This window comes from Streptomyces corchorusii (genome assembly GCF_001514055.1).
Classification (GTDB): Bacteria; Actinomycetota; Actinomycetes; order Streptomycetales; family Streptomycetaceae; genus Streptomyces; species Streptomyces olivaceoviridis.
In genome coordinates this window covers 148,512-202,752 of sequence record NZ_KQ948351.1, presented here as the reverse complement: position 1 = coordinate 202,752, position 54,241 = coordinate 148,512, and the positions used below count along the sequence as shown (strand labels likewise).

Below are 54,241 nucleotides of genomic sequence, written 5' to 3'. Positions count from 1 at the left end.
CGTCACCTCCCGCGCACGTGGACGACGACGGCGACGTACAAGGATCGTTGCTCTGGCTGGTCTCCATGCCGGCCTCCACCACACAGCCCTGTTGCGGTCCGTGGAGTCCAACGCCCGAGCGCGTCAACGGCAACGGCACAAGTGCGCCGCAAAGGATGGCACTTCATGGCAGATCGTGCATGAGATATCCGGTTTGTAGCCAAACACCGCGTGGCGGGTCCTTCACAGCGGGTACGTTCATGCCCGCCGGAACCAGGGCGTCACACGGGCGACTCGTCCAGGAATCGCCCGGGTCCCGGCGTGGTTCGACGGTTCGCACGAGAGGACCCGGCCATGGCGTCGTCAACCGTGACCTCGTCCCAGCCCGAACGGCCACCACGGCCGAACCTCGCCTTCCGGCAGCTGCGCGGCCGGCGCTCACCGGCGGAGTTCGCGGCGCTGGTGCGGCGGGCCGCGCGCGAGATCGGTGAGCGGGTGAGCTGTGACGCGCGCTACATCGGCCGGGTCGAGGCGGGCGAGATCCGCTGCCCCAACTACGCGTACGAACGGGTGTTCCTGCACCTGTTCCCCGGCCGCACGCTCACCGACCTCGGCTTCGCGCCCCGCTCCTCCGTCCGTGGACGCGCGGCGCGTACGGCGGTGGAGACGGCCCCCGCGGAGGGGGCGCCCGGTGAGTCCCGCGGGGCTTCGGAGCCGTATGAGTCCCGTGAGACCGGTGGGTCCCGCGACACGCGGGGCCCGCGGAGACGGGGGCCGCTTGAACCGCACCAGGTGTACGAAGCGCACGAACCGTTTGCGAAAGACCCCCTGAACCACGAGGAGAGCGACGTGCTGCGTCGCGCATTCATGACCGGCGGAGGCGCCACGATGGCCGCCGCCACGCTGGCCCCGCTGGGGCTCACCACCGGCGCCACGGCGGCGGAACGGCCGCTGCGGCGCGCCGGCACCACCGAGGCGGCGGCGCTGGAGGAGGCCGTCCGCCGCATCCGGCTGCTCGACGACCGGCACGGCGCCGACGGCCTCTACCGGCGCGCGGCGGCTCCGCTGCGCGCCGCCTACGAGCTGCTCGACGCCGGCGCGACCCGGCAGACCACCGCCGACCGGCTGCACGCGGGCGCCGGTGAACTCGCCATCTCCGTCGGCTGGCTGGCCCATGACTCCGGCCGCTTCGACGACGCCCGCTCGCACTACGCGGAGGCACTGGCCACCGCTCGTATGACCGGCGATCCGGCACTGGAGGCACACGCCTTCTGCAACACCGCGTTCCTGGCCCGGGACGCCGGGCGGCCCCGGGAGGCGGTGCGGGCCGCGCAGGCCGCACAGCGCGCCGCCCAGCCGCTCGGCTCCGACCGGCTGATGTCCCTGCTGGCGCTGCGCGAGGCGGGCGGCTGGGCGGGGCTCGCCGACCGCACCGGCTGCGCGCAGGCGCTGGCCCGGGCGCACGCCCTGTTCGAGCGGGGCCGCTCGGACGCCGACCCCGAGTGGATGAGCTTCTACGGGGAGGCCGAGCTGGAGGGGCTGGAGGCGCAGTGCTGGTCCACGCTGGGCGACTGGCGGCGGGCGTCCCGGCACGCGCGGCGGGCGGCGCGCCTCCAGGACCCCCACTTCACGCGGAACATCGCGCTGTACACCGCGGAGCTGGCCGACGACCTCGCCCGCGAGGGGCGCCCCGACGAGGCGGCGGAGGCGGGGCTGCGGGTGCTGGCGCTGCTGGACCAGGTCCAGTCCTCCCGCATCCAGACGATGCTGGCCGGGACGGCGCGGGTGCTGCTGCCGCACCGGCGGGCTTCGGGGGTGTCGGAGTTCCTGGACCGCCACGCGTCCGTCCCGCGGCGGGTGTAGGTGGTCTCGGGGCTTCGGGGTTCTCCGGTGCCCGCGCCGCTCCGGGGCGCGGGCCGCCCGCTCAGCCCGCCAGGTGCCCCGTGTCGTTCCAGCTCTCGATCGCCGGTTCCCCGTAGGCCCAGCCCAGTACCGACAGCGACGTGGGGTTCAGCCGTATCCGCGCCGCGAAGTCCAGCGGCAGCCCCAGCCACCGCGCCCCGATCGACCGCAGGACGTGCCCGTGGGCGAAGACCAGGACGTCCCGGTCGGCCGAACGGGCCCAGGAGACCACCTCGTCCGCGCGCGCGGTGACCTCGGCGATCGTCTCGCCCCGCGGGACCCCGTCCCGCCAGATCAGCCAACCGGGCCGCACGGCCTGGATCTCGGCCGGGGTCATGCCCTCGTACGCGCCGTAGTCCCACTCCATCAGCGTGTCCCACACCGTGGCACGGTCCCCGAAGCCGGCCAGTTCGCACGTCTCCCGCGCGCGTACCAGCGGGCTGGTCCGCACCTCCGCGTCCGCCAGTCCGTCCAGCGGGGCGCGGTGCAGCCGCTCGCCGAGCAGCTTGGCCCCGCGCCGGCCCTCCTCCAGCAGCGGCACATCGGTCCTGCCGGTGTGCTTGCCGGACAGCGACCATGCCGTCTGTCCGTGCCGGGCCAGCAGAATGCGCGGTGCCATGGGGTCTCTCCGAAGGAACAAGCGGATGTACAACAGGGGGCGCACGACGAAGGGGTGCGGTCCCTCCATCATCGCGCACCCCGCTCCCGGGCAACCCGGCGGGCGATCTCCGCGTCTTCGAGGGCTGACGTACACCGGCGTGATCCGAGCGCCCGTCATGGGCGCGGTAGGGACGCCGTAAAGTGGCACGGTCGCCCGCCGGGCGCAGCCGCACAGCAGAAGGGGGAGGGCGATCGGATGCCGCAGACCGAGACACCGGGCACCGAGGTGGCCCCGCGACCCCGGCTGCGCTGGTGGACCGAGCTGCCGCTGATCCTGCTGGTCTACGGCTGTTACTCGGCCGGCCGGCTCCTCGCGCGCGGTGACGTCGCCGGCGCCGTCGACCACGGCCTGGCGATCCTGCGCGTCGAGAAGGCCCTGCGCCTGAACGCGGAGCACCCGCTGAACCGGCTGTTCACGCGCGAGCCCTGGCTCGGGGTGCCGGCCGACTTCTGGTACGCCTCGCTGCACTACCTGGTCACGCCCGTGATCCTGGTCTGGCTGTTCCGCGCGCGTGCCCGGCACTACCGGGCGGCCCGCACCTGGCTGATGACGTCCACGTTCATCGGCCTGATCGGCTTCACCCTGCTGCCGACCTGCCCGCCCCGCCTGCTCTCCGCCGGCCACGGCTTCGTGGACACGATGGCGCAGTACAGCGCGTACGGCTGGTGGGGCGGCGAGGCCAGCGCCCCGCGCGGCATGGGCGGCATGACCAACCAGTACGCGGCGATGCCGAGCCTGCACGTGGGCTGGGCGCTGTGGTGCGGTGTGATGCTGTGGCGCTACGGCGGCACGCGCCTGACGAAGGTCCTCGGTGTCGTCTACCCGCTGGTGACCGCGCTGGTGGTCATGGGCACCGCCAACCACTACTTCCTGGACGCGGTCGCGGGCGTGGCCGTGATGGGCGTCGGCCTGCTGCTGGCACCGCTGGTGCTGCGGGCCGCGGACCTCGTGCGGACCCGGCTGTCCCGCCGTACCGCACCGGTCACGCAGGGCGCGGGTTCCCCGATTGTCAGTGCCGGATGCCAGACTTCGGCGGGTGAGCGAATTCCACGGCAGCGCGAGTCGCGGCTCGACCCCGCGGCCGGACCGGACGCCTCCCCCAGCGACGCGGGCGAAGGGGCTCCGGCACCGGCTCGCTGAGCTGCGCGGTCCCGACGTACCGGCCAAGGCCCTGGACGCCCGCGCCCTCGCGGCGCTCGCGGCGAACCCGGGCTGCTCCCGGCGGGCGATCCTGGACGGCGCCGGGGTGGACAAGGCCCGGCTGGCCGGCGCGCTGGGCGCGCCGTCCGGTTTCGGGCAGTCGCAGTTCGCGCTGACCCGGGGCAACGCGTTCGAGGCGCGGGTCAAGGCGGACGGCGGCGCCGAACTGCTGCGGCTGGCGCACGCCCGGCTCGACCCGGGCGCCGAACCGCCCGCCACGGCGGCCGTACCCGACCTGAGCGCGCACGGCCCGGAGGGGCGTACGGCCCGTACGGCGCTGGCGCTGCGCGAGGCCACGCGGGCCGGCGGGTGGACGCTCCTGGACCATCCGATGCTCGTCCTGGATGTGGCCGGTTCGCTCGCCTTCCTGGAGCCGGACGCGGTCGTGGTGCACCCGGACGGCAGCTGGTCGGTGGTGGAGATCAAGTCCTTCCCGATGGTGGACGGCTCCGCGGACCCGGCGAAGGTGGGCGCGGCGGCCCGCCAGGCGGCGGTGTACGTGCTCGCCCTGGAGGAGGTCGCGAAGCGTCTCGAGGCGGACCCGCAGGGGCACGCCCCCGAGGGCGCTCCGGTGCCGCGGGTGCGCCACCAGGTGCTGCTGGTCTGCCCGAAGGACTTCTCCAACCTGCCCGCGGGCTCCGCCGTGGACGTCCGCAAGCAGCGCGCGGTCACCGCCCGCCAGCTGGCCCGGCTCACCCGCGTCGAGGAGATCGCCGACGCGCTGCCCGAGGGCACGTGCTTCGCGCCCGACCGGCCCGCCGAGGAGCTGACGGCGGCCGTGGAGGCGGTGCCGGCGACGTACGCGCCCGAGTGCCTGTCCGCCTGCGAGCTGGCCTTCCACTGCCGGGAGCGGGCCCGCGCGGCCGGCGCGGTCACCCGGCTCGGCCGGCCGCTGCGGGCCGAGCTGGGCGGGCTGGCCACGGTCGAGGAGGTCCTGGCGGCGGCCCACGGCGAGGGCGGCGACCCGGACGACCCGGCGGTGGCCGCGCTGCGCCGGGCGGCGGCCCTGCGCGCGGAGGCCCTGCGCGAGGCCCGGGAGGCCCGGGAGGTCCCGGAGGCGGTCCCGTGTCCCTGATCACCGCCCTCGCCCGGCTGGAAGCCGTCGGCACGGGCCGGGCGCAGCCCGCCGCGACCGTCCGGCACCGGCACCTGTCCGAGCACCCCCTGGTGTTCGTGCCGCTCACCACGGCCGGTGAGACGGGCGCCCCGCTCGGCGCGCTGGTCGGCACCGACCGGGACGCGCCCCGGCTGCTGGTCGTACCGCAGCCCCGCGACCGCGATCTGCGCTTCACGTTCCTGGCCGACCTGGCCGACGTCGTCCTGCCCTACATCGACGCGTACGCCGACTCCGTGGAGGCGGCCGAGCGCACCGAGACCGATCCGGAGACCGGCAAACGGGTCAAGGTGGCGGCGGAGCTGTGCGCGGACGCGCCCCAGCTGATCGTGCCGAGCCGCACGGGCCTGGACTTCGTACGGCTGCTGGGCCGCTCGATGCGGTTCCGGCGCACCGCCGAGCAGGACCCGGACGCGCCCTATCCGGCGCCGCCGCGGGTGCCGTTGCTCGGCCGCTGGCTGACCCACTACGGCGAGCGGGCCCGGGTCCCGGGCTCCTCGCTGCTGCTCGCCCTGACCGATGTGCTGTCCCGGCACTGGGCGACCGGCCAGTCGGGCCTGGAGGACGAGCACCTGGGCGCGCTGCTGGCCTGGATCGACCCCCCGCAGGGCCTGACCGGCGCCGAGGCGGCCCGCCGGGCCGAACTCGCCAGGGACGCCGACGGCCAGTTGCTGTGCCCGCCGGCCGGCCCCGCCACCGACCCGGCGTTCGACAACAAGCTGCTGGCCCCGGCGATCGAGCGCTACGACCGCGCGCGGACGGCCCTGGCCGCCGCCGAGGACCCGCTGGAGGCCGACGACCGGCTGGCCGCGCTCACCCGGGCCGAGCGGGAGGTCCGCGACCTGGTCGAGAGCCGTACCCGGCCCACCTGGGACGCGGTGTGGCGGGGCCTGGACCTGCTGCGGGCGCTGCCGGAGGGCGCGCACGTGGAGGGGCGCTGGACCCGGGACCGCTGGTCGTTCACCGGGCACCGGGACCGGGTGCTGGCCGGTGAGCCCCCGCAGCCGCGCCGGGACGACGCGGTGACGGCGGCGAACAAGCTGGCCACACGCGAGCGTGAGCAGGCCCGGCTGGAGGCGCAGGAGGCGCTGGACGACCCGCTGGTGATGGCGGGGCGGCGGCTGGCCGGGGAGGCGTTCGCGGGCGAGGTGACCGACGTCGTGATGGCGTACAGCGAGGGCAAGCGGCCGAGTCCGCGCCCGCTGGTGACGGTCCGCACCGACGACCGGCCCCACCTGGCGGAGCGGGGGAAGGTGTACCGCTCGCTGGGCGGCAAGCCGCAGTCGGCGGAGTTCGTCGGTCAGGAGGCCGACGGTGTGCTGGTCCTGCGCGTCCTGGACAAGATGGGCCGCGGGAAGGAGCCGGAGCCCGGCTCGGTGCCGGAGAAGGGCGACCGGGTCTGCTTCACGCTGTTCGAGCACGAGCAGCGCGGCGGCGCGAAGCTGCCGGACCCGGAGGAGACCCCGTGGACGCACGGCGGCCCGCCGGGCGAACCGGCTGCGGAGGCCCCCGACACCGTGACCGAGGAGGACGTGCTGTGACGACCGTCGACTTCGATCCCGGAGCCGCGGCCGGCCGCGCCACCGACGCGATCCTCCACGACACGCTGCACGGCACCGAGCGGGGCGTGGTGGTGGACTCCCCGCCGGGTGCCGGCAAGTCGACGCTGGTGGTCCGCGCGGCGCTCGAACTCGCCGCTGCCGGGCGCCCGCTGATGATCGTGGCCCAGACGAACGCGCAGGTGGACGACTTGGTCCTGCGTCTGGCCGAGAAGAACCCGGACCTGCCCGTCGGCCGTCTGCACAGCAGCGACACGGACGCGTACGACGCGGCGCTGCACGCCTTGCCGCAGGTCCGCACATCGGCGAAGGCGGCCGACCTGAGCGGGCTGCCGGTGGTCCTCTCGACGGCCGCCAAGTGGGCGCACGTGAAGGTGGACGAGCCCTGGCGGCACGCGATCGTGGACGAGGCGTACCAGATGCGCTCCGATTCGCTGCTCGCCGTGGCCGGCCTGTTCGAACGGGCGCTGTTCGTGGGCGACCCGGGCCAGCTGGACCCCTTCTCCATCGTCGGCAGCGAGCAGTGGGCGGGCCTGTCGTACGACCCCTCGGCCTCGGCGGTCACCACCCTCCTGGCCCACAACCCGGAGCTCCCCCAGCACCGGCTTCCGGTCTCCTGGCGCCTGCCGGCCTCGGCGGCGCCCCTGGTCTCGGACGCGTTCTACCCGTACACCCCGTTCCACAGCGGCACCTCCCACGGGGACCGCCGGCTGACCTTCGCCGTCCCCTCCGACGGCTCCGGCCCGGACCGGGTGATCGACGAGGCCGCGGAGTCCGGCTGGGGCCTGCTGGAGCTGCCCGCCCGGCACACCCCGCGCACGGACCCGGAGGCGGTCCGGGCGGTGGCGATGGTGGTCCGCCGGCTGCTGGACCGGGGCGGCGCGGCCACCTCCGAGCGCGCGCCGCACCCCACCCCCCTGACGGCCGACCGCGTGGCGGTGGGCACGGCCCACCGCGACCAGGCGGCGGCGGTCCGCGCGGCCCTGGCCGACCTCGGCGTCCCGGACGTGACCGTCGACACGGCGAACCGTCTCCAGGGCCGCGAGTACGACGTCACGGTCGTCCTGCACCCGCTCTCCGGCCGCCCCGACGCCACCGCCTTCCACCTGGAGACGGGCCGCCTGTGCGTCCTGGCGTCCCGCCACCGGCACGCCTGCATCATGATCTGCCGCGCCGGGGTGACCGACCTGCTGGACGACTACCCCTCCACGGAACCGGTCCAGCTGGGAACGCTGGTGAAGTTCCCGGACGGCTGGGAGGCGAACCACGCCGTCCTGTCCCACCTCAGAGAACACCGCGTGACCTGGCAGCCCTGACCAACACCCCGGCATCTCCCGGCGGATCAGGACCCCCACGCCCCTCCGCCGGACGGAGTCCGGCACGCCGCCGGAGGCGGCCGATGGTCACAGCCCCCGACGGCTGGGAGGCGAACCACGCCGTCCTGTCCCACCTCACAGAACACCGCGTGACCTGGCACCCCTGAGCGACGCCCCGGCACCTCCCCGGCGATGCCGCCCGGAGGGAATAAGCGGGGACTCTCTCCTGTTAGGCGCTGAAGGACAGCTCACGCTCGCATCAGGAGGCGCACACCGTGTCGGCAGACGAGGCAGACGAGATCCGGGGCACCACGCTCGGCACCGCCCCCGCCCCCCTCTCCGTACTGGACCTGGTGACCGTCGGCGCGGGCAGTACGGCCACCGACGCCCTGCGCACCAGCGTCGCGCTCGCCCGGTTCACCGAGTCCCGCGGCTTCCACCGGTACTGGGTCGCCGAACACCACTCCATGCCCGGTGTGGCCTCCTCCTCCCCCGCCGTGATCCTCGCCCACCTGGCCGCCCACACCGACCGCATCCGGCTCGGCTCGGGCGGCGTCATGCTGCCCAACCACGCCCCGCTGGTGATCGCCGAGCAGTTCGGCACGCTGGAGGCGCTGGCCCCGGGCCGGGTCGACCTGGGCCTCGGCCGGGCGCCGGGCACCGACGGGGCCACGGCCGCGGCCCTGCGCCGTACCGACACCCTCAACGAGGGCGCCGACGACTTCCCGCAGCAGCTCGCGGAGCTGACCCGGTTCCTGGACGACGACTTCCCGGACGGCCACCCGTACCGCCGCATCCACGCGATCCCGGGACCGGTCCAGGGCAGCACCCCCGGCGGGGTCCAGTCGCCGCACCGGCCGCCCGTCTGGCTGCTCGGCTCCTCCGGCTTCAGCGCCCGCCTGGCCGGCCTGCTCGGCCTGCCGTTCGCCTTCGCGCACCACTTCTCCGCGCAGAACACCATCCCGGCGCTCGACCTGTACCGGGAGTCCTTCCGGCCCTCCGCCGTCCTCTCCGAGCCGTACGCCCTGATCGGCGTCTCCGCCCTCGCCACGGACGACGAGCGGGAGGCCCGCAGGCAGAGCCGGGCGATGGCGCTGAACATGGTCCGGCTGCGCACCGGCCGCCCCGGACTGTTCCCCGACCCGGAGGAGGCCGAGCGGCACGAGTTCAGCCCGATGGAGGAGGAGTTCGTCGCCTCCTGGACGGCCAACATCGTGCACGGCACGGCCGACGAGGTCCGCGCCGGACTGGACGACCTGCGCAAGCGCACCGGCGCCGACGAGCTCATGATCACCTCGCACGCGCACCGCGGTGAACTCCGCCTGCGCTCCTACGAGCTGATCGCGGACGCCTACGGATTGCCGACCGCGTAGGCCTGCGCCCCGAGCAGCTCGGAGATACGATCCGGCGGCACCGGACGGGAGTACAGCCAGCCCTGTCCGGTGTCGCAGCCGATCCGGCGCAGCCGGGTGGCCTGGGCGGAGGTCTCCACGCACTCCGCGGTGACCGTCAGACCGAGCCGGTGGGCGAGCTGGATCATCGCCTCCACGATGACCTCGTCGGCCGGGTTCGGGGCGATCGCCTTCTTGTCGCCGTCGTACTGGAAGCCCCGTACGAAGGAGCCGTCCAGCTTCAGCGTGGAGACCGGCAGCCGGCTGAGGTAGGCGAGGTTCGAGTAGCCGGTGCCGAAGTCGTCGATGGCGATGCGCACGCCCATGTCGCTGAGGGCCTGGAGGGCCTGGAGCGGGCGTCCGGCCGAGCCCATCACCGCCGACTCGGTCAGCTCCAGTTGGAGCAGCTGTGGCGCGAGTCCGGTCTCGGCGAGGATCTCCGCCACGTCGGCCACCAGGTCCGAGTCCCACACCTGCCGTACGGCGACGTTCACGCTGACGAAGATGGGCGGTTCGCCGGGGTGGTCCAGCTGCCAGCGGCGGGCCTGCCGACAGGCGGTGTGCAGCGCCCAGCGGCCGAGCTGCACGATCGAGCCGTCCTCCTCGGCCAGTCCGATGAACCGATTCGGCGTCAGGGTGCCGAACTGCGGGTGGTGCCAGCGGATCAGGGCCTCGACGCCGTTGAGCCGGCCGTCCTCCATGGCCACCAACGGCTGGTATTCGAGGGCGAATTCCTCGCGTTCGATGGCGGGCCGCAGGGTGGAGGACAGCGCCTGGCGGGTCATGCGGTGGGCGTTGCGCTCGGGGTCGAACAGGGTCCAGCGGCCCTTGCCGTCGGCCTTGGCCCAGTACAGGGTCGTGTCGGCCGCCTGCATCAGCCCGGTGGCCGTCGTACCGGCCGCGTGCCGCTCGACGACACCGATGGACGCGGTCAACGACAGCCGCTGACCGGCCAGGTCGAAGGGTTCCTCCAGTGCCTTCAGCGCGGACTCGGCCAGGTCGGCGAGTTGTTCGGTGCCGGTGGAGTCCTCCACCAGCAGCGCGAACTCGTCGCCGCCGAGCCGGGCCACGAGGGGGGTGGCGGCGCGGGCGTACCCCGTCTCGTCGGCGACCCGGGTCAGGCGTTCGGCGACGGCCGCGAGGAGCCGGTCTCCGACGCGGTGGCCGAGGGTGTCGTTGACCGCCTTGAAGCCGTCGACGTCCAGGTAGCACAGGCCGATCCGGCCGGTGCCGCTCTCCTCGTACGACCCCGCCTCCAGCGCGGCCGTCAGGCGCTCGAAGAACAGTGTGCGGTTGGGCAGCCGGGTCACCGGGTCGTGCATCTGCAAGTGCCGCAGCCGCGCCTGGAGTTCGCGCCGGGAGCTGATGTCGGCGACCGACAGCAGGACGCCGGGTTCGCCGGTCAGCGGGGCGACGGTGACCTGCACCCACAGCGAGTGCCCCTCGGGGTGCTTCAGCCGGCGGGTGCAGCGCAGGCGGGCCTGCCGGCCGCGCAGCACCTCGCGGTAGGCGTGCCGGCTGCGGGCGTCCGCGGCCAGGTCCACCAAGTCGGCGGCGACCCGCCCGACGAGGGTGCCGGGGGCGGCGCCGAGCAGCTCACCGAGGGCGGCGTTGGCCGCGACGACGAGTCCCTCCGGGGCCACGACCGCCATGGCGAGCGGGGCGGTCGCGAAGACACGGTGGTAGGTGGTGTAGTGACTGTCTGTGACGGCTGACCGGTCGAGGTCTGCCGCGGGCGTCGGCCCTTCGGACGTTCCGCTCACCGCTCGCTCCCGCAGTGCACTCGATCTGTGTCCGTGCCTGTCCGTGCCGGAAAGTGTGCCGATCATAGAGGCTGGCTCCGGGCCCTTCCAGCCGCTGTCCAGTGTCCCGGACAGAGCACAGGTTCTGACAGATCGTTTCTGCCCGCACCTGGACGGGTTCTTCAGGCCCCCGACCAGTTGTGACGTTCCGTGAGTGTTTCGGGGATGTCGAGCGCCGGGGCGCGCCGGGGCGCAATGGGGGCGCGCTCACTCTTCTGGTGCAGGTAAACAGGGCATAACCCATCGATTGCCAGCAATCTGGGTGCGGGTCCCGAACCGCATCCGGAGGTCATGTCCGTGCCCAAGCTGCGCAGCACCGCCGCCGTGGTCACCACGATGTCGGCGCTCGCCGCGACCTCGATCCTCGGCGGCCCGTCGGTCGCCGAGCCCTTCTCGCCGGCGCCCTGCGCCCTGCACCGCACCGACGCCCACCACTCGGAGGGCGTCGACAGCTGGAACCCCGCCTACACCCGCCCGATCGGCACGCTGGACGCCGTGATGATCTTCCTCCGGTTCCCGGACGCCACCCCGCGCACGACCCCCGCCGAACTGGCCGCCGACCACTTCCCGGCCACCAGCCGCTTCTACGAACTGGCGTCCTACGGCAGGTTCGCCCTGCGCCCGCACCCGCTGAAACGCTGGCTGCGCATGCCGCGCCCGTCGACCTCGTACGCCATGCGGCGGGACTGGGACCCGGAGGACCGGGCCGCCTATCTGCGTGATGCGTTCGCCGTGGCCGACAAGGAGGTCGACTTCTCGCGCTACCCGATCGTGTACTTCGTCGCCGACCCGGACGCGCCCGGCGTCGACTCGGACGCCACGAAGGTCGTCAACCTGGAGACCCCCCTGCGCGTCGACGGCACCGGCATCCGGCGGGTCGTCACCGTGTTCGAGCACCATCCGCCGGACCGGCTGGTCCTCGCCCACGAGACCGGCCACCTCTTCGACCTGCCCGACCTCTACCACCGCCCGGTCGACGGCAAGGGCGACTGGGACACCTACGTGGGCGACTGGGACCTGATGGGCAGCCAGTTCGGGCTCGCCCCGGACCTGTTCGGCTGGCACAAGTGGCGGCTCGGCTGGCTGGATCCGCGCCAGGTGGTGTGCGTGCGCGGCGCCGCGCCGACCCGCCTCACCCTGGAGCCCCTCGCGGCCGGGCCCGGCGTGCCGGCACCGGGGACGGGCGACACCCCCGGCTTCGGCCTCGGCCACGGCGTCAAGCTGGCCGTGGTGCGCACCGGCCCGGAGACCGCCCTCGCCGTCGAGGCGCGCGACGCGGCCGGCAACGACCGGGCGGCCTGCCGGCAGGGCATCCTGATCTACCGGGTGCGCGCCGCCGCCGAGTCCGGCGACGGCCCGATCCAGGTGGTGGACGCCCATCCGCGCACCGAGGCCTGCTGGGAGAACTCGGTCTACGCCCCCCTCGCCGACGCGCCGCTCTCCCTCGGGGAGAGCTTCACGGTCCCCGGGGAGGGCGTGAAGGTGGAGGCGGAGGGGCGGACGGCGTCCGGGGCGTGGACGGTGAAGATCACGCCGGGAATCAGTGACTGACCGTGCCGCCGAACGGGGAGGGGCGGCGCGTGGCCGCCGGTTCGTATACGAAAACGGCGGGCCGGATTCTTTCGAACCGGACCCGCCGTTTCCTTCACGTGCGCCGCCAGGGACTCGAACCCCGGACCCGCTGATTAAGAGTCAGCTGCTCTAACCAACTGAGCTAGCGGCGCCTGCTGACGTCGTAGACCTTAGCATCCTGGTCGGCGGGAGGAAAAATCGATATCCGCACGGCCGGCCTGGCCGCCCGCACCGCCGCCCAGAGCAGCACCTCGGGCCCCGGCAGCCAGGGGTGCCGGGTGTCCGGGGCGACCAGCCAGCGGGCGGATCCACTGGCGTCGTCGCAGGTCAGGGGCGGTACGGTGATCGCGTCGCCGATGCTGTGGCACAGCAGCGGCGGTACCGCGCGGGCCCGCTGGGACCCCCACTCCTCCCAGTCCAGCAGCGAGGGCAGCCGCTGGGCCGTCCCCGGGGCGGCGAACAGCAGCGTCCGCCCCCGGAGCACCGCGACCGGCCCGGAGCCCGCGCCCTCGTCCCAGAGCCGGTCCAGCATGCGGCGGCCGAAGACCGCAGGGGCGCTCACCACGTCGAAGACGGTGCCGCAGGGCAGGACGACCGGGGCGTCCGGGCGCTCCTCCCACAACGCGAGGGTGCTCCGGGGGTGCGGTCCCGCCGAGGCGAGCCAGGCGACGCCGTCGGCGCTGACACGGGTGACGTTCGGGGCGCTGGTCATGGCACCCAGGTGTACAGCGCGTGAGCGGGCCGTTCCCCTGGGTTGCCGAAAGCCGGGACAGCGGCGGTCGGGGAGGAGTATCTTGCCCCCCTGGCATATGCCGTGCGGGTGCTACAGCGGGTCGGCGGTGGTCCGCCCCTCGCCCTCTCCGCGCATCAGGTCCCGCCCGAACTCGACCATCTTCTTCGCGTAGTCCTCCGTCCACTCCGCCCGCTCGGCGATGTCCGCCGGGGTCAGCCGGTCGAACCGGCGCGGGTCGGCGAGCTGGGCGGCGGCGATGGCCTGGAACTCCACGGCCCGGTCGGCCGCCGCGCGGAACGCCTGGGTCAGCTCCGTCGCCCGGGCCAGCAGCGCCCGCGGGTCGTCGATCGACTCCAGGGCGAAGAAGTGCTCGGGGTCGGCGACCGCCTCCGCGGGCTCGAAGAGCAGGGGCGCGGGGCGTAGCCGCGGTTCGTTACGACGCGGCGTGGGCTCCGCCATGTCTTGTCTCCTCCTCGTACGGTTCGGTGGGCGCCGCCTTCAGGTGGGCCACCGTCCATTGTCCCGCGCCGGCGCAAGAGGCCCCCGCGGCCGTCCGGGCGGGCCGGGTCCGCAGGAGGAGCCGGGGCTACACCTGCACCAACGGCTGCCGGGTGAACAAGGTCCCCAGGGTCGGCGCGTTCACCCGGCGGTCCGCGAGCCTCAGGCCCTCCCAGACCGTGACCTGGTTGGCGGTGAGCACCGGCTTGGACAGGGCCTTCTCCAGCAGGGAGAGGTGCGCGGCCGTGTGCAGGGCCGTGTCCGGCAGCAGGACGGCCTGCGCGTCGGCGGCGTCCGCCGCGCGTGCCAGCGTCAGCACGTCTTCCTCCCCCCAGGTGCCGACCTCCGCCGCCGTGACGATCCCCGAGGACCGCGCGCCGGTCACCTCCAGGCCGCCGGCCCGCAGGAACTCCGCGAACAGCGCGGTGACCTCCTCGGGGTAGGTCGAGCCGACGGCGACCCGTCGTACGCCGATCTCCCGGGCCGCGTGCACGAAGGCGAACGACGTCGACGAGGCCGGCATCCCGGCCACCCGGGCCAGGTTGCGCACCTGCTCCTGGGCGCCCTCCCAGCCGTGCACGAAGCTGCCGCTGGTGCACGCCCACACCACCGTCTCGGCGCCGGCCAGCCGCAGCCCCTCCATGCCCTGGGCGAGCCGGTCGGCGGAGCCCATCTCGCGCAGCGCGTCCACCCGGTGCGCGTCCTCGCCGATGTCGGTGTGGACCAGTTCCACCCGGATGTCGCTGCCCAGGAGCTGCTCGATGCGTGGATAGTCGTCCTCGGCGGAGTGGCCCGGGTAGAGGAATCCGAGTGCGGTCATGTCCAGCCTTCCTGCGTCTCGTCGGGCGGTACGGGCCACGCGCGGGCAGCCGCGTCCGGCGGCGCCCGGCAGGGTCCCGCGTCCCGGGTACCCAATCGGCGCGCCGCAGCCCACCCGTGATCCGGCCGGCCGGGACCGCCGGCATCCGCACCGGCCTCACCGTGGGAGACGAGGGGGCAACGGACCGTGTCCGCGCCCGTGTTGACGAAGGGGGGACCGGGTGCGAGCGTGGTCGGTCCGCGCACAGTCACCGCACGATCCGCGCACGTCAGACGCCGGGAGCCGCCCGCATGACGCCGACCGTCCCCACCGTTGTGGTCCTCGACGCCGATCCGCCGCCTCGGCTCGGCCGCCTCACCGGCCGCGCCCGGATCGTGCACACGGACGCGGCGCACCTGGCCGAGCGGCTGCCCGGCGCCGATGTGCTGCTGGTGTGGGACTTCACCTCGCACGCGGTGCGGCAGGCGTGGCCCGGCGAGGGGCCCCGGCCGCGCTGGGTGCACACCGCGAGCGCGGGCGTGGACCATCTGATGTGCCCGGAGCTGGCCGCGTCGGACACGGTCGTGACGAACGCGCGCGGGATCTTCGACCAGCCGGTCGCCGAGTACGTGGCGGCCCTGGTGCTGGCCGCCGCCAAGGACCTGCCGCGCACCCTGGAGCACCAGCGGGAGCGGGTCTGGCGGCACCGGGAGACCCGGCGGGTGGCGGGCACGCGCGCGTGCGTGGTCGGCTCCGGTCCGATCGGCCGGGCGATCGTCCGGACGCTGAAGGCGCTGGGGGTGACGACCGCGCTGGTCGGGCGGGTGGCGCGGACCGGCGTGCACGGCCCGGACGACCTGGACCGGCTGATCTCCCGCGCGGACTGGGTGATCGCGGCGGCTCCGCTGACCGAGCAGACGTACCGCATGTTCGACGCGCACCGGTTCGGTGTGATGCAGCCCTCGGCGTTCTTCGTGAACGTCGGCCGGGGCGCCCTGGTCGACGAGGAGGCCCTCGCCCGGGCGCTGGCCCGGCGCTGGATCGCGGGCGCGGCCCTGGACGTGTTCGCCGCCGAACCGCTGCCCGGGGACAGCCCGCTGTGGGAGCTGCCGGGGCTGATCGTGTCCCCGCACATGAGCGGCGACACGGTCGGCTGGCGGGACGAACTGGGCGCGCAGTTCGTGGAGTTGTACGAGCGGTGGGCGGCGGGCAGACCCCTGCCGAACGTGGTCGACAAGACACGTGGTTACGTGCCCGGTCACTGACGGCCTGTCACGGGTGCGCGGGGTTCACCGAGCTGACCGGTAGGCGCTGCCGCCCGCGCCGGGCTCGTTGGCGGGTGGTGGCCGAGGAGAAGTGACCGAGGTCGCCGGGGATCGGGGTGAGCGTCGGGTTCTCCGGTGTGGGTTCCGTGGAGGCGAAGGGCGGGAAGCGGGCGCAGGTCTCGTCGCGCGCGTACGTGACGTGCGAGCCCCGCAGGTCAGGGGCGCGCGGCCGGTCGGAAGGCGTGCCGTCGGCCAAGCAAAACCAGGGTGCATAGCCCGATTTCGGTTGGGTAGCCGCGCCGCCATGGCTCCACCACTTGGCAACGACGTACACACCATCCGGCCGGAACACAGACGTACCCGGCGCTCGGTGCTCGCGGGTCTCGCCGCGCTGGGTGCGCTGGGCGCGGCGGGCTGCACCCGCGTGGCGTCGGCGTCCGGGAAGAACGGCGGCGATCTGCTGGAGCGGCTGCGCGCGCAGGGTGTCGTACGGCTCGGGATCGCCGGGGAGGTCCCGTTCGGGTACATCGACCGGAACGGCGAGCTGACCGGGGAGGCGCCGGAGCTGGCGAAGGCCGTCTTCGAGCGGCTCGGCGTGGGCCGGGTGCAGCCGGTGCCGACGGAGTTCGGCTCGCTGATCCCCGGACTGAAGTCGCAGCAGTTCGACGTGGTGGCCGCGGGCATGTACGTCACCCCGGACCGCTGCGAGCAGGTGATCTTCGCGGACCCCGACTACCAGATGCCGGACGCCTTCATCGTCCCCAAGGGCAACCCGCTGGGCCTGCGCACCTACGCGGACGCGCTGCGCAAGCACGCCAAGGTGGCCACCGGCACCGGGTACGCGCAGATCCAGCACGCGGTGGAGGCGGGCTACAAGGAGAACGACCTCGTCATCGTCCCGGACCAGGTCGCCGGGCTGAACGCGGTGGAGTCGGGGCGGGTCGACCTGTTCGCGGCCACGGCCGTCACCGCCCGGCTCGTCGCCCGCGACTCCGCCAAGGCCGAGTCGACCGAGCCGTTCGTCGCGCTCGTCGACGGAAAACCGAAGGTGGACGGCGGCGCGTTCGCGTTCCGGCCGACGGAGACCCGGCTGCGCGACGCCTTCAACGCCGAACTGCACAAGCTGCGCCGCAGCGGTGAGCTGTACCGGATCGTGCGGCCCTTCGGCTTCACCAAGGCCGAGATGACGACCCTGACCGCGAAGGAGTTGTGCGGCTGATGACTGCGGGACTCTGGGAACTCGTCCTCCGGGGCGCCGGCACCACGGTGCAGTTGCTGGTGTACAGCGCGCTGCTCGCCGCCGTGGTGGCCTTCGTCGCCGGTGCCGCGCGCACCCACCGGTCGCGGCTCGTCCGCTTCGTCGCGGCGCTCTACACCGAGGTGTTCCGCGGCACGTCGGCGCTGGTGATGATCTTCTGGGTGTTCTTCGTGCTGCCGGTCGCGTTCGGCTGGCAGCTGGTGCCGATGTGGGCCGGCACGCTCGCACTGGGCCTGACCTACGGCGCGTACGGCGCGGAGATCGTGCGCGGCGCCCTCGTGGCGGTGGACCCGGCCCAGCGGGAGGGCGGGATCGCGCTCGGCTTCTCGCCCTGGCAGCGGCTGCGGCTGATCCTGCTGCCGCAGGCGGTGCCGGAGATGATCCCGTCCTTCTCCAACCTGTTGGTCGAGCTGCTCAAGGGCACCGCGCTGGTGTCCATCACGGGCATGGGCGACCTGGCCTTCAGCGGCAACCTGGTCCGCCTGGCCCTCCAGCAGAGCGGCCAGATCTACGCGTACCTGCTGCTGATCTACTTCGTGATCGCGTTCCTGCTCACCCGCGGGATGCGGGGTCTTGAGCGCCGGCTGAAGGCGGAGGTGGCCCGATGACCTGGGACTGGGGAGCGGTCGCCGACTTCCTGCCGTACTTCTGGAAGGGCCTGGTCGTCACCCTGGAGGCGCTGGCCCTGGGGTCGCTGATCTCGTTCGCGCTGGGCCTGGTGTGGACGCTGCTGCTGCGGACGCCGACCCGGTGGGTGCGCTGGCCGGTGGGGGTCTTCACGGAGTTCGTCCGGGACACCCCGCTGCTGGTGCAGCTGTTCTTCCTGTTCTATGTGCTGCCCGAGACGGGCGTGACCCTGTCCCCGCTGACCACCGGGGTCCTCGGGCTCGGGCTGCACTACTCGACGTACACGATGCAGGTCTACCGGGCCGGCATCGAGGCGGTGCCGACGGGTCAGTGGGAGGCCGCGACGGCGCTCAGCCTGCCGGTGCGGCGCACCTGGGCGGCGGTGATCCTGCCGCAGGCCGTCCGCCGGGTGGTGCCGCCGCTCGGCAACTACGTCATCGCGATGCTGAAGGACACGCCGATGCTGATGACCATCGGCGTGCTGGAGATGCTGGGCCGGGCACGGCTCGTCTCCCAGCAGCACTTCCAGTTCACCGAGCCCCTGACGGTGATCGGGATCGCCTTCATCGTCGTCTCCTACCTGGCCTCCCTTTGTCTGCGCACCCTGGAGCGACGCCTTGTCCGTTGAGACCCGCAAGCAGCCGGCCGTGACCGGCACCCTGCCGACCGAGCTGATCCGCCTGGAGGGCGTGACCAAGCGGTTCGGGGACAACACCGTCCTCGACGGCCTGGACCTGTCCGTGGACGCGGGCCGGCACGTCACCCTGATCGGCCCGTCCGGCTCCGGCAAGACCACGATCCTCAGACTGCTGATGACCCTCGCCAAGCCGGACGAGGGCACGATCACCGTGGACGGGCAGCGGCTGTTCCCGGCGCCGGAGAAGCAGGTCCGGGAGGTCCGCAAGAAGATCGGGATGGTGTTCCAGCAGTTCAACCTGTTCCCGAACATGTCGGTGCTGCGGAACCTGACCGAGGCGCCGGTCCGGGTGCTCGGCCTGTCCAAGGACGAGGCCGAGGCGCGGGCCCGGGAGCTGCTGGACCTGGTGGGCCTGGCCGACAAGTGCGACGCGAAGCCGACCCGGCTGTCGGGCGGGCAGCAGCAGCGGGTGGCGATCGCCCGGGCGCTGGCGATGCGGCCCCAGGTGCTGCTGCTGGACGAGGTGACCTCCGCGCTCGACCCGGAGCTGGTCGCGGGTGTGCTCGACCTGCTCCGGGACATCGCGCGCAGCACGGACATCACGATGCTGTGCGTGACGCACGAGATGGGTTTCGCCCGGGACATCTCCGACCAGGTCCTGATGTTCGACGCGGGCCGGGTCATCGAGGCGGGGCCGCCGGAGAAGATCTTCGGCGACCCGGAGCGGGAGCGCACCCGGGAATTCGTCAGCGCGGTGTTGTGAGGCGCGGCCCTGTGCGCGCGGGGGCGCGGGGGAAGAGCCGAGGCCCGCTCACTGGGGAATGACTGTGGCATATGCCAGCGGGTTGTCGTCCCGGTTGGCGGCACGGACAAGCGGGGCGCAATCTCGCAACCCCCTCTCCCCCGTGCCGCTTTGACGGCTATCGTGGACACGATCCGCCGACCCGGGTCGTGGCCGAGGGGGAACGACATGAGGATCGAGCCGACCGCCCCGTACCACTCCGCCCAGGACGCGCTGCGCGTGCTGGAGACCGTGGCCCGGCACCCCGCCGGCGCCACCGACACCGAGCTGGCCCGCCGCACCGGCCTCGGCACCGAGCGGCTCACCGCCCTGCTGCGCATGCTGCGCCGCGAGGGCTACGTCGAGCAGATCGCCGACGGGGCGTACGTCACCGGCGACACCCTGCGCCGGATCACCTCGGCGCACGACCGGGAGCGGACCCTGCGCGAGAAGCTCCAGCTCACCCTGGACCGGCTGCGCGACTCGGTCGGCGCGGCCGTCTACCTCAGCCGGTACCTGGACGGCGAGGTCCGGGTCACCCAGTACGCCGCCGGTCCGGCCGCCCCGGCGGTCAACGAGTGGGTGGACTTCCGCTACTCCGCCCACGCCACCGCCGTCGGCAAGAGTCTGCTGACCCAGCTCGACCACAACGCCCGCCGCGATCACCTCTCCCGGCACAAGATGGCCCGCCTCACCTCGCGCACCATCACGAGCGACAAGCTGCTGCTGTCCCGGCTGGAGTCGCAGCCGCCGACGGTGCCGGTGCTCGATCTCCAGGAGTACGCGGTCGGCACGGTCTGCGCGGCAGTACCGCTCACCGCGGGCTCCACGGTCGGCTGCCTGGCCGTCTCGCTCCCGCTGGAGCACGCGCACCGGCTGAAGCGGGCGGCGGAGACGCTGAACCGGAGCGCGGCTCCGGTGGTCCTGTCGCTGACGATCTGAGGAGCACACGGGTGGTCACGAGCACCCCCCGGGACCAGGTAGTATTTTCTTTGTCGCCAGCCGCGGAGACGAAAATCCGAGGCAGGCGGGAGTCATGCGCCGCTAGCTCAGTTGGTTAGAGCAGCTGACTCTTAATCAGCGGGTCCGGGGTTCGAGTCCCTGGCGGCGCACAGATGAAGATGGCGAGCCAGGTCCGCACACAGCGCGGACCTGGCTCGCCATTTCTGTCATTGCGCGGCTTCGCCGCGCGCGGTGGGGGCCACCACACCGGCTCCGGGCACGTGAAGCCCTCCCGGCGCAGTACAGGTGGCCGGCGGCGTCCCGGCAGAAGAGGTCACCCGTCCAGTACGCCCCTCCCCTGCGCCGGCGGCCAGCGCGGGCGCCCGGTCCGCGATCACCGCGTTGCCGTGGAACATGGGGCTACGGCAGCAGGCCGTCCGACTCGGCGAAGATGATGTGGGCCAGGACGATGAAGCCGATGCAGAAGGAGCCGGCGACGCCGAGGAGGACCAGCCCGAAGCCGGTGCCGACGGCGAGCCTGCCGGGTGCCGGCGGCAGCGCGGTGGCCCGCTGGGGAAGCTCCGGGAGATAGCGCACGGTCACGAAGTCGCCCTCCAGGACGGTCGCGGGGCCGTCCTCCTCCTCGAAGCGGACGGTGCGGCCCTCGCGGGTGGTGAACTCGTAGACGTGGTGCACGGTCGTGTGCACGGAGGTGTCCCCGCCGCCCCCGCTGGTCGTGGTGAACATCCGCAGGCAGCGCGCCTCGGCGGTCAGCCCGTGCGTCCACGTCCTGCGAAGCCGCCGGGCACGGCGGACGAGCAGATACGCGGCGAAGGCGAACCCCGCGATCATGAGGCCGGGCACGGCGTAGAACAAGAGCTCCATGAGATCCCCCGTGGTCAGGTACGCCGCCCCGCTCGGTCGGCGTGCGAGGAACGTACCCGGCGCGGGGCGCGGACCGCCTCAAGGGAAGCTCAGTATCAGAATCGGGACAATGCGATCCGCTCGTGCGCGACGGGGACCCGTGTACGGCCCCGGACCCGCGTGCGCCGGCGCCGGCGCACGCGGGCCTTACCCCGTGGGGGTCAGAAGGTGACGTCGGAGCAGGCGTAGAACGCGTTGCCCGTGTCGGCGATCGTCCACACCGCGAGGATGACGTGGTGTCCGCTCAGGCCGGTCGGCAGGGTGCCGCTGTGGCTGAGGGTGGCCGGCGGGCGCTGGCCGTTGTAGGGCACCGTCAGGAACGGGGTGAGGTTGAGGTCCGAGCGGGAGAGGTTGTGGTTCTGGTTCCAGCCCGGCTTGGTGATGTAGTACTTGAAGTCCGTCGTGGCGTGCATGGCGGTGAACTGCCAGCGGAACGTGTACGACTGGCCGCCCGTCACCTTGGTGGTGGGCCAGGCCGCGCCGGACGGCGTCTTGGGTGCGCTGAGCTGGGCGAACTGGCTCAGGCCCGCGTTGCAGAGCTGACCGTCGGCGGGGCCGCCGGCCGGGAAGCCCTTGGGGCCCTCGACGCTCTGCGGCTCCCACTGGATCTGGCCGCAGTTCGCCACGGTGCCGTTCTGGCAGAGCTTCTGCCTGCTGATGGGGAGGTCGGTGTAGCCGTGCCCGCTGGCGCCGCCGGTGGAGAGCGCGAACGCTCCGGCGGTCACCGCGCCCAGCACGACCGCGGACAACTTGGTCTTGGTGCGCATGCTGCCGCTCCTGGAGGACGTGGGGAGTTCGGTGAGCCGTGCAGATTAGGTCTAGACCAAGCCTCAGATTATTGCCGCGAGTTGAACATGTCCATACCAATCGCAGACCGGCCGCGCACCCGCTCCGCACCGGCTCACCGCGCCCGCCCTACACCGGCTCACCACGTCCCGAGCAGAACGCCACCGTCAGGTCACGGACCAGCACCTTGCGCTCGTAGTCGTCCAGTTCGACCAGACCGCGCATGGTCAGCCGGGTCACCGTGTCCTCCACCGAGTCCACCACCGAGCTGAGCATGCTGGCCCGCTGCCGGGCGTCCAGCGCGGCGATCCGGCGCCGGTGCATCGCCCCGGCCACCTCGGGGGCGTACTCCACCCGGACCGGCCGCACCGAGAACACCTCCACGCCGACCGGCGCTGCCTCCGCCGCCACCAGCCGGGTCAGCGCGGCCCCGGCCGCCGTCGCCCCGCCCCGCGTCCCGCCCGCTGGCTCCACCGGCACCCGGGCCAGCGCGGACTCCACGCACTCCCGCAGGTACGTCTCGTGGTCGTCGATGGCGAGCAGGGCCCGCGCGGTGTCCCGCACCCGCCACACCACCAGCACCACCACCCGCAGCGCCAGCCCGTCGGGGTCCGCGGCCGGCATCGCCTCGCTGCGCCAGTGCCGCAGCCGCACATCCACCCGGCGGCGCGGCACCAGCGGGTTCACCCACAGCAGCCCGGTGCGCCGGACCGTCCCCCGGTACCGCCCGAACAGCCCCAGCACCCAGGCCCGTCCGGTCCGTCCCCGGGCCAGCCCGCCGAAGCCGAACGCCCCGAGCAGCCCGGCCCCGGCGTACGCGGCCCACTGCGCGGGGCCAAGACCGCCGCCCGGGTCCGGCGGCAGGCCCAGCCCCCTTGCGGCGAGCGGCGGGAGCAGCCCCGCCCACCAGGTGGTGGCCAGGCAGCCGGTGACCCCGCAGACCCCGGCGAACACCCCGGCCGCCCCGGGCAGCACCCGCGCCGGGCGTTCCGCCAGCTCCGGGTCGACCTCCGGCAGCGGCCGTCTGCGCACCGGTGCCGGGCGGCGGAGGCGGGGCTGCTCCCCGGTGCCCTGCCGGCGGGCCACCACGGCCGGCCGGAGCGGCACCTTCACCGGGTCGGGATCGTCCCGGAAGAGCAGGTGGACGGGGATCTCGGTGGTGGCCTCGTTCTGGATCAGGCGGACCGGCCGGGTGCCGGGACCGGCGGTCGCGCCCTCCGAGTGCCCCTCGGACTCGGGCGGCGTGTGGGATGTGGTCGTACTCATGCGTGCTCCAGCCTCCGCGCCAGACGCGTCATGAACAGGGGGGTGGGGGTGGGGTGCCGGGCCGGTCAGGCGAACAGGCGGCGCCACGTCTCCGGCCCCGGGTAGCCGTCCGCCGCGCCGCCCCGCCAGCCCTGGGCGCGCTGGAACGCCTCGACGGCGCGCCGGTCCGCCTCGCCCCAGTGCGGCCCCGGACCGAGGGCGTAGAACCGGCCGAACCCTTTCTTCACCAACTGGGCGCCGAGCCGGGTGATGTGGTCGTTGCTCTGGCCCGGCCGGAAGTAGGCGCGGCCCGGGTAGCCGGGCACCCCGTGCGAGGCGGGTCCGGCGGCCGGGGACGCGATGTCCTTGCCCCGGCCCGTGCTCAGCAGCTCCCAGGTGCGCCGGCCGGGGATCCCGTCGGCGTCCGCGCCGGTCCAGCCCTGGGCCCGCTGGAACGCCTGGGTGGCCCGCCGGTCCTCCGTGCCCCAGACCGGCCCCGGCGCCTTGGTGTAGTAGGCGGCCCCGCCCCGGGCGATCAGCATCTGGCCGAGCAGGGTGACGTACTTGTTGTCGGCGCCGGGGCCGAAATAGGCCGCGCCCGGGTAGGCCACCACCGCCTTCCCGCCGGGCGCCGGACCGGCGGCGGCCCCGGTCTTGGTCACCCCCTTGTAGCGGTAGGGGACGTACTTGTCGGTGTTGCTCCAGTACGGGTAGGGGGTGGTCTGGCTGCGGGTGCGCGGGGGCGTCTGCTCGTAGACCGTGTAAGAGGTGTGCGTGTGGTCCGTCCAGCCGCCGAAGATCACGACGTGGGAGCCCTTCTCGGGGTTGTCGGGGTTGTGGTAAAGCAGGATGTCGCCGGGTTGCAGCTCCTCCTTCTTGATCTTGACGCCGAACTCGCCGAGGCTGCCGGTCCACTCGTTGTTCGGCAGCCCCCAGGCCATGGAGACATAGCCCGAGCAGTCCTGCCGGTAGCCGTCGGACCAGAAGTCGTACATGCTGTACGGCACCTTGGCGGCCACCCAGACCTTGGCCCGGTTGATGATCTGGGTCCGGGTGGTGGCGGGCGTCGGGACGGCGTCCGGCTCCGCGGGCGTGCCCGCCCGGCCGTGCAGGGGGGACCTGGCGCCCTGCGGGGTGTCGGTCGCGCCGTCGCCGGGCAGGGCCTGGCGGTGCGGGGAGTGGCCGGGGGTGAGGGCGACGGCGGGCGCGACCGTGCCGAGCGCGGCGGACGCGGCGGCCACGACGACGACCCCGCGGGCCGCCGGACGGCCGCGGGTGAGCAGGGGACGGGGGGTCGGCCGGCGTCCGTGGACGCAGCCGGGACAGTCACAGTCGCTCGCGGCGGGGATGTCCTCGAACAGCGGAGCGGTCATGCGATCTGCCTCACATTCGGGCGTGGTTTGTCCGCGAGTGTGCACGTTGATCAGTTTCCCAACTGGGTACGGAACGCGCATTTTGACGGTCCGAATGATGTACGCGGCTCCCCGTGCGGCTGCCGCGCCACCTCCCGGTGGTCGGAGGCACCCCTGGAGGTCGGGTAGAGTTTTCTCCGTCAGCAGGCGCCGCTAGCTCAGTTGGTTAGAGCAGCTGACTCTTAATCAGCGGGTCCGGGGTTCGAGTCCCTGGCGGCGCACCGACCGGAAGGCCCCTCGCGGAAGCGGGGGGCCTTTCGCATGCCCTCACCGCATGTCTTGGCCGTACGCTCCCGCCGTATCCCCTCCGTCCGAATGGCCGGATACCCTCTGGCCATGGCAGCCCGGGACCTTCAGGAACGGATCAAGAAGCTGATCGTGGACGAGCGGCTGCCCTCGGGCGCCCCGCTGCCCACCGAGCCCGAGCTGATGCGGCTCCTCGGGGCGAGCCGGAACTCCGTGCGGGAGGCCCTGAAGGCGCTCCAGGCGATGGGCATCGTGGAGATCCGGCACGGCTTCGGGACGTACGTCGGCTCCATGTCGTTCGCGCCGATGATCGAGGGGCTGGCCTTCCGCACCGTCGCCGGCCACTACCGCGGCGAGGACTCCCTGCTCCAGCTCCTGGAGCTGCGCGAGGCCGTCGAGACCGGGCTGGTCTCCCGGCTGGCCGGGCGGCTGCCGGAGGCGGACCTCGTGGAGTTGGACGCGCTCGTGGAGCGCATGGAACGGGAGGCCGCCGAGGGGACCGGACTCGGCGAGACCGACCGCGCCTTTCACGCCACCCTCTACCGGGGACTCGACAACGTGCTGCTCGGCGAGGTGCTGGAGGCGTTCTGGGACGCCTTCCACCGGGTGCAGCGGGACCTGGTGGACGTGCCGCAGGACCCCCGGGTCACCTGCCGCCAGCACCGGGAGATCCTGGACGCGGTGCGCTCCGGCGACTCCCTGCGGGCGGAGCGGGCCATAAGGGACCACTTCGGCAACATCCGCAGCCGCCTGACCCCACTGGCCGCACCCCGACGGTGACCGCGGTGCGGACGCCGAGTCGGTCGTCCCCGCCGGCCGCGCCCTGACGGAGACCGCCGTGCGGACGCTCAGTCGGTCGTTCCGGTGAGCCCGCACCCCGGCGGAGACCGCCCCCCGGACGCCCAACCGGCCACCCCCACTGGCCGCGCCCCAGCGGAGACCGCCCCACAAACGCCCAGCCGGCCGTCTCGGCGAGCCCGCGCTCCGGCGGAGACCGCCAGTCGAACGCCCAGCCCGCCGCCCTGGCGGAGACCGCCGCCCGAATACTCAGCCAGCCGTCTCGGTGAGCCCGCGCCCGGGTGAATACCGCCACCCGAACGCCCAGCCCTCGGTCTCCGCTGGCCGCGCCCCGGCGAAGAGCGCCACCCGAACGCCCAGCCAGCCGCCCCGACGGAGACCGCCCCACCAACGCCCAACCCGCCACCCCGGCGAACCCGCACCCCGACAGAGACCGCCCCCCGCACGCCCAGCCAACCGCCCCGGCGAACCCGCGCCCCCGCGGTGACCGCCGGACGCTCAGCCGGTCGTTCCGGTGAGGTACGCCGAGACCACGACGTTCGCCGTGTAGCTGCGGCTGACGCGGTCGAAGGTGCCGCCGCAGGTGATCAGACGGAGTTCGGCGCGGCCCGGCTCGCGGGGGCCGTAGGCCAGCCGGGCGTCGAAGCCGTCCCGGGGCAGCACGCGGACGTCGTCGACGGTGAACTCGGCGACCTTGCCGTCCGCGCGGAACACCCGGACCCGCTCGCCGGGCCGGGCGGCGCTGAGCCGGTAGAAGACGGCGGGCCGGGTCTCGGTGTCGACGTGCCCGACCAGCAGGGCCGCCCCGGCTGCGCCGGGTCTGGGGCCGGCGCCGTACCAGCCGACCACGCCCGGCTGGTCGTAGGGCGGCGGGTCGATCGCGCCCCGCGCGTCCAGGCCGCGGGCCACCACCGGGGCCTGGACGCCCAGCCGGGGGATGTCGACGCGCTGGGGCACCGCGTCGGCCAGGGGTGTCGCCGCGCGCGGCAGCCGGGCGGGGTCGGCGGCACGGTCGAGGGCGAACACATCACCCGTGGCGGGTCCGTCCGCGTCCCGCGGGACGCCGGTCACGCCGCACCCCCACAGCCACAGCCCGAACAGCAGCAACGCCCAGACCAGGCCGGTGACGAGCCGCCCGGTGCCGGTGGTGCGCCCGTGGTCGTCGGACATGGCGGCTCTCAGCGGGGGCCGCGGCTCCGGCGGGCGCGCAGCCCGACGGCGACCGCGGCGATCCCGGCGAGCGCCAGCCCGGTCGCCGCCTGGACGGCGTCGGGGCCGGAGCCGCTGGTGGCCACCGTGGCGAAGTGGGCGGTTCCGCCGCCGCCCGCGGGGACCGGGGCGATCGGCGAGGGGGACTGGGCGGACTGGGCGGGCAGCCGGATGGGCTCTTCCGGCCGGCCGGCCGCACTGCCCGGCCGCGCGACCGTGACGCTGCCGGTGAGCACGGTGCCGGCGCAGGTGACCTTCACGGTGTAGGCGCCCGGCTCCAGGGTGGACCGGACGCGGGTCTCGCCGCTCAGGCCGCCCTGGGCGCCGGTCAGCCGGGCGTCGGCGACGAAGGCGGACGAGGCGGCGCTGCCCTGCTCGCCCGGGCAGCCGCTGACCCGCAGGGTGACGTCGTCGCCCGGCGCCGGGCTCGCGGGGGCCACGGTGACCGCGCCGCCGTCCGCCGCCCGGGCCGACGGGGCGACCGCGGCCACGGCGGCGAGGGCGACCGCGGGGATTGCTGTACAGAACGTGAGGCGTAGTGAGCCCATCGTGAACCTCCAGATATCAGGAGGCTCCCCCGCCCCGGCCGCCCCCGCATCCTCGGGAGGCGCCGGTTTGCTCCGAACGGGTGAGGCCGAGTTTCGGCCGGCTCAGACCAGGTCGACCAGGTCCGCGATGGAGTCGACGACCTCGGACGGGCGGAACGGGTAGCGGTCCACGTCGGCGGGCTGGGTCACGCCGCTGAGCACCAGGAACGTACGCATCCCGGCCTCCAGGCCGGCGAGCACGTCGGTGTCCATCCGGTCGCCGATCATCGCCGAGGTCTCGGAGTGGGCGCCGATCGCGTTCAGCCCGGCCCGCATCATCAGCGGGTTGGGCTTGCCGACGAAGTACGGCTTCTTGCCGGTCGCGGCGGTGATCAGGGCGGCGACCGAGCCGGTGGCGGGCAGGTCGCCCTCGGTGGACGGGCCGACGTTGTCGGGGTTGGTGGCGATGAACCGGGCGCCGTCGTTGATCAGCCGGACGGCCTTGGTCAGGGCCTCGAAGGAGTAGGTGCGGGTCTCGCCGAGGATCACGAAGTCGGGGTCGTGGTCGGTGAGGATGTAGCCGATGTCGTGCAGCGCGGTGGTGAGGCCGGCCTCGCCGATGACGTAGGCGCTGCCGCCGGGCCGCTGGTCGTTCAGGAACTGGGCGGTGGCGAGGGCCGACGTCCAGATGTTCTCCACCGGCACGTCCAGACCCATCCGGCGCAGCCGGGCGTGCAGGTCACGGGCGGTGTAGATGGAGTTGTTGGTGAGCACCAGGAAGGGCCGGCCGGACTCGCGCAGCTTCTTCAGGAAGGCGTCGGCTCCCGGTATCGGGACGCCCTCGTGGATCAGGACGCCGTCCATGTCGGTGAGCCATGACTCTATGGGCTTGCGGTCTGCCATGCTGTGCGTCTCCTGGCGTACGTACGGTCGAGGAACGGGTCGCCGGAACCACGGCGTACCGACGCCCCCAGCCTAGTCAGGACCGGCCGGTCCCGACCCCGTCGATCACCTGGTACCCACCTACGGTGACCAGCGCGGGTGGGGACGGCCCCACCCGCGCGAGCAACACCGCTCGCGTCACCGGCGGCCCCGGGCCACCACGTGCGCGGTCGCGCCCACGGCGACCAGCGCGGCGAACGCCGTGAGCAGACCGTGGACGAGTCCCGGACCGGTGCGGGCCAGCTCGCGCGCCCGCTCCCCGGCCGCCTCGTCCTGCGCGAGGGGCGACGAGGCGCCCGGGACGTCGGTACCGGAGGCGCTGGACGCCGAGGAGCCGGCGGAGGGGGCGGAGGGGGCGGGCGGAGCGCTGCCGCCGGACGGGGCTGCCGACAGGGCCTCGGTGTCCCCGCGCGCGCTGCCGGACGGCGCGGTCGGCAGGCCCTCGGCCGCCTGCGCGCCCGTCGTCTCCCGCACGCCGGCGGTCGCCCGCACCCCCGCCGACTCCGCGGAGTTCTTCTGCGCGGCCTCCTCGGCGTCCTCCAGGGAGCCGTCCGGGATGTCCTGCGCCTCCTCGCCGATCCCGAAGCGGTAGGCGTTGGACTGCCCGACCCAGTCGCCGTCCTGGCCCCGCCGCTGCACGACGGCCGCGTTGGCGGTGACCTGGCCGGATGCGGTGTCGGAGGTGAGCGCGAGCCGGACCCGGACGCTGACGGTCCGGCCGGGCGGCACGGTGAACCCGCCGAACCCGGCGCCGTCCAGCACCCCGACCAGCTCCTGCTCGTCGGTGCTCTCGAAGGTCACCGGCCGGGCCCGGGGGCCGTCGTAGAAGTCCAGCTGGGGCTGCCCCGGCCGCAGGGCGCGCTTGTCGTCGACGAGGACCACGACCGGGTGGATGCCGGCACAGGTCCCACGGGTGGTGTTGGTGAGGTCGATGTACCAGGTGCCGTACCCGCCGCCGGCCTCGTAGGACGTGGGCCCGCCCCGGATCCGGGTGGCCAGCGGGAAGGCGTGCGCGTCGGCGGCGACGCACGAGGGGGTCGTACCGGCGGACGCGGCATGCGCCGACGCGGGGACGGCGGCGGGCACGACGACGGCGGCGGCTGCGGTGAGGCAGAGGGACAGGGACGTGCACAGTCGCATGAACACATGACCATGCCGGGCGGGGCGGGGGTGCCGGCCGCGCCACTCCGGCGCCGGAGGCGAAGTCCGCCCGCCCGGCGCAGCGGTACCGCCCCGGACGGCCCTCCCGGCGCGGCGCCGCCGAGAGCGCTCGGACTGCCGGGCCGCGCCCAGCCGGTGGCGGGTCCGGCAGCGGCCGGGTGCGCGGGTCACGGCGGCAGAGGAAGCACCGACACCGGCACCCGCACCCACCCGTGCCGGCACCGGCACCCGGCACCCGGCAGTGACAGACCCCGTCAGTCGTTCCCCCGTCCGAACAGCGGTGCCAGCAACAGCTGGGCGGCGCCCTCGGCGACGATGCGCTCGCCGCGCGGAGCGAGCCGTACCGGTACCGCGTCCCCGCCCGTGCCCTCCCGCCTGGCGCGGGCCCCGAGCACCTCGCCGACACCGCTCACGTATGTCTCGGGGGCCCCGGCGACCGTCCGGCCCCCCAGCAGCACCACGTCGATGTCCAGCAGCCCGACCAGGTTCCCAGCCGCCACCCCCAGCACCCGCGCCGCCTCGGCCACCTCGCCCCGCGCCGCGGCTCCGAGGCACAGCACCTCCACGCAGCCCCGGTTCCCGCACCCGCACAGCGGCCCGTCGAGCTGGACCACCTGGTGCCCGAACTCCCCGGCCCCGGTCCGCGCCCCACGGTGCACGCTCCCGTCGATCACCAGCCCGGCCCCGAGCCCGGTGCCGAGGTGCAGATAGGCGAAGGACCGGCCCGCCGCGCCCTCCTCGCCCCCGACCGCCAGCCCGAGCGCAGCGGCGTTGGTGTCCTTGTCCACCACCACCGGCACCCCGAGCCGCTCCGCGAGCGCGTCCCGCAGCGGAAATCCGTCCCACTCGGGAAACCCGGTGACCCGGTGCAACACCCCCCGCGCGTGGTCCAAGGGACCCGGCAGCGCGACGCCCACGCCCAGCAAGGAGCCCACCCCGGCGAGCCCCCCGCCCCCGGCACTCGTACCGTCGCCGCCCCGACCGGCGCCGGCCTCGGCACCAGGGCCAACGCCCGCGTCGGCACCGGCACCCGCACCCAGCCCCCCGGCAACCCCCCGTACCGCCCCGCACACCGCCCCCAGCACGGCCTCGGCCCCCGCGCCCAGGTCCAGTTCCCCGCGCCGCTCCCCCACCACGGACCCGTCCAGATCGACCAGCACCACCCGCAGTTCGTCGCGGTCGAGGTGGACGCCGACCGCGTGGCCCGCCTCCGGCACCAGCCGCAGTACGGTCCTCGGCTTGCCCCCGGTCGACGCCCGGCGCCCCGCCTCCGCCGCGAGCCCCTGCGCCCGCAGCCGCGCGGTGATCTTGCTGACGGCCTGCGGGGTCAGCCCGGTGCGCTCGGCCAGCTCCAGCCGGCTGATTCCCTCGGCCCCGGCGTCCCGCAGCAGCCCCAGCACCAACGCGGTGTTGTGACTGCGCAGCGCCCCCAGATTCGCGCCCGCCGCCCCGCCGCCCACCGGCCCCGCCGTCGTCGCCGTCCTCACCCGCTTCACACCCCCATTGTCCCCACCGCTTGCACTTCCGCAACACTGTTGCCAAAGTGGAGGCATGACTGCTACCCCCCTCCGCGTCGGTCTGATCGGCTACGGCCTCGCCGGCTCGGTCTTCCACGCCCCGCTGATCGCCGCCACCGAGGGCCTCGCCCTGGACACCGTGGTCACCTCCCAGCCGGAGCGGCAGCAGCAGGCCCGCGCCGAGTTCCCGGACGTGCGGATCGCCGCCACCGCCGAGGAGCTGTTCGGCCGCGCGGACGACCTGGACCTGATCGTCGTCGCCTCCCCGAACAAGACCCATGTCCCGCTGGCCACCGCAGCCCTCAAGGCGGGCCTGCCGGTGGTCGTGGACAAGCCGGTCGCCGGCACCGCGGCCGAGGCCCGCGAGCTGGCCGCCCTCGCCGACGAGCGCGGCCTGCTGCTGTCCGTCTTCCAGAACCGCCGCTGGGACAACGACTTCCTGACCGTCCGGCGACTCCTCGCCGACGGCGAACTCGGCGACGCCTGGCGCTTCGAGTCCCGCTTCGAACGCTGGCGCCCCCAGCTCAAGGGCGGCTGGCGCGAGTCCGGCGACCCCGCAGAGATCGGAGGTCTGCTGTACGACCTCGGCAGCCACGTCGTCGACCAGGCCCTGGTCCTGTTCGGCCCGGTCACCGAGGTCTACGCCGAGTCGGACGTCCGCCGCCCCGGCGCCGAGGCCGACGACGACACCTTCATCGCGCTCACCCACGCGAGCGGCGTCCGCTCCCACCTCTACGTCTCGGCGACGACCGCCCAGCTCGGCCCCCGCTTCCGGGTGCTGGGCTCCCGCGCGGGCTACGTCAAGTACGGCCTGGACCCCCAGGAAGCGGCCCTGCGCGAGGGCAGCCGCCCCGGCAGCACCCCCGACTGGGGCGCCGAGGACGAGTCCCTGTGGGGCCGGGTCGGTTCCGGCGAGTCCCCGCTGACCGGCGGCGGCACCCCCGTACCGACCCTCCCCGGCGACTACCCCGCCTACTACGCCGCCGTCGCCGCCGCCCTGCGCGGCGACGGCCCCAACCCGGTGACCGCCCTGGAGGCGGCCGCCGCGCTCGACGTACTGGAAGCGGCCCGCAGGTCCGCCCGCGACAAGGTGACGGTGACCCTCTGATGCAGCACCCGCAGATCACCCCGAGGACCACGCCCGAACTCACGCCGAGCCTGGAAGAGCTGGAGGCCCAGGAACGCCGGCTGGTCTTCCGGCAGTTCACCCACGACGACGCCTGGGCGCTCGGCTCCCTCCTGGTCGGGCTGGCCCGGGAGCGCCAGGCGCCGGTCGCCATCGACATCCACCGCGCCGGCCAGCAGCTCTTCCACGCCGCGCTGCCGGGCTCCACCCCGGACAACGACGCCTGGATCGCCCGCAAGCGCCGGGTGGTGGAGCGCTACGGCGCCGCCTCCTACCTGGTCGGCGCCCGCTTCCGGGCCAAGGGCACGACGTTCGAGGACTCCTCCCGGCTCGACCCGGACGTGTACGCGGCCCACGGCGGCTCCTTCCCGATCACGGTCGAGGGCGTGGGCGTGATCGGCGCCGTGACCGTCTCCGGACTGCCCCAGCTCCAGGACCACCGGTTGGTGGTGGAGGCACTGGAGGAGTTCCTGGGCCGTTCGGCCGACTGAGCGAACGGCGGGAATCCCGCCGGGACGCCCTCCGGTTGGCAGACAGAGAGGCCGTGGGATCACGGCACGGACCACCACCGGAGGGCTCACATCCGATGACCGCTTCACTGAAGGAGACCGTCGGCCGCCACGGCGTCTGGAGCGTCGAGCTGCGCTCGGAGGACCCCTCCCGGCGCGGCGAACTGGACGAGGCCGCCGCCGAGCTGGAGGAACTCGGGTACGGCGCCATCTGGCTGGGCGGCAGCAGCACCGTCGACCACGCGGCCCCGCTCATCGGCGCCACGCGACGCGTCGTCGTCGGCACCAGCATCCAGAGCGTCTGGCAGCAGGACGCCGCGACGACGGCGGCCGGCTTCGCCGAGGTGGAGGCGGCGCATCCCGGCCGCTTCGCCCTGGGCCTCGGCGTGAGCCACGGCCCGCTGGTGAAGGACTACCGCCGCCCGTACGCGGCCATGGTCGGCTACCTCGACGAGCTGGACGCGGCGGGCGTGCCCGCCGACCGCCGTGTGCTCGCCGCGCTGGGTCCGAAGATGCTGGAGCTGTCCCGGGACCGCGCGGCCGGCGCGGTCCCCTACCTGGTCACGCCCGAGCACACCGCGCAGGCCCGGGAGATCCTGGGCGACGGACCGCTGCTGGCGCCGGAGTTGAAGGTGGTCCTGGAGACCGACCCGGCCCGCGCCCGGGAGACGGCCCGCGCCTACCTGGCCCGCTACCTGGGGTTCCCCAACTACACCGGCAACTTCCTGCGGATGGGCTTCACCGAGGCCGACCTCGCGGACGGCGGCAGCGACCGTCTCGTCGACGCGGTCTTCGCCTGGGGCGACGAGACCCGCGTCCGCGAGCGCGTCACCGCCTTCCACGAGGCGGGCGCGGACCACGTGGCCCTCCAGGTGGTCCGGGCGGACGCGGGCGACTCCCTCCCGAGGAAGGAATGGCGCACCCTGGCTTCGCTGCTGGCGTGAACCGGCCGAGCGCCGCGGCGTGAGCCGACCGGTGTCACAAGCGTGGGGCCGTGCCGCTGACTCACGGCCCCACGGCACCACGGCCCCGCCACGGGGCGCGACCGACCGGAACCACCCGGCGCCGATGGCGGACTCGCGCCTCCCCGGCGCTGCCCAGCGGAGCGTCTACGCGTTCTTCAGTTCCTGCCGCTGCCGCCCGAGCCCCGCGATCTCCAGCTCCACCACGTCCCCGCCCCGGAGGTACGGCTTGGGCTCGGGCCGCCCCAGGGCCACCCCCGCCGGCGTCCCCGTGTTGATGACGTCGCCGGGGTACAGCGTCATGAACCGGCTGAGGTACCGCACGACCTCTCCCACGGGGAAGATCTGCTCGGCCGTCGTACCGTCCTGCTTCAACTCCCCGTTCACCCACAGCTTCAGCGACAGCCGCTGCGGGTCCGGGACCTCGTCGGCCGTCACCAGCCACGGCCCCAGCGGGTTGAACGTCTCGCAGTTCTTGCCCTTGTCCCAGGTCCCGCCCCGCTCGATCTGGAACTCGCGCTCGGAGACGTCGTGCGCGACCGCGTACCCGGCGACGTGCGCGAGCGCCTCCTCGGCCGAGTCCAGGTAGCGGGCCGTACGGCCGATGACGACCGCGAGTTCGACCTCCCAGTCGGTCTTCGTCGAGCCCCGCGGCACCAGCACGGTGTCGTTCGGCCCGACGACCGTGTCCGGCGCCTTCATGAAGACCACCGGCTCGGCGGGCGGCTCGGCGCCCGTCTCGCGGGCGTGGTCGTGGTAGTTGAGCCCGATGCACACGATCTTGCCGATGCGGCCGAGCGGTGGCCCGATCCGCAGACCGGTGGCGTCCAGCGCGGGCAGCTCACCGGCCTCGGCCGCGGCCCGGATCCGGCCGAGCGCGGCGTCGTCGGCGAGGAGCGCGCCGTCGATGTCGTCCACGAGGCCCGACAGGTCCCGCAGGGTCCCGTCGGTGTCGAGCAGTGCGGGGCGCTCCGCCCCTGCCGTACCGACTCGCAGCAGCTTCATGGTCACCATCTCCCTCGATCGGCGGCGCCCGGCCGATGTGTGCAGCCATCGGAGGACTGGCCGATCCTCCAATTACACCGTCCACTCCACAAGACCCTGTTCACGTACTGGACTGTGACCAGGGACACAGGGGCGACGTCGACCGGTCAGCGGGACAGCAGGGACTGTTCCGCCGCGCTCCAGGCCGTGCTGGTGACGACGTACAGCGCGGCGGCGAGCGGGACGACCGCCACGGTGACGAGCGTGAAGAAGGACAGGAACGGTACGGCCCGGTTGACCGCGCCGAGCCCGGGCACCTCGCCCCCGGCGCCGGCCGGTGCGGGCTGCTCGGCCAGTGTCCGCCGGGCGCGCCGGTAGTTGACGGTGGCGACGGCCGCGACGACGGCGAAGAGAGCGAGGTAGACCAGTCCGGCCGGGCCGAACGCCCCGCCGTCCGCCAGCGCGTCGGTCCAGTGACCGCCGAGCGGGGCCGTGAACAGCCGGTGGCCGAGCAGGCCGTTGGTCTCGCCGCCGATCGTGGTGCTGGAGAAGAGGTGGTAGAGGAGGAAGAACGCGGGCAGTTGGAGCAGGCTGGGCAGGCAGCCGGAGAGCGGTGAGACCTTCTCCTCGGCGTGCAGGTCGAGGACCGCCCGCTGGAGTCGCTGCGGGTCCTTGGCGTGCTTCTCGCGCAGTGCGGCGATTCTCGGCTGGAGCGCGGCGCGGGCGCGCCTGCCGCGGGCGGCGGCCCGGGACAGCGGGTGGACGAGGAGCCGTACGAGTGCGGTGAACAGGACGATCGCGGCGGCTGCCGCGGAGGCGTGGAAGAGCGGGGCCAGCAGATCGGCCAGGTGCTCGACCAGGCGCGCGAAAACGGACATGGGTGAGCCCTCCGGGGGTCTCGTCGTGCCGGGAACGACCGGAAGCAGCCGGCCCTGAGGAACCGGAGCGACTGGTCATGAGGGACCGGGAACAGCCGGTCCTGTGGGGAGATCGGCAGGACGACCCGCGCGGGGTCACGCGCTGACGTGGGTGCGGACGTGCCCTACGCGGCGGTCGCCGGACCGGCGTGTCCGGGGGCTCTGGGCCGCCGCCGGCCGGGCGCGTCGGGATCGCGCTGGGGCAGGAAGGCCGTACGGCGGGCCCGGTCGCGTATCGCCGTGCGGACGCGCGTGGGCGGTACGGCGGGCACGCTGCGCGCGGCCAGCAGGGCGCAGGCGGCGAGCGTGGCGGCAGCGGTCGCGGCGAGGGCGACGGCGGTGGTGAGGCCGCCGGTGCCGAGCAGCGCGGCCTGGAGCAGCAGCAGGTGCACGAGGAGCAGCAGGAGGGCGCGGGGACGCGCGGCGGCGACACGACCGGACATCAGCACTCCCCCCTCCGCACTCCTGGTCTTCCGTGACCACTCGTCATGGTGCCGGTTGCGGCGGCTCGGTCTCCAGGGGCTCCAGCAGCCGCTTGGGCCGCAGCAGCGCCCTGCTGACCGGGTCCGCCGGCGCGGAGTCGAGTTCCGGCCCCGGCACCATGACAACGTCCGCGACCGGCACGAGAGTTCCGCACGCCGCGCACTTTCCGTACGGCTCGACCTCCCCGCCGCAGTCCGCGTGCTGGAAGAGCCGCAGCCGGTGGGCGTCGACGTGCTCGCGGCCCCAGTGGCCGAGGGCGCGCAGCACGGGCCACAGGGCGGTGCCGCGCTCGGTGAGGACGTACTCGTCCCGGGGCGGACTCTCCTGGTACCGGCGCTTTTCGAGGATCCCCTCCTCGGTGAGCGTGCGGAGCCGGGCCGAGAGGACGGCGCGCGGGATGCCGAGGTGGGCCAGGAAGTCGTTGTAGCGCCGGACGCCGTAGATCGCGTCGCGGACGACGAGCAGCGTCCACCGCTCGCCGACGACCTCCAGCGCGCGGGCGATCGAGCACTCCTGCGTCACGTAGTCCTTGCCCAGTGCCATGCCCTCCACTGTAACCACGGACCCCACATGGGTTCAATGAACGAACTTACGATGCTACGGTGGCGGAGAGGGGTCGGTTCATCCACCGAACCTAACGATCGGACCCAATGACCTCACGACAGGACAGGCCATGCCCCGGCTAGACTCCGCCACCTCCCCCGCCTCCCTGCGCCGGACCAGTCCCCGGGACGCCCCCGCACGCCCCCGCGCCACCCTCGCCCTGACCAGCGCGGCCACCGCCGTCGCCCTCATGACGTACACGGCCCCGATGGTCACGCTGCCGGACACCGCCGCCGCCCTGCACACCCCGCTGTCCGCCCAGGCCTGGCTGCTCAACGGCGCCCCCCTCGGTCTCGCCGCCCTCCTGCTGGTGGCCGGCAGCCTCGCCGACGACTACGGCCGCCGCCGGATCTTCCTCGCCGGCACCCTGGCCCTCGGCCTCACCACCGCGCTCGGCGCCTTCACCACGTCGACCTGGCAGTTCACCCTGGCCCGCGTCGCCCAGGGCGCGGCCAGCGCGGCCCTGCTGGCCAGCGCCCTCGGCCTGATCGTGCACGCCTTCCCCAGCCCGCGCGGCCGGCTGCACGCCACCGGGGTGTGGGGCGCCTTCGTCAGCGGCGGCATCGCCGCGGGCCCGCTGCTCGCGGGCGCGCTGCCGACCTGGCGGGTGGCCTACGGCGTCCTGGGCGCCGCCGCCCTCGTCGTGGCCGCGCTCGGCACCCGGGCGCTGGCCGAGTCACGCGCCCCGCGCGGCGGCCGGCCGGACGCCCTCGGCGCGCTCACCTTCGGCCTGGCGCTGGTGGCCCTGGTCGCCGCCCTGACGCTGGGCCGGGACGGCTGGCTGCGCGCGCCGGTCGGGCTGCTGTTCGCCGCGGCCGTCGTCCTGGTCGCCGTGTTCGTCGCGGTGGAGCACCGGACCGGCACCCCGATGATCGACCTCGGACTGCTGCGCCACGCCCCTTTCCTGGCCTCCTCGGCGGGCGGCCTGTTCACCGGCCTGGCCGTGATCGGCCTGTTCAGCTTCCTGCCGGCGCTGCTCCAGCAGTCGCTCGGGCTCTCCCCGCTGGCCACGGCCGGACTGTTCCTGCTCTGGTCCGGCCTGAGCTTCGTCGTCGCCCTCCAGGTCAAGCACCTGGCCGGCCGCGTCCCCGCCCGCACCCAGCTCGCCCTGGGCTTCGCCCTGCACACGGTCGCCATGGTCACGATGCTCGGCGCCGTCGGCGCCGGCTCCTGGACCCGGCTGCTGCCCGGCCTGATCGTCGGCGGGTTCGGCAGCGGCCTGCTCAACGGCGCGCTGCCGCTGCTCGCCGTCGACTCGGTGCCGCCGCAGCGGGCCGCGATGGGCTCCGGCGCCCAGCAGACCTTCCGCTACATCGGCTCCTGCGCCGGTGTGGCCCTGACCATCGCCATCGCCACGTCGGGCGGCAGCCTGGCCCGGGGCACGAACATCGCCCTGCTGGTGTCGGCGGGGCTGGCGGTGGCGGGCGCGGTGAGCGTGCTGGCGCTGCGGGAGCGGGCGTGAGTTGGTGTAGGCCGGAGTGGGCCGGGTCGGAGTGGGCCCGGGTGAACCGGTGCGCTTCGGCCGCCCCCGCTCACCCGGGCCGCATCGACACCAGCTTCCCCCAGACCTCCAGCCGGTACCGGGAGGTGAACTCCGGGGTGCAGGTGGTCAGGGTGATGTAGTAGCCGGGTTCGTCGTACCCGTACCCCGGCCGGACGAGCGAGCGCGGGACGGGCCGGACGACCGCGGAGTCCACGGGCGAGGTGCGCGGCAGGATCCGGTCGACGTCGTAGGTGTACGTCGCCGTCCGCGTCTCCACCTCGACGGCGTCCCCGCGCCGCAGCCGGGGCAGGTACCGGAAGGGCTCACCGTGCGTGTTCCGGTGCCCGGCGAGCGCGAAGTTCCCGGCCGGCCCGGCTGTGCCGTCCCGCGGTAGTGGCCGGCGTACCCCTTGTTCAGTACGTCCGGGGTGTACGGGCGCCGGGGCCCGCGCCAGGCGCCCGCGGCCCTGGACTCCGCGGCTCCCACGGCGGAGGGCGCACCGGAACCGCCGGGAGGGCCGCCGGAACCGGCCGCCGTACCGCCGTCCGCACTCGTCGTACCGTCGTCGCCGGCCGCCGTACCGCCGCGCCACTCCCGCTCCAGCGCCGCCGCCTTCCGCTCGGTGCCGCGCCGGGCCTCCCGGTTGGTCCACCACATCGGGTGCGCGACCAGCAGCAGGAGAACCAGCCCGGCGGTCACGAGCACCTCGCCCCCGCCCCACAGCACCCGCCCGCAGCGGGCACGCCTGCGCCGATCGCCGTGCCGTACGACCCGCACACTGGACCGGTCGGCGAAACGCCTGGTGATCGTCGCCTCGAACACCTCGCCCTCGGCCCAAACCCTGACCTTCGACCTCTCCCGCTTCACCGCCGTGTCCGGCGGCCCGGGCGGCCTGCTCCCGCGCTGGAACACGGCCACCCGACGGGCGGCGACCGGTACACGGCCCGCTCGGACACCCGCCTGAACGGCACGTCGGTGTCCGTCCCCTTCGATTCGAGGGGAAGTCGGTGCAGACGCTCTGGATCGACGGCGTCACCGTGTGACGGCCATGGCAGGGAAAGGGCGTCCCGGCAGCCGTTCGGATACGCGTACCGACGAAACGGCCCCCTCCTCGGCAGCCCACCGCGCCTCACGTTCGTCACGTCCCGGCAGTACGGTGTCCCCCATGCGCCCCGACACGCCTGCCGAGACCGTCGACCACACCGCCGAAGCGGCACGCCTGGAGCGGACCGCCGGCCTGTATCCGGAGGACGCCGAGACCCTCCTCCTGCGGGCGGCGGCCCACCTGGAGCTGTCCGGCGACCGCCCCGCGGCGACCGCGCTCTACGACCGCCTGCTGACGTCCGCCGACGGGCTGGACAACCCCGCCCTGGTCCGCGCCCTGAAGGCGTCGAACCTGTGGGAGTACGGCCATGAGGCCGAGGCGAGGGCGATCATCGAGGGCATCCGCACGACGGCGCCCCGGGACCCGGCCCCGTGGGTGATCGTCGCGGAGGCCCTGGAGTCCCACGACGAGCTGGAGGCAGCGGCGGAGACGTTCGGCGAGGCCGCGGACCTCCTGCTGCCGGACTCGCCGGAGGAGCCCCCTCCCGCCACCCACCCCCTCCTGTACGGCCGCCACCGCGTCCGCCGCATGCTGGGCCTGCCGCACGACGACCGGGACACCCTCGCGGACACCCTGCACACGTCCCCGGTCTCCCTGGACGAACTCCACGACCCCAAACGCGTGTGGTCCCTGGGCTCGGACAACCCGGCGGAACTGGCGGCGGAGATCTCCCGCCTCCGCGCCGAGTTGGGCGCCTACCGCGAGGCCCTCTCCCGCCCGTTCCCGGTGGCGGTCCTCCACTGGCCGGCCCCGGAACTCTCCGAGCTCCTCTCGGCGTACCCCGCCCTCTCCTCGGAGTACCCGTCCCACGCCGACCACTTGGCGACCATAGAGTCCTCCCTGCGCGAGCTGTCCGCCTCGGGCACGCCCAACCTGGGCATCGTGACGGGCACGGTCCCGTCGTACGAGGCGTTCGCGGCCTCGGAGGGCACGTCCCCGACGGACCCCACGCTGCTCCCCCAGTACGCGACGACGCTGGCGGCCCGGGGGCGAGCGGTGGCTTGGCCGCCGGGGCGGGGGGCGTCGTGCTGGTGTGGGACGGGGGAGGTCTACGCAGAGTGTCATGGACAGTGACGTCAGCGGGCTAGGCTTACACGCGTGTCCGACGTCCCTCCATGGAACCCGCCAGAAGGCTCCTGGGCCTCATCCGCGGCACGTCGTCGCAACATGCAGGCGATCCGTAGCCGGGACACCAAGCCGGAAACACTGATCCGGCGGCTCGTTCACGCACGCGGTCTGCGCTACCGCGTCGCCGCACGCCCCCTGCCGGACCTTCGCCGGACGGCGGACATGGTCTTCCGTCCGGCGAAGGTGGCCGTCTTCATCGATGGCTGCTATTGGCATGGCTGCCCCGAGCACTACGTACCACCGAAAACCAATTCCGGCTACTGGTCGGAAAAGGTACTTCGCAACGTTGCGCGGGACCGGGACACCGACCAGCGTCTGAAGAATGCCGGATGGCTAGTGCTCCGTTTCTGGGAGCACGAGCCGTCAGACGCCTGCGCGGACGAGATCGCCGAGGTCGTGCGCCGCCGACGGGTTACCGACGACAAGCGCGCCTGACACTGGCAGAACCATCTGTTCCGACGGCGACACGTCCGCATCGACGCCCTTGGTGTCAAGTTCGTAATCACGCAGAAGCTGATCGCGGTACTCGGGCCGGAGCACTGCGGCGATGGCACGCCCCACCGCCTCTGCCACCGGAGGGGGGAAGGCGTTTCCGACCTGTCGGTACTGAGCAGTCTTCCGGCCCTGGAATTTCCAGTCCGCCGGGAACCCCTGGATAATTGCGGCCTGCTCTACCGTCAGCATAGGGCCAGCAGGGCGGAAAAGGTCCCGTTCGGGATCGCACTTCCCAGGCTCGTTGGCCACACCCATGCCATCTACACCAAGCTGCGCCCAGGCCCGCTTGGCCCTCGTCGGCCCTAGATCCGCGCCGCCATGCTTCCTTGAGCCTCCCACGAGGGTCGGAGCGACACCCCGGCCCAGCTCCGCGGCCGTCGCAGCCTTGCGCAACCAGTCCAGGTACACATGTTCCCCGGTACGCTCTCCTGGCTTCGCTGGCTCTCCATACTTGTTCTTGTCCCAGTACATGCGGCAGCGCGCTTCCATGCTGGCTGCGAGCTCTCCCACCACGGTCGCCTGCTTGCCTTTGAGTCTGGACGGCCAAACGAATTCCACATCGGAATCTGCCAGCACGCTTTCATGGATCACAACCAGGATCGCCCGCGGACGCAACTGGGGTACACCGAATCTACTGGCATCAATCCGACGCCACACCTGGCGCATGACGCGGTCCTGCTCCACAGCGGACCAGCTCTTCTTGATTTCGGGAACCACATAACCCAGATCGCGAAGCGTACTCAGAATATCCCGACGGTAGTCAATGAAGACCTCCGGAGGCTCTAGAATTCCCCGGACATTCTCAATCATGACCGCCTTCGGCCTGAGTTTTTCGATGATCCTCAGCGCATCCGGGAACAAGTCACGCTCGTCATCCTTTCCCAAGCGCTTTCCGGCCAACGAGAACGGCGGGCAGGGGACTCCGCCGGCCAGCAGATCCAAGTCCTCTACCTCGACCCCGGGGCCAGCGTTTCCGCCTGGCTTCAGGAACTCCTTGACATCCATGGGCTTGAGATCATCAGCCCGGCCCTGGCCCCACCCCGGCCAGCTGCCCACATTCGCCCGCAGGGTAGCCACCGCGTGCGAGTCCCACTCCACCAGGTCAAGGTGGTCAAACCCCGCGTTATGCAGTCCAACGGCTTGCCCGCCCGCACCGGCACAGATCTCCAGCGAGGTCAGTGGCCGGCTGAACTGCGGACGCTCACTACCGCTGGCGCTCATGGTGTTCCTTCCAGGATTGACTCAAAACCAAGGTCAAGTGTCCCAGAGGCCGCGATCACCCGCTGCCCCTTGAGCACTCGACACCCACGAGTCTCCCACTGTCAAACAGCCTTGCGCCCCAGAGGGGCAGAGCTGAGGTCACGGGATACTTCGCAACCCTGTGATCTCAGCAACTGCTGCCTTTCCGATCGTGATCGGTCCTCGTCGAACGAGCATCCCTGCCGGATCGCCGCGGTCGGCGGCGGCAGGCCCGTTACCGGCCTGCAGGTGTACCACTAGAAACCCGCCCTGGCCACGGGGCTCGTGCCGCGGGGGACGGCAGGCTTGCCGTGGCCAGGGCGGGGGATTAACCGCGACGGAGGAACCTGCTCTGGCCTCGGTGCCTGCCAGTACGCCGGGCCGAGGGCGGTCCCGCGGCGGTGGCCTCGTTCAACTGGTCAGGAGGAGCCGGTTCGTCCCTGCTGAGCAGCGACTCCCAGACGCGTGCTTGGAGCTCGCGGATGCAGGGCCCGCACGCGTACATGGGAGCCTGGGCGCCGGCGACGCTCGCGGGGCCGATCCACAGGACGCGTGTCCAGCGCTGGCCGCAGTAGAGCCAGCAGAACCCGTCGACCCATTCGTTGCCGTCGTCCGTGGCCGCTGGGGCGGGTAGACCGCCTCGGGCGAATTCTGCGATCCCGGGGATCACCCTGTGCTGTAAGGCGGCTTCCGTCAGCATGGTTCGGACGCTTCCCCGATCAGGATCCCTGGGCCGCCGGGGAAGCGTTCTCCTGCTTCTCGCCGTCGGAGAACAGCAGGGTGGGCTCGGCGAGGATGTCACGGCCGGCCTCGCTCTTGTAGATCTCGTCGACGCTGCCGAACCGGGCCTCGGAATAGTCGAGTCCCAGAAGATCGGCAGCCTGCCGGACGGACGCCTCGTCGGGACCCTCGATCTCCAGGAAGGTGGGGAGGTCGGGCCAGGTGTCGAAGTCGAAGGCGACTTCTCCCAGGCGCCATTCCTCGCGGTAGTTCTCCTGGTAGCGGACCTCCGTGAGGCCGACCCGGCGGAGGATGCCGGCCATGGCGTGCAAGTCGGCGACCTCGGTCTCGATCTCCTTGGTGCCGTCGATCGTCGTGGCGTCGGTGACCTGCTTGAGCGTGAGCGTCGAGCGGGTGCCCTCGTCCCGCAGACGGAGCCACGCCCCGCCGTCGAGAGAGTCGTTCTCGAAGATCTTGCGGGTCAGGAGGGTACGGGGGAGCGCCTGGACGGCGCCGAGGGCGGACAGTTTGGCCTGCAGGCCGGCGACGTCGACGGCCAGGAACTTCGCCTCGTACTCGTGCTTCATGGGTCCTTCTCTCAGAAACGGTCGGTGAGGGTGGACGAACGGGCCGCCAGGAGCAGGCCCATGCGGTGGATGTGGTGGTGCGGCTGGCCGACGTGGGGCCGCTCGGCGAACTCGTTCGTGCGCAGGGTGAGCAGCACGTCCCAGTCGCCGAGGAAGTGACGGTGCAGGCGCTCGGGAGAGGTGTAGTGCTCCACCAGGTGATGGCGCTTTTCGACGGGCATCATGAACTCCGCACCGAAGACACCGCCCGGACGTACCAGGCGCTGCATACGGTCGACGAACTCGGCGAGCGGGCGGTGGTGGTTGGCACTGTAGTGCCACGAGCAGCTCGTCCAGACCGCCTCGCACCGCACGTCCAGGGGTTCCCCCGCAAGGAAGTCCTCTTCGATCACCTGCACACGGGCATGGAGTTCCTCCAGCTTCAGGCGGTCGGTCAATCCCATGGCGTGCACCTCGCTGTCATCCGGTAGGCGGATGACACCTCCGTGTACGGCGAGCGCGTCACGTTCGATGGCCACTACGCGGTATCCAGCGGCGGCCAGGGGCAGGACGAACTTGCCGTCACTCGCCCCGACGACCGCGATGGTGGCATCAGGGGCAACGCGTTCCCGCAGCGTCGTGAGGAACTGCGGGAAGAAAGTGAGGGTGTGCTCCCACAGGCTCTGTGTCTGCATGGGAGTGCGCTCCTTGCGTATCGGTGGAGGTGATCACGCGGAGAACCTCTTCGGGGGTGAGCCCCGTGGTGTCGATGCGTCGCATCGGGAACGCGCCGTAGGCGTCAGCCACTCGGTCCGTGACGGTTTCCACCAGCGCGTCCCACCGCGATGCCGGCTTGTTCCGGGCCGCGAGTCGGCGTCGGCGTTCGTCGTCAGCGCAGACGAGGTGGTAGGAGACGGGCGCGGGCAGCCAGGCCGGCAGAGTAACGCCGAGCCGGGCGCCCAGGGCGCGGTGGCTGGTGAGGCACCGGGCGAAGTAGCTCTCCACGACAACCGGAACGCCACTTCTGAGATGGCGCTGGATCTCCTCGGCTGCTGTGAACAGTGCGGAGAGGTACAGGCACATCCGGGCTTCGACATTCGTCCGCTCGTCCACCTCGTGTCTGAGGGGCTGGTAGAAGGCAGGCACGGTGGGGATGAGGACGGCTTGACGGGCAGCGGCGAGCATCGGTGCGATCGTCGACTTCCCAGTGCCCCGTAAGCCTTCCAGGCTCTCGAACCTTGGCTCGTCAGGCACGGGCGTACACCACGTCCGGTACCGGGAGCGTGATCTCGTCGGTCGCGGAGGGCCTGTGGACGATGCGGTTCGCGTTCTTCTCGTACCAGAACGCGTGGGAGTCCTTGCCCACGGCCTTGCACGACATGGTGAGCGCACCGCGCGGGTCGGCCTCGATCCGGTCGATCTCGCGCGGCCCGCCGGACGCGGCGCAGACCTTCTGAGCGCCGCGCTCGGAGAGGTCCTCGTCGACGATCACTTCAAGCGGCAGCCTGGTTCCCGCGAGCTCGTCGCGGAGCCGGCCGTAGGCGGCCGTATCCGTGACCAGCAGCTCGGGGTGGCCGGCGGCATTGCCTACCGGCCGCAGATGGTGGAGCTTCAGTTGCCGCACCCCGAACTGCGCCAGGATGCTGGTGAGAGGGAGGACCTCGCCGATGTTCCGGGAGGTCACGGTCATGGTCGCGCCCGTCGGAACGCCGAGGTCCCGTGCCAGGCTGAGCGAGTCGAGGGCGCTCTGGTAGCTGCCGCGCTTGCGGATGCCGTCGTTGGTCGAGCCGACACCCTCCAGGGAGACCCGGAGCAGGTCCAGGTGCGGAGCGATCTCGGCCAGACGGCGCTCGATCCGGTATCCGTTGGTGCAGATCTCGACGCGCTGGCCCAGTTCCCGCTTGGCATGCCGGACGACGTGCGGGAGCTCCCGGTGGACGAACGGTTCCCCGCCGAGGAGGGTGACGGCCTCCGTGCCGTACTGGTCTCGCATCAGGGTGAGAAGGCTGACGGCTTCCCCGGCGGTGAAGGTGTCGCCATACTGAAGCCGCTTGCCGTGGAAGCAGTGCAGGCACGCGAAGTTGCAGCGGTACAGCAGCTGCAAGTACAGCATCCGGATCTTCCTGATTCCGGTGACTTCCCCGATCACTTGGGCTCCTTCGGCTGACTGCCTGGTGGGAACCCTGATGGTGGCCGTCTGCCAGAGGACCTTGTCACCGCGTTCAAGGACGGTCCAAGGACGTCCTGGGACGTTTCACGCGCCCCTGAAAGACTCCAGGATGCCAAGGACCCGCCTGGTGTCCGACAGGCCGGGCAGGATCTCGTGGGCGCCGGCAGCGGCCAGCTCCTCGGAACTGTGGACACCAGAGGCAACCGCAAGCATCCCGGATCCAGTGGCCAGGGCGGCTTCCACGTCGCGGGGAGTGTCGCCCACCAGGACGGCGGGCACATCGGCCGGAACGCCACGGAGCCGCCGCATGCGTTCGCGGGCGACTGCGACAAGTCCGGGGCGGAGCTCGGCGTCCGCTCCATAGGCGCCCACAGGCAGATCCAACAGTGAGTCGAGGCCGAAAACGGACAGCTTCACGCGCGCGTTGGCGGCGATGTTGCCGGTCAGGACGGAGGAGACCCATCCATTTCGCGCGGACGCGGCTTTCAGCACCTCGTGCACCCCCGGCAAAGCCGTCCCCCGCGAGCGCAGATCACCCAGGCGGTCATGTCCAGCCCGCGTGAGAGCGTCTTCGATGACGGACCACTTAGGCACGGGCAGCCCCTCGCGAAGGAACATGTCGCGCATGATGAGCCGGTCCGTGCGCCCCTCGGTGCGCGCTGGCCCCGACGGTTCGTGTCCCGCGAGTGATGAGAAGGCGGCAGCGTATATCTCCTTGCTGACCCCCGCGTTCTCGATGAGGGTGTGGTCGATGTCCCACAGGACGATGAGCTCCATGGCGCCAGGGTAGGCAGTCGCCTCAGGGCTCTGCTCGCGTGACAACGTCCCATAACGTCCTTGCGTGATCATGCACGGGCCGCTTCCATGGCTGCTGTGAACGACCGACTGCACTCTGTGCTCGCGCAGCGCGGTGTCTCGCCCGAATCCCTCGCCGAAGTCTGCGAGGTGGACCCTAAGACGGTGAGCCGATGGCTGGGAGGGCGTGTTCCACACGCACGGCATCGCTTCCGCGCCGCCCGCCACCTGCGCGTCGAAGAGACCTTCCTCTGGCCAGCGCCATCACGACGGTCTGGCCAAGCGCGTGACGGGTTAGGCACCGAGTTGGTCGGCACCTATCAGAACCGGGCCAGTGTGCCGCGGGATGTCTGGCTCTCGCTGCTGCGAGAGGCCCAGCACGAGATCAGTGTCCTCGTCTTCTCCGGCACGTTCTTCGCGCAGTCCAATCCGCATGTGGCCAAGATGCTCGCCGAGCGCGCCGCGGAGGGGGTCCAGGTGCGCCTGTGCTTCGGCGACCCGGACGGTCAGGCAGTCGCGATCCGAGGCCGCGAAGAGGGAATCGGCGACACTCTCGCCGCCAAAATCCGGGCGTCACTGACGTACTACCGGACCCTGCTGGGCGAGGCCGGGTGTGCCGTACGCCTCCACGACACCACGCTCTACACGTCCATGTTCCGCTACGACGACAACCTGCTGGTCAATCCCCACATCTGGGGGCAGCCGGCCAGCGCCAACCCTCTGCTCCACCTCAAGAGGACTGAGGGAACTGGATGGTTCGACAGTTACGCTCAGAGCTTCGACTCCGTCTGGGCCGTCGCGCGGCCGTGGACGCCCGACCGTGAGAGGACCGCCGCCCATGGGCAGGACTGAGTACTACAACGACCCGGCCGCCCCGAAGGCAAACACCCTCATCCCCGCCAGCAACCTTCTCGTCGTCGACGAGACCGGAGCCATCCTCCTCCAGCGCCGTCGCGACACCGGCCAGTGGGCGCTCCCCGGAGGCGCGCAGGACATCGGCGAGACCGCGGCGGAGTGCGCGGTACGCGAGTGCCTGGAGGAGACCGGCATCATCGCCGAGATCACTGGCTTCCTCGGCGTCTACACCAACCCGAACCACATCGTCGCCTACAGCGACGGAGAGATTCGCCAGCAGTACGAGAACACGTACATCGGCCGCCCCGTCGGCGGAGCTCCCACGATCAACGACGAGGCCGACGGGGTCCGCTTCGTCCAGCCGGCCGACCTCGACCAGTACGACATCCACCCGAGCATGCGCCAGCAGATCGGGGACTACTTGGCCGGCACCTACCCCTACCTTGGCTGAGCCGCCAGCGCTGCCTCGATCCTCTGCACGGAAGAGAAGATCTGCGGCGCCGCACGGCGGATGAAGCGGCTGACCACGCTGTCCGTGCCATAGCGGCCGACGATCTCCGCGATCCGCCCCTGCGCACTGGTCCGGCCGCCATCGGGTGTCGTCGTCATGTCGCAGTAGACGAGAGCGTCCACCAGCAGCGGCTCCTCCAGCAACGGAAACTCCGACGCCAACTCCTCCCGCAACCCCCGCTCCTCGGCCTCCAGCAAAGCAAAGGAGTGGTTCGCGACCAGCCGCACCAGCCGCTCATCGGCCCCGTGCTCGTCACGAAGGAACCGTGCCCCGTCCAGCGGGTGGAACCCTGTCACGGCCAGACGAGGTGCGTACCCGATGTCGTGCAGCGTGGCGGCAGCGGTCAGCAGGTCGGCGTCCTCGCCAAGAAGCTGCCGGATTCCCGTCGCGCGCTCAGTCACTCCCTGCGTATGCGCCCACCGCCGTGGAAGCGCAGCACTGAGCTCGGTTTCCGCTACCCGCGCCGCCCACTCCGTCATCAGATCGGCCATGCCGGGCTTCCTGCCCCGAAGAATCCTGGGCCATTCAGGCCACGCAGCCTGGCGCCGTGCCGACGACCCCATCGGCACGGCGCGGTTTGAGCCGGGATGCGCCTTACGCACCACCGATGTGCCGGAGCAGCGCCTCGATGTCACCGGGCGCCAGTCCAGCCGCTACGGAGGGCTCTTCCTCCAGGTCAGCCAGTTGCTGGACCGTAGGGTCATCGAGGATCTTCCCCATGAACTCCAGTTTCTGGTCCAGCCGCACCTCAACGACTTCGTCGATCGTGCCGCGCGCCGCGATCACGGTCACCCTTGTTTCCGTGCCGGGGGCAAGGCCGAGGCGGTGGATCCGGTCCAGGCTCTGCAGGTAGCGGCCGGCCATGAAGTCCCGGTCCACGTACACCGCGTCGTGGCACACGTGGTGGAGGCTGATTCCCTCTCCCAGGGTCGCCGGGTTGGAGATCAGCACCATGCAGCTGGGATCCTCACGGAAGCGGCGCAACTGCTCTTCCCGGTCGGGCGTGCCTCCGTACACCACAGCCGGGCTGTACTTCTGAAGCATCTGGGCCAGGGTGGTCAAGCTGCGCACGAAGGTCGTCCACACCAGGGTCTTGCGGCCCTGCGCGGCATTTTCGGCGATGATCGCCAGCGCTTCCTTGTACTTGGGGGACAGCTCGTAGTCCGGCAGGTTCTGCATCAGCGAATACAGGGAGCTGCCCGCCGGGATCTCCAGCGGAGGCAACTGGTAGGCGAGCGGCTCGTGCTTGGTCGCGCCTTCCAGCAGCAGGGCCGGGCTGGTCGCCGCCATCAGCAGACGCAGCGCGGTCTTGCCGAGCGCGCTCAGGTCGTCGCGTGCGGTGCCCTTGGACATGCCGCCCACCAGGGAGTTGTAGATCTCGGCGTGCAATGCCGGCATGTCGACGTAGCGCATCCGCAGGGTCATCGGCGGCAGGCCGAGTTCCTGCTTGGTCGTCCGGGTGAACAGCGGCCGCAGCACCGTACTCGCGTAGGCGAGGTCTCCGCCCGCTACCGCCCGGGTGACCGCCCGCTGGCCGTGGCCCGGCCAGACGAAGCCCATGAGGTTCTCCAGGTCCTTGGCACCGTTCGGAGCGGGCGTCCCGGTCAGGATGAGACGGCGTTCGGCGAGCGGACCCAGCGCCATGCACGCGGCACCGTACGTGCCGCGCGCGCCCAGCTTCATCCGGTGGGCCTCATCGAGGATGATCATCGAGGGAGCGGCTTTGAGCCAGTTCGCCAGGAGCGGCAACGAGCGGTCCAGCCGTTCGTAGTTGACGATGAGCACCTCAGCCCACTCATCCAGGGAACCGTCGAGCACATGGGTGCGCAGCGGGTAGTTGAAGCAGACGGCGGTCTCATAACGCCAGGACTCGTAAGCCGACTTCGGGCAGACGACCAACAGTCTGCTGGCGGCGCCCTTGGCCCGCTGAGCGGCGTACACCGCGAGCGCCACACGAGTCTTGCCGGCACCGGGCACGCTGAAGTTCGCTCCGTGCCCGAGCGAGAGCAGCTTGGCGACGTCCCGGCGCTGGAAGGTGTTGAGATCTTCCTTCCAGGTGTCTCCAAGCATGCTCAGCACGTCATCGGCGGCGACCTCCGGGGGCGCCGCGGGGCCGGCCAGCCGTTCCTCGACCAGTCTGGAGTCCTTGACCACTCCAGAGACGAGATTCCGCAGTTCCGGGGCCCACTCGACGCCGGCCGGGTCAGGCCAGCTGCTGAGGACCGGCAGGTTCACCAGGAGTTCGTCCAGCGCCACCGACGCGGAGAGCGGGCCCAGCTGGCCGCCGGTACGGAACCGGCCGGCCAGCTGGACGAGGTCCTGCCGGTGCTGCTCGGTGGTCCGAAGGACCACACGGGTTCGCGAGTCGTCGAACCCAAGGTGCAGGGACGTTTCCGTCACTGGGTGCCCTCCGCGGTGGCTGCTGCAAGGAGCCAGGAGACGCCGTCGCCGGGGTTCGGGATTCCGCGTCCGGCCTGCTGGGCGAGCTTGCGCAGACTGCCCCGGAGCTTGAGTACGGCCTCGTCGAAGGCCTCCTCATCCAGGCTGTTCGAGGTGCGTGCCTGAACCAGCTCGATGACGCACTGGTCGATGTTGACGCACGCGTCCGCGAGCCGGGCCGGCGCGAGCTGCTTGCGCTTGCGGAGCCGGGCGTCGCGGCCGGCGTTGTCGATCGCCCGGTCGAAGGCTTCCTTGGCCTGGTCGAGCAGCGCCTGGGCCGAAGCCTTCTCGCTGTCGGGCAGCCCCCCGGACGTGTCCCGGACCGTAGCCGCGGCCCGGAGGATACGGTCGTTCAGCGCACGGGCCGCCGACACGGCCGACGTGGTCGCCGGCACCTCCAGGTCCAGCCCGGGGATGGACACCGATTGGGGCTGGGCGACGGTCCCGCTGTCAGCCAGCTCCGGCGGCAGTACCTGCTCCAGGTACTCCTCCTTCAGGAACGCCTCGTCGATGAGACGCAGGTCCGTCTTCGAGAAGTTCAGCAGGATAGCGGCCAGACGCCGCTCCTTCACGATTTCAGCCTGGTCCGGGTCCAGGGTCCCCAACTTCGCGTACAGGCGCTGAAGTTCCTTGAGACGCTCCTGCGCCCCCTCCCAGTCGACGAGCCTCAGCGCGACGCCCCCGCCACTCGCGCTGCGGTCGTTCAGCTCCTTGATCGTGCTGAGGATCCACCGCTCCTGGTGGTACGTCGCCGTCCGGATCCGGAACTCCTTGGCGATCTGCTCGGGCGTCCGGCCCATCGCCGCCTGCTCTTCCATGGCGATCAGCCGGTTGATGTACGAATAGTCGCGCCGCTGGTCCTGGCGGAGCTGGAGCGCCAGCTCCACGGCGTCGATGTCAGCCTGCGTGAACGACGACGGGAGTACGCCTACCCTCATCGACTGCTTGCCCAGCTCCCGCAGAGCGACGGCACGCGTGTTGCCGTTCACCAGGACGCCGTGGTGGGTGACCAGTCCCGGCTCGTTCTGGCCGAACTTGTCCAGGTCCTCCTTCAGCTTGTCGAAGTCGGGATCCCGCAGATCCGGGTCAGAAGGCTTGGCCTGGAGCAGGCTGCGCAGGTAGTCCTGGCCAGCCTCCCCGAAGGGGTCCTTGTCCAGGTTCCGGTCCTGGTCCGGCCTGTGGCTGCGCTGGGCACGGATCCGGTGGGTACCGGGGTTGAGATAGAGGTCGTTCAACGGCAGGTCGATGACATCGACATGGATCTGCTGTCCGTTCCAGTCGACCGTGACGGTCTCCCGGGTGCCTCTGGCAGCCCTCACCTCCTCCAGCCTCTTCCTGATCAGCTCACTGACCGTCTCCGCGCGCGGCGGCGGCGGGAACTCCCGCACCATGTCCTTCCCCGTCCCTTCTGTTGCCGGTCCTGTCAGCTTGCGTTGCCGGTCCTGGATCAGTCGGCCAGGTCACCGATGGCCTGCGCCACCTCGGCGCGCGACTCCTGGGGCAGCGTCCGGTAGATGCCCCAGATCTTCTCGATCGGGCTGAACGAACGCTGGTCAGCGTCGATCCACTTCGCGAAGAGACGCCGCTCCACCGACGAGAGGTTCTCCACAAGGTCCAGCAGCGCCCCGAGGTCAACCTCCCGGTCCGCCCCGCCGCCGGTCCCGCACCTCTTGCATTCGGTCACGAGCTGGTAGTCAGCGGTTCCGTCGGACTGGAGCACCCTACGCCGGGAGACGTTGAGCTTGGCCAGATCGATTCCGCCGTCCTCGTACGCTTCGCCGGCACCGATGCCACACGACCGGCACAGGTGGTTGTCGTCCTGGAGGACCTTCGCGCGCTGAGCGGCGGTCAGGCTGCTCTTGTGCTTCGGCGCCTTCGACTTGCCGGGGATCCATACGTCCGCGCCCCTGGTCACGAACCGCTGCTCCTGCTGGAGCAGGGAGGGGTCGTCGCGATTCGTGTCGATCCGCCAGCCGTGGTCACGCAGGTCCCGCAGCCTGCGGTCGATCTGCGCGACGTCCGGGAACGTCTCGCGCAGCTGCGCCTTGGTGAAGATGTTGCCCTCCCCCACGACGGAGACCAGCCACAGCGCTGCCCGGACCATGCTTCCGAACTTCTTGTCCTGGTAGGACGGAATCTCTTCCACAAACGCCTCCATGAACTCGTGCCAAGGGCAAGCCTTTTATTTCGGAGCGTGCCGCAACTGCGACTGGCAGTGCACGACACATGGGGCTCCGCCTTCCCGTGCTCCTCGGCGGCGTATCCAGCTGACACCACAACAGCAGGGAAGTCCAGCCCCTTTCCGACTTGCGCGGGCTAAGCATTTTCTGCGGGCCGGACTTGCTCAATGCGAGCAAGTCCGGCCCGCAGAAAATGACAGGAAAGGCTGGCGCAGAAGGGGCAGCATGAGGGCACAATTGCCCAGTCATGGACAGGGCTTGGGGTGGCGACGCTGGTCGCACCTGAGCGTTCCAGGGAGGGGTAATTGCATGTCATCAGCTGGACGCAGCCCGGTCCGGGGCGGCTGGCTGGACCCCGGCAAGGAGTTCAAGCCCGGCGTACGCCCCAGGAAACGCCAACTCGGCTTGGCACTGCGGGCCTTGTGCCGCCTGCTGCGGTCCGACGACCCAAGGGAAACAGGAGAAAGGTTCCTCAAGCAGACAGAAGCGGCAAAACGGCTGGACTGCACCGCTGATGAACTGTCGCGCTATCTGAACGACGCCAGGATTCCCCCCCAGGGCTTCCTTGAGTGTCTGTACAAGGAGGCTTGCGCTGACGCCGCCGCCAGCGGTCAGGACGTCGGGATCAGCCTCGAAGCACTGCTAGGCCTCCACATCAGCGCCCTGGGGGAACAGCGGGGCTGCGAGCACTGCCTGGAGATGGGCGGCCGAATCGATTCGCTCATTCAGCAGCTGAACGCCCCCTGTCCGGCGTGCGCGGCGCACCAGCGGCAGCAGGAAGGCCGTCGGCAGCAGCGGAAACGGCTCGCCACGCGACTGCGGTCCGCCAGGAGAGAAGAGGCAAGGCTGCGGACGGTGGTGGCCGATTTGAAGGTCACCGTGGCTGATTTGAAGACCGCATTGGCTGAAAAGGCTGCCACCGAAGCCGGCCTGCGGGAACGTCTGGCGGCGGCAGAGGGCACCAGGGCTCAGCTGCCGGTCCCCCGTCAGCCAAGGGACCGGCAGCTGAGCACGAGAGATGTATCGGCGGCACGGCAGCTCGTGGCGCAGGCTGAGGAGCTGGACAGCTCTGGCCGGGAAGATCTCGCCCTCACCCTGCTCCGGCAGAGCACGACAGAGCTGCTCACCCCGGCTGAGACCGCGCTGGTGCTGGCAGAACTCAGACATCGCGAGCGGGACCGGCTAGCCGACGACCTGATCCACGTCTACGGCCGGGACCAGGAAAATCAGGACGTCATGGCGGTCGCCCTGGAGCTGCACGAGGAGGGCGTGCCAGATGACGCCGGCGCTATCCTGCGAGCCGCGCTTGGTTAAGGTGCCGGCGCTCGGCCTCTGCCGGTCAGGGTCCGCTGGTCAGGCCGCGTCCGCTTCGGCCTCGTAGCACGTCTGGGCGCGGTCGAGGAAGTCATCGGGATCGTGCCCACGTGCGGCGGTCCAATGGAGCAGGCCGGCGATCAGCTCGACCGCGGACTCCTCAAGGCTGGTCCCCCAGCTCCGCCCTTGCCGCTCCAGAGCGCCTCCAGTGCTTTGATACGCCTCCAGCACACCGACAGCGCGCTCAACTCGGCAGCCGGCCACCCCCAAGCTGAGTGGCACTTCGCACCACACCGCCTTGCCGACGGCGGTAAGCATCACGCCCCAGTCGGCGGTCAGGCTCGCGACGAGATGCAGGCCCCGGCCGCACTCGTCATAGCACTCCGCCTTCCTGACGGAAGGAAGCACAGGGCTCCTGTCGTGAACCTCCAGCCGTAGCCGGTCTCTCCTCCACTCCAGCACCAGTGCCGCCGCACCGTCCCCCACGTGCTTGACGACGTTCGTCGCCAGCTCGGTGACGATGACTTCAGCCTCGTCGACAGCTGCCGACATTCCCCACCTGGTCAGCTGGCTCGCCGCTGCGTTCCTCAGCAGACCTACCTCAACTGGCGCCGCCTTGAAGGGCAAGACGCAGCGCAGCCGGCCATCAGTCGTTCCGGAGATGGGCAAGACCACCCTCCCTCCCAGGCCACGCACATGCCCGCGCCTGCCGTATCCGAACGGCTGCATTGCGTAGCGGTCTGGGATTGAGCATGGCATACGAGAACTCTCGCCATGCAACTTCTCACGAGTCTCGATCGAGTGAATCCGGTGGTGAGGCCGGTTCAGCGCTACCTAGCCTGTGGAGATCTCGG

Annotated in this window: 54 protein-coding genes, 3 tRNA genes and 2 pseudogenes (1 of these 59 running past the window's edge); 26 read left to right on the top strand and 33 right to left on the bottom strand. The window is 72.2% G+C overall.

What is annotated here, in order from left to right:
• Positions 1–67, bottom strand: the start of a protein-coding gene (locus tag AQJ11_RS00920) for a hypothetical protein (protein WP_015493253.1). The gene continues 344 nt to the left of window position 1, outside the view; only the first 67 of its 411 coding nucleotides appear in the window; it begins with the start codon at positions 65–67; its stop codon lies off the left edge, out of view.
• A 266-nt stretch (positions 68–333) separates the two neighbouring features.
• On the opposite strand from AQJ11_RS00920, the gene AQJ11_RS00915 reads away from it, so the two are divergent.
• Positions 334–1,842 carry an NsdA family TPR-like regulatory protein gene (locus AQJ11_RS00915; protein ID WP_107120762.1) on the top strand — a complete coding sequence of 503 codons (1,509 nt, stop codon included), beginning with the start codon at positions 334–336 and terminating at the stop codon, positions 1,840–1,842.
• A 61-nt stretch (positions 1,843–1,903) separates the two neighbouring features.
• Here the strand turns inward: AQJ11_RS00915 and AQJ11_RS00910 are convergent, their stop codons facing one another.
• Positions 1,904–2,500: a histidine phosphatase family protein gene (locus AQJ11_RS00910; protein WP_014672913.1), complete on the bottom strand. Its 597-nt coding sequence runs from the start codon at positions 2,498–2,500 to the stop codon at positions 1,904–1,906.
• 237 nt (positions 2,501–2,737) lie between these two features.
• On the opposite strand from AQJ11_RS00910, the gene AQJ11_RS00905 reads away from it, so the two are divergent.
• The 5 genes from AQJ11_RS00905 to AQJ11_RS00885 all read left to right on the top strand — a co-directional run bounded on the left by AQJ11_RS00905 (position 2,738) and on the right by AQJ11_RS00885 (position 9,104).
• Positions 2,738–3,682 (top strand): phosphatase PAP2 family protein, encoded by a 945-nt coding sequence (locus AQJ11_RS00905; RefSeq protein WP_059261494.1) that lies wholly within the window; start codon positions 2,738–2,740, stop codon positions 3,680–3,682.
• Positions 3,579–4,817, top strand: coding sequence for a hypothetical protein (locus tag AQJ11_RS00900; RefSeq protein WP_398779992.1), 1,239 nt, complete (start codon positions 3,579–3,581; stop codon positions 4,815–4,817). Before AQJ11_RS00905 ends, AQJ11_RS00900 begins: the two co-directional genes overlap by 104 nt.
• Positions 4,808–6,397: a hypothetical protein gene (locus AQJ11_RS00895; protein WP_059261493.1), complete on the top strand. Its 1,590-nt coding sequence runs from the start codon at positions 4,808–4,810 to the stop codon at positions 6,395–6,397. The genes AQJ11_RS00900 and AQJ11_RS00895 overlap by 10 nt, the downstream gene beginning before the upstream one ends.
• On the top strand, positions 6,394–7,731 hold the full coding sequence (locus tag AQJ11_RS00890) for an AAA family ATPase (RefSeq protein ID WP_059261492.1): 1,338 nt from the start codon (positions 6,394–6,396) through the stop codon (positions 7,729–7,731). The genes AQJ11_RS00895 and AQJ11_RS00890 overlap by 4 nt, the downstream gene beginning before the upstream one ends.
• Positions 7,732–8,006: 275 nt before the next feature.
• Entirely contained in the window at positions 8,007–9,104 is a 1,098-nt protein-coding gene (locus tag AQJ11_RS00885) for an LLM class flavin-dependent oxidoreductase (protein WP_059261491.1), read from the top strand.
• Here the strand turns inward: AQJ11_RS00885 and AQJ11_RS00880 are convergent.
• Positions 9,083–10,885: a putative bifunctional diguanylate cyclase/phosphodiesterase gene (locus AQJ11_RS00880; RefSeq protein ID WP_059261490.1), complete on the bottom strand. Its 1,803-nt coding sequence runs from the start codon at positions 10,883–10,885 to the stop codon at positions 9,083–9,085. The two genes, AQJ11_RS00885 and AQJ11_RS00880, sit on opposite strands and share 22 nt — an antisense overlap.
• A gap of 330 nt (positions 10,886–11,215) precedes the next feature.
• On the opposite strand from AQJ11_RS00880, the gene AQJ11_RS00875 reads away from it, so the two are divergent.
• The gene (locus AQJ11_RS00875; protein ID WP_059261489.1) at positions 11,216–12,475 is read left to right on the top strand and encodes a M6 family metalloprotease domain-containing protein; all 1,260 of its coding nucleotides are present in this window, start codon (positions 11,216–11,218) and stop codon (positions 12,473–12,475) included.
• A gap of 99 nt (positions 12,476–12,574) precedes the next feature.
• On the opposite strand, the gene AQJ11_RS00870 is transcribed toward AQJ11_RS00875, so the two are convergent.
• The 4 genes from AQJ11_RS00870 to AQJ11_RS00855 form a co-directional block, all read right to left on the bottom strand.
• Positions 12,575–12,648: transfer RNA gene (locus AQJ11_RS00870), tRNA-Lys, on the bottom strand.
• Complete coding sequence (locus AQJ11_RS00865) at positions 12,639–13,208, bottom strand: bifunctional DNA primase/polymerase (protein ID WP_059261488.1); 570 nt, start codon at positions 13,206–13,208, stop codon at positions 12,639–12,641. Before AQJ11_RS00865 ends, AQJ11_RS00870 begins: the two co-directional genes overlap by 10 nt.
• A gap of 111 nt (positions 13,209–13,319) precedes the next feature.
• A complete protein-coding gene (locus AQJ11_RS00860) occupies positions 13,320–13,688 on the bottom strand; it encodes a hypothetical protein (RefSeq protein ID WP_014672922.1) in 369 nt (122 codons plus the stop codon).
• 127 nt (positions 13,689–13,815) lie between these two features.
• Positions 13,816–14,547 carry a maleate cis-trans isomerase family protein gene (locus AQJ11_RS00855; RefSeq protein WP_059261487.1) on the bottom strand — a complete coding sequence of 244 codons (732 nt, stop codon included), beginning with the start codon at positions 14,545–14,547 and terminating at the stop codon, positions 13,816–13,818.
• Positions 14,548–14,837: 290 nt separating this feature from the next.
• Here AQJ11_RS00855 and AQJ11_RS00850 point away from each other — a divergent pair, with 290 nt between their 5' ends.
• Positions 14,838–15,791 carry a D-2-hydroxyacid dehydrogenase gene (locus tag AQJ11_RS00850; protein WP_059261486.1) on the top strand — a complete coding sequence of 318 codons (954 nt, stop codon included), beginning with the start codon at positions 14,838–14,840 and terminating at the stop codon, positions 15,789–15,791.
• Positions 15,792–15,798: 7 nt separating this feature from the next.
• Here AQJ11_RS00850 and AQJ11_RS49655 read toward each other — a convergent pair whose 3' ends face one another.
• A complete protein-coding gene (locus tag AQJ11_RS49655) occupies positions 15,799–16,047 on the bottom strand; it encodes a DUF3830 family protein (RefSeq protein ID WP_059261485.1) in 249 nt (82 codons plus the stop codon).
• A gap of 48 nt (positions 16,048–16,095) precedes the next feature.
• Here AQJ11_RS49655 and ehuB point away from each other — a divergent pair, with 48 nt between their 5' ends.
• The 6 genes from ehuB (at position 16,096) to AQJ11_RS00815 (ending at position 20,206) form a co-directional block, all read left to right on the top strand.
• Positions 16,096–17,010 carry an ectoine/hydroxyectoine ABC transporter substrate-binding protein EhuB gene (ehuB, locus tag AQJ11_RS00840; protein WP_208616415.1) on the top strand — a complete coding sequence of 305 codons (915 nt, stop codon included), beginning with the start codon at positions 16,096–16,098 and terminating at the stop codon, positions 17,008–17,010.
• On the top strand, positions 17,010–17,657 hold the full coding sequence (ehuC, locus tag AQJ11_RS00835; RefSeq protein WP_059261883.1) for an ectoine/hydroxyectoine ABC transporter permease subunit EhuC: 648 nt from the start codon (positions 17,010–17,012) through the stop codon (positions 17,655–17,657). The genes ehuB and ehuC overlap by 1 nt, the downstream gene beginning before the upstream one ends.
• Complete coding sequence (gene ehuD / locus AQJ11_RS00830) at positions 17,654–18,304, top strand: ectoine/hydroxyectoine ABC transporter permease subunit EhuD (RefSeq protein ID WP_059261483.1); 651 nt, start codon at positions 17,654–17,656, stop codon at positions 18,302–18,304. The genes ehuC and ehuD overlap by 4 nt, the downstream gene beginning before the upstream one ends.
• Entirely contained in the window at positions 18,294–19,076 is a 783-nt protein-coding gene (gene ehuA, locus AQJ11_RS00825) for an ectoine/hydroxyectoine ABC transporter ATP-binding protein EhuA (RefSeq protein ID WP_014672928.1), read from the top strand. Before ehuD ends, ehuA begins: the two co-directional genes overlap by 11 nt.
• Before the next feature lie 207 nt (positions 19,077–19,283).
• Complete coding sequence (locus AQJ11_RS00820) at positions 19,284–20,036, top strand: IclR family transcriptional regulator (protein WP_059261482.1); 753 nt, start codon at positions 19,284–19,286, stop codon at positions 20,034–20,036.
• 96 nt (positions 20,037–20,132) lie between these two features.
• Positions 20,133–20,206, top strand: a tRNA-Lys gene (locus AQJ11_RS00815).
• Positions 20,207–20,456: 250 nt separating this feature from the next.
• Here the strand turns inward: AQJ11_RS00815 and AQJ11_RS00810 are convergent.
• From AQJ11_RS00810 to AQJ11_RS00795, 4 genes are all read right to left on the bottom strand, one after another.
• Entirely contained in the window at positions 20,457–20,921 is a 465-nt protein-coding gene (locus AQJ11_RS00810) for a DUF3592 domain-containing protein (RefSeq protein ID WP_059261481.1), read from the bottom strand.
• 200 nt (positions 20,922–21,121) lie between these two features.
• Complete coding sequence (locus AQJ11_RS00805) at positions 21,122–21,727, bottom strand: lytic polysaccharide monooxygenase auxiliary activity family 9 protein (RefSeq protein WP_014672932.1); 606 nt, start codon at positions 21,725–21,727, stop codon at positions 21,122–21,124.
• 148 nt (positions 21,728–21,875) lie between these two features.
• Positions 21,876–23,012 (bottom strand): SPFH domain-containing protein, encoded by a 1,137-nt coding sequence (locus tag AQJ11_RS00800; protein WP_059261480.1) that lies wholly within the window; start codon positions 23,010–23,012, stop codon positions 21,876–21,878.
• 65 nt (positions 23,013–23,077) lie between these two features.
• Positions 23,078–24,364 carry a peptidoglycan-binding protein gene (locus tag AQJ11_RS00795; protein WP_059261479.1) on the bottom strand — a complete coding sequence of 429 codons (1,287 nt, stop codon included), beginning with the start codon at positions 24,362–24,364 and terminating at the stop codon, positions 23,078–23,080.
• Positions 24,365–24,550: 186 nt separating this feature from the next.
• Between AQJ11_RS00795 and AQJ11_RS00790 the strand changes: the two genes are divergently transcribed.
• Both AQJ11_RS00790 and AQJ11_RS00785 read left to right on the top strand, forming a co-directional pair.
• Positions 24,551–24,624, top strand: a tRNA-Lys gene (locus AQJ11_RS00790).
• Between the two features lie 115 nt (positions 24,625–24,739).
• On the top strand, positions 24,740–25,429 hold the full coding sequence (locus AQJ11_RS00785; RefSeq protein ID WP_014672936.1) for a FadR/GntR family transcriptional regulator: 690 nt from the start codon (positions 24,740–24,742) through the stop codon (positions 25,427–25,429).
• Positions 25,430–25,945: 516 nt separating this feature from the next.
• On the opposite strand, the gene AQJ11_RS00780 is transcribed toward AQJ11_RS00785, so the two are convergent.
• From AQJ11_RS00780 to AQJ11_RS00760, 5 genes are all read right to left on the bottom strand, one after another.
• Positions 25,946–26,617, bottom strand: coding sequence for a class F sortase (locus tag AQJ11_RS00780; RefSeq protein ID WP_058080672.1), 672 nt, complete (start codon positions 26,615–26,617; stop codon positions 25,946–25,948).
• Between the two features lie 8 nt (positions 26,618–26,625).
• Positions 26,626–27,204: a hypothetical protein gene (locus AQJ11_RS00775; protein WP_208616414.1), complete on the bottom strand. Its 579-nt coding sequence runs from the start codon at positions 27,202–27,204 to the stop codon at positions 26,626–26,628.
• 102 nt (positions 27,205–27,306) lie between these two features.
• Complete coding sequence (locus AQJ11_RS00770) at positions 27,307–28,086, bottom strand: HAD-IIA family hydrolase (protein ID WP_014672939.1); 780 nt, start codon at positions 28,084–28,086, stop codon at positions 27,307–27,309.
• Between the two features lie 177 nt (positions 28,087–28,263).
• Positions 28,264–29,265 carry a hypothetical protein gene (locus AQJ11_RS52340; RefSeq protein ID WP_341846269.1) on the bottom strand — a complete coding sequence of 334 codons (1,002 nt, stop codon included), beginning with the start codon at positions 29,263–29,265 and terminating at the stop codon, positions 28,264–28,266.
• A gap of 275 nt (positions 29,266–29,540) precedes the next feature.
• Positions 29,541–30,839, bottom strand: coding sequence for an ROK family transcriptional regulator (locus tag AQJ11_RS00760; protein WP_398779989.1), 1,299 nt, complete (start codon positions 30,837–30,839; stop codon positions 29,541–29,543).
• Between AQJ11_RS00760 and AQJ11_RS00755 the strand changes: the two genes are divergently transcribed.
• From AQJ11_RS00755 to AQJ11_RS00745, 3 genes are all read left to right on the top strand, one after another.
• Positions 30,838–31,911 carry a Gfo/Idh/MocA family protein gene (locus tag AQJ11_RS00755; protein ID WP_059261476.1) on the top strand — a complete coding sequence of 358 codons (1,074 nt, stop codon included), beginning with the start codon at positions 30,838–30,840 and terminating at the stop codon, positions 31,909–31,911. The genes AQJ11_RS00760 and AQJ11_RS00755 overlap by 2 nt on opposite strands.
• Complete coding sequence (locus AQJ11_RS00750) at positions 31,911–32,420, top strand: heme-degrading domain-containing protein (protein WP_014672943.1); 510 nt, start codon at positions 31,911–31,913, stop codon at positions 32,418–32,420. Before AQJ11_RS00755 ends, AQJ11_RS00750 begins: the two co-directional genes overlap by 1 nt.
• A gap of 95 nt (positions 32,421–32,515) precedes the next feature.
• Positions 32,516–33,382: an LLM class F420-dependent oxidoreductase gene (locus AQJ11_RS00745; protein WP_059261475.1), complete on the top strand. Its 867-nt coding sequence runs from the start codon at positions 32,516–32,518 to the stop codon at positions 33,380–33,382.
• 165 nt (positions 33,383–33,547) lie between these two features.
• Here the strand turns inward: AQJ11_RS00745 and AQJ11_RS00740 are convergent, their stop codons facing one another.
• The 4 genes from AQJ11_RS00740 to AQJ11_RS00725 all read right to left on the bottom strand — a co-directional run bounded on the left by AQJ11_RS00740 (position 33,548) and on the right by AQJ11_RS00725 (position 36,327).
• Positions 33,548–34,405: a fumarylacetoacetate hydrolase family protein gene (locus tag AQJ11_RS00740; protein WP_014672945.1), complete on the bottom strand. Its 858-nt coding sequence runs from the start codon at positions 34,403–34,405 to the stop codon at positions 33,548–33,550.
• 146 nt (positions 34,406–34,551) lie between these two features.
• Positions 34,552–35,262: a YidC/Oxa1 family membrane protein insertase gene (locus AQJ11_RS00735; protein ID WP_059261474.1), complete on the bottom strand. Its 711-nt coding sequence runs from the start codon at positions 35,260–35,262 to the stop codon at positions 34,552–34,554.
• A 164-nt stretch (positions 35,263–35,426) separates the two neighbouring features.
• Positions 35,427–35,744, bottom strand: coding sequence for a DUF6412 domain-containing protein (locus AQJ11_RS00730; protein ID WP_059261881.1), 318 nt, complete (start codon positions 35,742–35,744; stop codon positions 35,427–35,429).
• Positions 35,745–35,787: 43 nt separating this feature from the next.
• Entirely contained in the window at positions 35,788–36,327 is a 540-nt protein-coding gene (locus AQJ11_RS00725; protein WP_398779987.1) for a winged helix-turn-helix transcriptional regulator, read from the bottom strand.
• A gap of 130 nt (positions 36,328–36,457) precedes the next feature.
• Here AQJ11_RS00725 and AQJ11_RS00720 point away from each other — a divergent pair, with 130 nt between their 5' ends.
• A complete protein-coding gene (locus tag AQJ11_RS00720; RefSeq protein ID WP_059261472.1) occupies positions 36,458–37,849 on the top strand; it encodes an MFS transporter in 1,392 nt (463 codons plus the stop codon).
• A gap of 70 nt (positions 37,850–37,919) precedes the next feature.
• Here AQJ11_RS00720 and AQJ11_RS50255 read toward each other — a convergent pair.
• Positions 37,920–38,596 (bottom strand): annotated as a pseudogene (locus AQJ11_RS50255) (class E sortase).
• A 55-nt stretch (positions 38,597–38,651) separates the two neighbouring features.
• On the opposite strand from AQJ11_RS50255, the pseudogene AQJ11_RS45205 reads away from it, so the two are divergent.
• From AQJ11_RS45205 to AQJ11_RS45200, 3 genes and pseudogenes are all read left to right on the top strand, one after another.
• A pseudogene (locus tag AQJ11_RS45205) lies at positions 38,652–38,913 on the top strand (beta-1,6-galactanase); the annotation flags it as partial.
• A gap of 122 nt (positions 38,914–39,035) precedes the next feature.
• Positions 39,036–40,049, top strand: a complete 1,014-nt coding sequence (locus tag AQJ11_RS00710) for a tetratricopeptide repeat protein (protein ID WP_059261471.1) — start codon at positions 39,036–39,038, stop codon at positions 40,047–40,049.
• A 24-nt stretch (positions 40,050–40,073) separates the two neighbouring features.
• Positions 40,074–40,538 (top strand): very short patch repair endonuclease, encoded by a 465-nt coding sequence (locus AQJ11_RS45200; RefSeq protein WP_079082185.1) that lies wholly within the window; start codon positions 40,074–40,076, stop codon positions 40,536–40,538.
• Here AQJ11_RS45200 and AQJ11_RS00705 read toward each other — a convergent pair.
• From AQJ11_RS00705 to AQJ11_RS00680, 6 genes are all read right to left on the bottom strand, one after another.
• Positions 40,467–41,819, bottom strand: a complete 1,353-nt coding sequence (locus tag AQJ11_RS00705) for a DNA cytosine methyltransferase (protein ID WP_167360843.1) — start codon at positions 41,817–41,819, stop codon at positions 40,467–40,469. The two genes, AQJ11_RS45200 and AQJ11_RS00705, sit on opposite strands and share 72 nt — an antisense overlap.
• A gap of 737 nt (positions 41,820–42,556) precedes the next feature.
• A complete protein-coding gene (locus AQJ11_RS00695; RefSeq protein WP_059261469.1) occupies positions 42,557–43,144 on the bottom strand; it encodes a class IV adenylate cyclase in 588 nt (195 codons plus the stop codon).
• An 11-nt stretch (positions 43,145–43,155) separates the two neighbouring features.
• A complete protein-coding gene (locus AQJ11_RS00690; protein ID WP_058080685.1) occupies positions 43,156–43,818 on the bottom strand; it encodes a class I SAM-dependent methyltransferase in 663 nt (220 codons plus the stop codon).
• Positions 43,736–44,377, bottom strand: a complete 642-nt coding sequence (locus tag AQJ11_RS45195) for a P-loop nucleotide/nucleoside kinase family protein (protein ID WP_244218064.1) — start codon at positions 44,375–44,377, stop codon at positions 43,736–43,738. Before AQJ11_RS45195 ends, AQJ11_RS00690 begins: the two co-directional genes overlap by 83 nt.
• On the bottom strand, positions 44,370–45,272 hold the full coding sequence (locus AQJ11_RS00685) for a radical SAM protein (protein ID WP_059261468.1): 903 nt from the start codon (positions 45,270–45,272) through the stop codon (positions 44,370–44,372). Before AQJ11_RS00685 ends, AQJ11_RS45195 begins: the two co-directional genes overlap by 8 nt.
• A 105-nt stretch (positions 45,273–45,377) precedes the next feature.
• Positions 45,378–46,070: an HAD family hydrolase gene (locus AQJ11_RS00680; RefSeq protein ID WP_059261880.1), complete on the bottom strand. Its 693-nt coding sequence runs from the start codon at positions 46,068–46,070 to the stop codon at positions 45,378–45,380.
• 96 nt (positions 46,071–46,166) lie between these two features.
• Between AQJ11_RS00680 and AQJ11_RS00675 the strand changes: the two genes are divergently transcribed.
• Both AQJ11_RS00675 and AQJ11_RS00670 read left to right on the top strand, forming a co-directional pair.
• Complete coding sequence (locus AQJ11_RS00675; protein WP_208616413.1) at positions 46,167–46,940, top strand: helix-turn-helix domain-containing protein; 774 nt, start codon at positions 46,167–46,169, stop codon at positions 46,938–46,940.
• Positions 46,927–47,394 carry an NUDIX hydrolase gene (locus tag AQJ11_RS00670; RefSeq protein WP_058080688.1) on the top strand — a complete coding sequence of 156 codons (468 nt, stop codon included), beginning with the start codon at positions 46,927–46,929 and terminating at the stop codon, positions 47,392–47,394. Before AQJ11_RS00675 ends, AQJ11_RS00670 begins: the two co-directional genes overlap by 14 nt.
• Here AQJ11_RS00670 and AQJ11_RS00665 read toward each other — a convergent pair.
• The 4 genes from AQJ11_RS00665 to AQJ11_RS00650 form a co-directional block, all read right to left on the bottom strand.
• Positions 47,382–47,945 (bottom strand): HD domain-containing protein, encoded by a 564-nt coding sequence (locus AQJ11_RS00665; protein ID WP_059261466.1) that lies wholly within the window; start codon positions 47,943–47,945, stop codon positions 47,382–47,384. The genes AQJ11_RS00670 and AQJ11_RS00665 overlap by 13 nt on opposite strands.
• Before the next feature lie 103 nt (positions 47,946–48,048).
• Positions 48,049–49,629, bottom strand: a complete 1,581-nt coding sequence (locus tag AQJ11_RS00660; RefSeq protein WP_398780054.1) for a DEAD/DEAH box helicase — start codon at positions 49,627–49,629, stop codon at positions 48,049–48,051.
• Between the two features lie 221 nt (positions 49,630–49,850).
• Positions 49,851–51,284 carry a ParB N-terminal domain-containing protein gene (locus AQJ11_RS00655; protein WP_059261464.1) on the bottom strand — a complete coding sequence of 478 codons (1,434 nt, stop codon included), beginning with the start codon at positions 51,282–51,284 and terminating at the stop codon, positions 49,851–49,853.
• A 56-nt stretch (positions 51,285–51,340) separates the two neighbouring features.
• A complete protein-coding gene (locus AQJ11_RS00650; RefSeq protein ID WP_244218063.1) occupies positions 51,341–52,039 on the bottom strand; it encodes a hypothetical protein in 699 nt (232 codons plus the stop codon).
• Between the two features lie 343 nt (positions 52,040–52,382).
• Here AQJ11_RS00650 and AQJ11_RS00645 point away from each other — a divergent pair, with 343 nt between their 5' ends.
• Positions 52,383–53,387, top strand: a complete 1,005-nt coding sequence (locus AQJ11_RS00645) for a hypothetical protein (protein WP_159061619.1) — start codon at positions 52,383–52,385, stop codon at positions 53,385–53,387.
• Between the two features lie 39 nt (positions 53,388–53,426).
• Here the strand turns inward: AQJ11_RS00645 and AQJ11_RS00640 are convergent, their stop codons facing one another.
• Positions 53,427–54,062: an ATP-binding protein gene (locus tag AQJ11_RS00640; RefSeq protein ID WP_059261461.1), complete on the bottom strand. Its 636-nt coding sequence runs from the start codon at positions 54,060–54,062 to the stop codon at positions 53,427–53,429.
• Positions 54,063–54,241: the final 179 nt, after the last annotated feature.

Excerpts from the sequence above, each read along its gene's own strand:
- AQJ11_RS00850 (WP_059261486.1), top strand. The coding sequence starts at position 14,838 with ATGACGCCGACCGTCCCCACCGTTGTGGTCCTCGACGCCGATCCGCCG.
- AQJ11_RS52340 (WP_341846269.1), bottom strand. The coding sequence starts at position 29,265 with ATGCGACTGTGCACGTCCCTGTCCCTCTGCCTCACCGCAGCCGCCGCC.
- AQJ11_RS00725 (WP_398779987.1), bottom strand. The coding sequence starts at position 36,327 with ATGGCACTGGGCAAGGACTACGTGACGCAGGAGTGCTCGATCGCCCGC.
- AQJ11_RS00645 (WP_159061619.1), top strand. The coding sequence starts at position 52,383 with ATGTCATCAGCTGGACGCAGCCCGGTCCGGGGCGGCTGGCTGGACCCC.
- AQJ11_RS00810 (WP_059261481.1), bottom strand. The coding sequence starts at position 20,921 with ATGGAGCTCTTGTTCTACGCCGTGCCCGGCCTCATGATCGCGGGGTTC.
- AQJ11_RS00910 (WP_014672913.1), bottom strand. The coding sequence starts at position 2,500 with ATGGCACCGCGCATTCTGCTGGCCCGGCACGGACAGACGGCATGGTCG.
- AQJ11_RS00775 (WP_208616414.1), bottom strand. The coding sequence starts at position 27,204 with ATGGGCTCACTACGCCTCACGTTCTGTACAGCAATCCCCGCGGTCGCC.
- AQJ11_RS00680 (WP_059261880.1), bottom strand. The coding sequence starts at position 46,070 with ATGGAGCTCATCGTCCTGTGGGACATCGACCACACCCTCATCGAGAAC.
- AQJ11_RS00665 (WP_059261466.1), bottom strand. The coding sequence starts at position 47,945 with ATGGCCGATCTGATGACGGAGTGGGCGGCGCGGGTAGCGGAAACCGAG.
- AQJ11_RS00875 (WP_059261489.1), top strand. The coding sequence starts at position 11,216 with ATGTCCGTGCCCAAGCTGCGCAGCACCGCCGCCGTGGTCACCACGATG.
- ehuD (WP_059261483.1), top strand. The coding sequence starts at position 17,654 with ATGACCTGGGACTGGGGAGCGGTCGCCGACTTCCTGCCGTACTTCTGG.
- AQJ11_RS00655 (WP_059261464.1), bottom strand. The coding sequence starts at position 51,284 with ATGGTGCGGGAGTTCCCGCCGCCGCCGCGCGCGGAGACGGTCAGTGAG.
- AQJ11_RS00905 (WP_059261494.1), top strand. The coding sequence starts at position 2,738 with ATGCCGCAGACCGAGACACCGGGCACCGAGGTGGCCCCGCGACCCCGG.
- AQJ11_RS00785 (WP_014672936.1), top strand. The coding sequence starts at position 24,740 with ATGGCAGCCCGGGACCTTCAGGAACGGATCAAGAAGCTGATCGTGGAC.
- AQJ11_RS00915 (WP_107120762.1), top strand. The coding sequence starts at position 334 with ATGGCGTCGTCAACCGTGACCTCGTCCCAGCCCGAACGGCCACCACGG.
- AQJ11_RS00780 (WP_058080672.1), bottom strand. The coding sequence starts at position 26,617 with ATGTCCGACGACCACGGGCGCACCACCGGCACCGGGCGGCTCGTCACC.
- AQJ11_RS00670 (WP_058080688.1), top strand. The coding sequence starts at position 46,927 with ATGGGCAGGACTGAGTACTACAACGACCCGGCCGCCCCGAAGGCAAAC.
- AQJ11_RS00855 (WP_059261487.1), bottom strand. The coding sequence starts at position 14,547 with ATGACCGCACTCGGATTCCTCTACCCGGGCCACTCCGCCGAGGACGAC.
- AQJ11_RS00805 (WP_014672932.1), bottom strand. The coding sequence starts at position 21,727 with ATGCGCACCAAGACCAAGTTGTCCGCGGTCGTGCTGGGCGCGGTGACC.
- AQJ11_RS00770 (WP_014672939.1), bottom strand. The coding sequence starts at position 28,086 with ATGGCAGACCGCAAGCCCATAGAGTCATGGCTCACCGACATGGACGGC.
- AQJ11_RS00690 (WP_058080685.1), bottom strand. The coding sequence starts at position 43,818 with ATGCAGACACAGAGCCTGTGGGAGCACACCCTCACTTTCTTCCCGCAG.
- AQJ11_RS00735 (WP_059261474.1), bottom strand. The coding sequence starts at position 35,262 with ATGTCCGTTTTCGCGCGCCTGGTCGAGCACCTGGCCGATCTGCTGGCC.
- ehuC (WP_059261883.1), top strand. The coding sequence starts at position 17,010 with ATGACTGCGGGACTCTGGGAACTCGTCCTCCGGGGCGCCGGCACCACG.
- AQJ11_RS00745 (WP_059261475.1), top strand. The coding sequence starts at position 32,516 with ATGACCGCTTCACTGAAGGAGACCGTCGGCCGCCACGGCGTCTGGAGC.
- AQJ11_RS00730 (WP_059261881.1), bottom strand. The coding sequence starts at position 35,744 with ATGTCCGGTCGTGTCGCCGCCGCGCGTCCCCGCGCCCTCCTGCTGCTC.
- AQJ11_RS00740 (WP_014672945.1), bottom strand. The coding sequence starts at position 34,405 with ATGAAGCTGCTGCGAGTCGGTACGGCAGGGGCGGAGCGCCCCGCACTG.
- AQJ11_RS00720 (WP_059261472.1), top strand. The coding sequence starts at position 36,458 with ATGCCCCGGCTAGACTCCGCCACCTCCCCCGCCTCCCTGCGCCGGACC.
- AQJ11_RS00750 (WP_014672943.1), top strand. The coding sequence starts at position 31,911 with ATGCAGCACCCGCAGATCACCCCGAGGACCACGCCCGAACTCACGCCG.
- AQJ11_RS00705 (WP_167360843.1), bottom strand. The coding sequence starts at position 41,819 with ATGAGCGCCAGCGGTAGTGAGCGTCCGCAGTTCAGCCGGCCACTGACC.
- AQJ11_RS00820 (WP_059261482.1), top strand. The coding sequence starts at position 19,284 with ATGAGGATCGAGCCGACCGCCCCGTACCACTCCGCCCAGGACGCGCTG.
- AQJ11_RS00695 (WP_059261469.1), bottom strand. The coding sequence starts at position 43,144 with ATGAAGCACGAGTACGAGGCGAAGTTCCTGGCCGTCGACGTCGCCGGC.
- AQJ11_RS00795 (WP_059261479.1), bottom strand. The coding sequence starts at position 24,364 with ATGACCGCTCCGCTGTTCGAGGACATCCCCGCCGCGAGCGACTGTGAC.
- AQJ11_RS00800 (WP_059261480.1), bottom strand. The coding sequence starts at position 23,012 with ATGAGTACGACCACATCCCACACGCCGCCCGAGTCCGAGGGGCACTCG.
- AQJ11_RS00755 (WP_059261476.1), top strand. The coding sequence starts at position 30,838 with ATGACTGCTACCCCCCTCCGCGTCGGTCTGATCGGCTACGGCCTCGCC.
- ehuB (WP_208616415.1), top strand. The coding sequence starts at position 16,096 with ATGGCTCCACCACTTGGCAACGACGTACACACCATCCGGCCGGAACAC.
- AQJ11_RS00865 (WP_059261488.1), bottom strand. The coding sequence starts at position 13,208 with ATGACCAGCGCCCCGAACGTCACCCGTGTCAGCGCCGACGGCGTCGCC.
- AQJ11_RS00860 (WP_014672922.1), bottom strand. The coding sequence starts at position 13,688 with ATGGCGGAGCCCACGCCGCGTCGTAACGAACCGCGGCTACGCCCCGCG.
- AQJ11_RS00760 (WP_398779989.1), bottom strand. The coding sequence starts at position 30,839 with ATGCCTCCACTTTGGCAACAGTGTTGCGGAAGTGCAAGCGGTGGGGAC.
- AQJ11_RS00710 (WP_059261471.1), top strand. The coding sequence starts at position 39,036 with ATGCGCCCCGACACGCCTGCCGAGACCGTCGACCACACCGCCGAAGCG.